The 45592-nt window shown below is 69.1% G+C and carries 40 protein-coding genes (1 of these 40 running past the window's edge); 28 read left to right on the plus strand and 12 right to left on the minus strand.

Translation table 11 applies throughout. The annotated features are described in order from the left end of the window. From FCI23_RS11980 to FCI23_RS12025, 10 genes are all read left to right on the plus strand, one after another. Positions 1-519, plus strand: the 3' portion of a protein-coding gene (locus FCI23_RS11980) for an alpha-ketoacid dehydrogenase subunit beta (RefSeq protein WP_136723483.1). 495 nt of this gene lie to the left of the window's left edge; 519 of the gene's 1014 nt are visible here — the last part of the coding sequence; its start codon lies beyond the left edge, outside the window; the stop codon is at positions 517-519. Beyond that, entirely contained in the window at positions 519-2153 is a 1635-nt protein-coding gene (locus FCI23_RS11985) for a dihydrolipoamide acetyltransferase family protein (RefSeq protein WP_136723484.1), read from the plus strand. Before FCI23_RS11980 ends, FCI23_RS11985 begins: the two co-directional genes overlap by 1 nt. Before the next feature lie 62 nt (positions 2154-2215). Continuing rightward, positions 2216-3115: an NTP transferase domain-containing protein gene (locus FCI23_RS11990; RefSeq protein ID WP_136723485.1), complete on the plus strand. Its 900-nt coding sequence runs from the start codon at positions 2216-2218 to the stop codon at positions 3113-3115. Beyond that, positions 3112-4449, plus strand: coding sequence for a molybdopterin molybdotransferase MoeA (locus FCI23_RS11995; protein ID WP_136723486.1), 1338 nt, complete (start codon positions 3112-3114; stop codon positions 4447-4449). The genes FCI23_RS11990 and FCI23_RS11995 overlap by 4 nt, the downstream gene beginning before the upstream one ends. A gap of 97 nt (positions 4450-4546) precedes the next feature. Further along, positions 4547-5524 (plus strand): NAD(P)H-quinone oxidoreductase, encoded by a 978-nt coding sequence (locus FCI23_RS12000; RefSeq protein WP_136723487.1) that lies wholly within the window; start codon positions 4547-4549, stop codon positions 5522-5524. 135 nt (positions 5525-5659) lie between these two features. Further along, a complete protein-coding gene (locus tag FCI23_RS12005) occupies positions 5660-5989 on the plus strand; it encodes a hypothetical protein (RefSeq protein WP_169316758.1) in 330 nt (109 codons plus the stop codon). 76 nt (positions 5990-6065) lie between these two features. After that, complete coding sequence (locus tag FCI23_RS12010) at positions 6066-6656, plus strand: PadR family transcriptional regulator (protein WP_136723488.1); 591 nt, start codon at positions 6066-6068, stop codon at positions 6654-6656. A 24-nt stretch (positions 6657-6680) separates the two neighbouring features. Then, positions 6681-7406: an ABC transporter ATP-binding protein gene (locus FCI23_RS12015; RefSeq protein ID WP_136723489.1), complete on the plus strand. Its 726-nt coding sequence runs from the start codon at positions 6681-6683 to the stop codon at positions 7404-7406. Continuing rightward, the gene (locus tag FCI23_RS12020) at positions 7403-10213 is read left to right on the plus strand and encodes an FtsX-like permease family protein (RefSeq protein ID WP_136723490.1); all 2811 of its coding nucleotides are present in this window, start codon (positions 7403-7405) and stop codon (positions 10211-10213) included. The genes FCI23_RS12015 and FCI23_RS12020 overlap by 4 nt, the downstream gene beginning before the upstream one ends. 57 nt (positions 10214-10270) lie before the next feature. Continuing rightward, positions 10271-10822, plus strand: coding sequence for a bacterial proteasome activator family protein (locus FCI23_RS12025; protein ID WP_136723491.1), 552 nt, complete (start codon positions 10271-10273; stop codon positions 10820-10822). Between the two features lie 111 nt (positions 10823-10933). Here the strand turns inward: FCI23_RS12025 and FCI23_RS12030 are convergent, their stop codons facing one another. Continuing rightward, positions 10934-12682 (minus strand): Stk1 family PASTA domain-containing Ser/Thr kinase, encoded by a 1749-nt coding sequence (locus FCI23_RS12030; protein WP_136723492.1) that lies wholly within the window; start codon positions 12680-12682, stop codon positions 10934-10936. A gap of 277 nt (positions 12683-12959) precedes the next feature. On the opposite strand from FCI23_RS12030, the gene FCI23_RS12035 reads away from it, so the two are divergent. Next, entirely contained in the window at positions 12960-14525 is a 1566-nt protein-coding gene (locus FCI23_RS12035) for a protein kinase domain-containing protein (protein WP_136723493.1), read from the plus strand. 18 nt (positions 14526-14543) lie between these two features. Here FCI23_RS12035 and FCI23_RS12040 read toward each other — a convergent pair whose 3' ends face one another. Then, complete coding sequence (locus tag FCI23_RS12040; RefSeq protein ID WP_136723494.1) at positions 14544-15557, minus strand: phosphotransferase enzyme family protein; 1014 nt, start codon at positions 15555-15557, stop codon at positions 14544-14546. 432 nt (positions 15558-15989) lie between these two features. Here FCI23_RS12040 and pdhA point away from each other — a divergent pair, with 432 nt between their 5' ends. From pdhA to FCI23_RS12065, 5 genes are all read left to right on the plus strand, one after another. Continuing rightward, positions 15990-17117, plus strand: coding sequence for a pyruvate dehydrogenase (acetyl-transferring) E1 component subunit alpha (gene pdhA, locus FCI23_RS12045; RefSeq protein WP_136723495.1), 1128 nt, complete (start codon positions 15990-15992; stop codon positions 17115-17117). A 25-nt stretch (positions 17118-17142) separates the two neighbouring features. After that, positions 17143-18108 (plus strand): alpha-ketoacid dehydrogenase subunit beta, encoded by a 966-nt coding sequence (locus FCI23_RS12050; protein WP_136723536.1) that lies wholly within the window; start codon positions 17143-17145, stop codon positions 18106-18108. Between the two features lie 20 nt (positions 18109-18128). Next, a complete protein-coding gene (locus FCI23_RS12055) occupies positions 18129-19598 on the plus strand; it encodes a dihydrolipoamide acetyltransferase family protein (RefSeq protein WP_407645949.1) in 1470 nt (489 codons plus the stop codon). Between the two features lie 217 nt (positions 19599-19815). Beyond that, positions 19816-20478 carry a GntR family transcriptional regulator gene (locus tag FCI23_RS12060; protein WP_136723496.1) on the plus strand — a complete coding sequence of 221 codons (663 nt, stop codon included), beginning with the start codon at positions 19816-19818 and terminating at the stop codon, positions 20476-20478. Then, on the plus strand, positions 20475-21785 hold the full coding sequence (locus tag FCI23_RS12065; RefSeq protein ID WP_136723497.1) for an MFS transporter: 1311 nt from the start codon (positions 20475-20477) through the stop codon (positions 21783-21785). Before FCI23_RS12060 ends, FCI23_RS12065 begins: the two co-directional genes overlap by 4 nt. A 48-nt stretch (positions 21786-21833) precedes the next feature. Here FCI23_RS12065 and FCI23_RS12070 read toward each other — a convergent pair whose 3' ends face one another. Next, positions 21834-22658, minus strand: coding sequence for a maleylpyruvate isomerase family mycothiol-dependent enzyme (locus FCI23_RS12070; RefSeq protein ID WP_136723498.1), 825 nt, complete (start codon positions 22656-22658; stop codon positions 21834-21836). Positions 22659-22792: 134 nt separating this feature from the next. Between FCI23_RS12070 and FCI23_RS12075 the strand changes: the two genes are divergently transcribed. After that, on the plus strand, positions 22793-23611 hold the full coding sequence (locus tag FCI23_RS12075; RefSeq protein ID WP_136723499.1) for a carbon-nitrogen family hydrolase: 819 nt from the start codon (positions 22793-22795) through the stop codon (positions 23609-23611). A gap of 175 nt (positions 23612-23786) precedes the next feature. Here FCI23_RS12075 and FCI23_RS12080 read toward each other — a convergent pair whose 3' ends face one another. From FCI23_RS12080 to FCI23_RS12100, 4 genes are all read right to left on the minus strand, one after another. Further along, the gene (locus FCI23_RS12080; protein ID WP_136723500.1) at positions 23787-24008 is read right to left on the minus strand and encodes a hypothetical protein; all 222 of its coding nucleotides are present in this window, start codon (positions 24006-24008) and stop codon (positions 23787-23789) included. A gap of 101 nt (positions 24009-24109) precedes the next feature. Next, on the minus strand, positions 24110-24841 hold the full coding sequence (locus FCI23_RS12085) for a DUF4232 domain-containing protein (RefSeq protein ID WP_136723501.1): 732 nt from the start codon (positions 24839-24841) through the stop codon (positions 24110-24112). Positions 24842-25037: 196 nt separating this feature from the next. Next, positions 25038-26330 carry a M18 family aminopeptidase gene (locus FCI23_RS12090; RefSeq protein ID WP_136723502.1) on the minus strand — a complete coding sequence of 431 codons (1293 nt, stop codon included), beginning with the start codon at positions 26328-26330 and terminating at the stop codon, positions 25038-25040. 303 nt (positions 26331-26633) lie between these two features. Next, the gene (locus FCI23_RS12100; RefSeq protein WP_136723503.1) at positions 26634-28466 is read right to left on the minus strand and encodes an acyl-CoA dehydrogenase; all 1833 of its coding nucleotides are present in this window, start codon (positions 28464-28466) and stop codon (positions 26634-26636) included. 127 nt (positions 28467-28593) lie between these two features. On the opposite strand from FCI23_RS12100, the gene FCI23_RS12105 reads away from it, so the two are divergent. Continuing rightward, complete coding sequence (locus tag FCI23_RS12105) at positions 28594-29049, plus strand: SseB family protein (RefSeq protein WP_407645950.1); 456 nt, start codon at positions 28594-28596, stop codon at positions 29047-29049. Between the two features lie 90 nt (positions 29050-29139). Further along, positions 29140-30093, plus strand: a complete 954-nt coding sequence (locus FCI23_RS12110; RefSeq protein ID WP_136723504.1) for a pirin family protein — start codon at positions 29140-29142, stop codon at positions 30091-30093. A gap of 288 nt (positions 30094-30381) precedes the next feature. Here the strand turns inward: FCI23_RS12110 and FCI23_RS12115 are convergent, their stop codons facing one another. Continuing rightward, entirely contained in the window at positions 30382-32439 is a 2058-nt protein-coding gene (locus tag FCI23_RS12115; RefSeq protein ID WP_136723505.1) for an ATP-binding SpoIIE family protein phosphatase, read from the minus strand. A gap of 118 nt (positions 32440-32557) precedes the next feature. On the opposite strand from FCI23_RS12115, the gene aspS reads away from it, so the two are divergent. Further along, complete coding sequence (aspS, locus tag FCI23_RS12120) at positions 32558-34321, plus strand: aspartate--tRNA ligase (RefSeq protein ID WP_136723539.1); 1764 nt, start codon at positions 32558-32560, stop codon at positions 34319-34321. Positions 34322-34664: 343 nt separating this feature from the next. Next, on the plus strand, positions 34665-35423 hold the full coding sequence (locus FCI23_RS12125; RefSeq protein WP_246143650.1) for an intradiol ring-cleavage dioxygenase: 759 nt from the start codon (positions 34665-34667) through the stop codon (positions 35421-35423). A 51-nt stretch (positions 35424-35474) separates the two neighbouring features. On the opposite strand, the gene metG is transcribed toward FCI23_RS12125, so the two are convergent. Continuing rightward, the gene (gene metG, locus FCI23_RS12130) at positions 35475-37082 is read right to left on the minus strand and encodes a methionine--tRNA ligase (protein ID WP_136723507.1); all 1608 of its coding nucleotides are present in this window, start codon (positions 37080-37082) and stop codon (positions 35475-35477) included. A gap of 268 nt (positions 37083-37350) precedes the next feature. Here metG and FCI23_RS12135 point away from each other — a divergent pair, with 268 nt between their 5' ends. After that, a complete protein-coding gene (locus FCI23_RS12135; RefSeq protein WP_136723508.1) occupies positions 37351-37593 on the plus strand; it encodes a DUF397 domain-containing protein in 243 nt (80 codons plus the stop codon). Positions 37594-37649: 56 nt separating this feature from the next. Here the strand turns inward: FCI23_RS12135 and FCI23_RS12140 are convergent, their stop codons facing one another. Next, positions 37650-38132, minus strand: coding sequence for an ATP-binding protein (locus FCI23_RS12140; protein ID WP_136723509.1), 483 nt, complete (start codon positions 38130-38132; stop codon positions 37650-37652). A 213-nt stretch (positions 38133-38345) separates the two neighbouring features. On the opposite strand from FCI23_RS12140, the gene FCI23_RS12145 reads away from it, so the two are divergent. Together FCI23_RS12145 and FCI23_RS12150 are read left to right on the plus strand one after the other, a co-directional pair. Beyond that, on the plus strand, positions 38346-39185 hold the full coding sequence (locus tag FCI23_RS12145; RefSeq protein WP_136723510.1) for a helix-turn-helix domain-containing protein: 840 nt from the start codon (positions 38346-38348) through the stop codon (positions 39183-39185). 65 nt (positions 39186-39250) lie between these two features. Continuing rightward, positions 39251-40708 (plus strand): aldehyde dehydrogenase family protein, encoded by a 1458-nt coding sequence (locus tag FCI23_RS12150; protein WP_136723511.1) that lies wholly within the window; start codon positions 39251-39253, stop codon positions 40706-40708. Between the two features lie 877 nt (positions 40709-41585). Here FCI23_RS12150 and FCI23_RS12155 read toward each other — a convergent pair. After that, positions 41586-42005, minus strand: coding sequence for a CBS domain-containing protein (locus FCI23_RS12155; protein WP_136723512.1), 420 nt, complete (start codon positions 42003-42005; stop codon positions 41586-41588). Between the two features lie 299 nt (positions 42006-42304). On the opposite strand from FCI23_RS12155, the gene FCI23_RS12160 reads away from it, so the two are divergent. After that, positions 42305-42574 carry a DUF1876 domain-containing protein gene (locus FCI23_RS12160; RefSeq protein ID WP_136723513.1) on the plus strand — a complete coding sequence of 90 codons (270 nt, stop codon included), beginning with the start codon at positions 42305-42307 and terminating at the stop codon, positions 42572-42574. Positions 42575-42903: 329 nt separating this feature from the next. After that, positions 42904-43257 (plus strand): transglycosylase domain-containing protein, encoded by a 354-nt coding sequence (locus tag FCI23_RS63655; RefSeq protein ID WP_407645951.1) that lies wholly within the window; start codon positions 42904-42906, stop codon positions 43255-43257. 100 nt (positions 43258-43357) lie between these two features. On the opposite strand, the gene FCI23_RS12170 is transcribed toward FCI23_RS63655, so the two are convergent. Next, positions 43358-43816 carry an ATP-binding protein gene (locus FCI23_RS12170; protein WP_136723515.1) on the minus strand — a complete coding sequence of 153 codons (459 nt, stop codon included), beginning with the start codon at positions 43814-43816 and terminating at the stop codon, positions 43358-43360. A gap of 242 nt (positions 43817-44058) precedes the next feature. On the opposite strand from FCI23_RS12170, the gene FCI23_RS12175 reads away from it, so the two are divergent. Together FCI23_RS12175 and FCI23_RS63040 are read left to right on the plus strand one after the other, a co-directional pair. Continuing rightward, positions 44059-44904, plus strand: coding sequence for a helix-turn-helix domain-containing protein (locus FCI23_RS12175; protein ID WP_136723516.1), 846 nt, complete (start codon positions 44059-44061; stop codon positions 44902-44904). An 11-nt stretch (positions 44905-44915) separates the two neighbouring features. Beyond that, entirely contained in the window at positions 44916-45227 is a 312-nt protein-coding gene (locus FCI23_RS63040; protein WP_136723517.1) for a DUF397 domain-containing protein, read from the plus strand. The last annotated feature ends 365 nt before the right edge of the window (positions 45228-45592 follow it).

A 45592-nucleotide genomic window follows, 5' to 3' on the forward strand; every position in this document is an offset into this window, starting at 1 on the left:
CTGCGTGCCGCCATCGCCTCCGACGACCCCGTCGTCTTCCTGGAGCCGAAGCGGCTCTACTGGTCGAAAGCCGACTGGGCCGCCGACGCGCCCGAGGCTGTGCCGCCCATAGGACGCGCCGTAGTGCGGCGCACCGGGCGAGCCGCCACCCTCATCACGTATGGGCCGTCCCTGCCCGTCTGTCTGGAGGCCGCCGAAGCGGCGCTCGCCGAGGGCTGGGACCTTGAGGTCGTCGACCTGCGCAGCCTTGTGCCCTTCGACGACGACACGGTCGCCGCGTCCGTACGCCGCACCGGGCGCGCCCTGGTCGTGCACGAGGCGAGCGGCTTCGGCGGCGCCGGGGCGGAAATCGCGGCCAGGGTCACCGAGCGCTGCTTCCACCATCTTGAGGCCCCGGTCCTGCGGGTCACCGGCTTCGACATCCCCTATCCGCCGCCCATGCTGGAGCGGCACCATCTGCCCGGCGTGGACCGGATCCTCGACGCCGTCGCCCGGCTGCAGTGGGAGGAGGGCCCGTGATGGCCGTAGTCCGCGAATTCGTCCTCCCGGACTTGGGAGAAGGGCTCACCGAGGCCGAGATCGTGCGGTGGCTGGTGCAGACAGGCGATGTCGTCGCCGTCGACCAGCCGGTCGTCGAGGTCGAGACCGCCAAGGCGGTGGTCGAGATCCCGTGCCCCTACGGCGGTGTCGTCACCGCGCTCTTCGGCGACGCCGGTGAGGAGATCCTGGTCGGCCGCCCGCTGCTGACCGTCGCGGTCGGGCCCCAGGAGCCGGCCGCCTCCGGCGAGGAGCGGCCGGGCGTCGCGGGTCCAGCGGCCGAGGGCTCGGGCAATGTGCTGGTCGGCTACGGCACGGCCGCGCCGGGTGCCAGGCGGCGCCGGGTCCGGCCGGACCGGGCCGGAGGCGCTGCGGCGGCTGCCGGACCGGGTTCCGGGGCCGGGGCTCGGCGGCCGCCGGTGCGGTCCGGCGGGGTGTCCGGCGCAGAGTCCGGTATGCCCGCGCCGGATGACCCGGCAGAGCCCGGTCGTCAGCGGCCGGAGGTCTCCGCCATGCCTGCCGCAGCCGCCGGCCAGGAAGGCGGCCATGAGGGCGCCGGGGACGGCCCCGTGGCAGTCATCTCGCCGCTTGTGCGGCGGATCGCACGAGAACACGGCGTCGACCTGCGGACGCTGGCCGGCACAGGTCCGGAGGGGCTCATCCTGCGCGCGGATGTCGAGCGTGCCGTCGCCGAAGCCTCGGCGTGGGCGTACAGCAGCCGCGCCTCGACGACGGTCCACCGGAATCCGGCGGACGAGGCGCGAGAGGTGCGACTCGATGGCCTCGCACCGGAGGCAGCCCCGCCCTGGGTGCCCTCAAGGCGGTCCGGGCAGTCCGGACCCGTGGACGGACCCGTAGACACGGAGCAGGCCGCGCCGGGCGGCGCCGGGGCCGCAGCCGGGCTGCCCGGCGGAGCGCCGGGTGCCGTCGGGGCACGGATACCGCTACGCGGGGTCCGTGGCGCCGTCGCAGCGAAGCTGTCGCGCAGCCGGCGCGAGATCCCGGACGCGACCTGCTGGGTGGACGCCGACGCGACCGACCTGCTGGCAGCGAGGGCCGCGATGAACGCCGGGGCCGGGCCGAAGGTCTCGGTGCTCGCCCTCCTGGCGCGGATCTGCGCGGCGGCGCTGGCGCGGTACCCCGAGCTCAATTCGACCGTCGACAGCGAGCGGAACGAGATCGTACGGCTGCCGGCGGTGCATCTGGGATTCGCGGCACAGACGGAACGCGGGCTGGTCGTGCCGGTGGTAAGGGACGCCCACGCGCGGACCACGGATGGGCTGTCGGCCGAGATCGGGCGGCTTACCGAGGCCGCCCGGACGGGCAGCCTCAAACCGGCCGAGCTGACCGGTGGCACCTTCACCCTCAACAACTACGGAGTTTTCGGGGTGGACGGCTCGACGCCGATCATCAACCACCCAGAGGCCGCGATGCTCGGCTTCGGCCGAATAGCCCCCAAACCCTGGGTGCACCAGGGCGAGCTGGCCGTCCGGCAGGTCGTCCAGCTGTCACTCACCTTCGACCACCGGGTCTGCGACGGGGGCACGGCGGGCGGCTTCCTGCGCTTCGTCGCCGACTGCGTGGAGCAGCCGGCCATGTTGCTCCGGGCGGTGTGAGAGGGCCCCGCCTGAGGCGGCGGCGCTCTCCGAAATGCCGGCGGGTAGGCGATACTCCGGGCATGACTTCGGAGCCGTACGACGCCGTCGTCCTGGCAGGCGGCGCCGCCAAGCGCCTCGGCGGGGCGGACAAACCGGGCCTGCCGGTCGCAGGGCGGGCGATGGTGGAGCGGGTCCTTGACGCCTGCGCGGGCGCTGCGGTGACAGTGGTCGTGGGGCCACGACGGGCCATCGGACGGCCCGTCGTATGGGCCCGTGAGCAGCCGCCGGGCGGCGGGCCGCTGGCGGCGCTGGCGGCCGGGCTGCGGAAGGTGACGGCGGATACGGTGCTGGTATTCGCGGCCGACCTGCCGTTTCTGACCCGTACGACGGCTCTGGCGCTGCGTGCCGTACTGCGCGAGCCTCACGACGGTGCCGTGCTCACCGATGCCGACGGCCGGGACCAGCCGCTCACGGCCGTCTACCGCACGGCCGCGCTGCGCCGCGGACTCGCGCTGATCGCCACCGAGCACGGCACCGTGGCGGGCCTGCCGCTGCGGCTGCTCACCGCCGAGCTGGCGCTGTACCGGCTGCCGGATCCGACCGGCAGCGCCTCTTTCGACTGCGACACCTGGGACGACCTTTCTGCGGCCCGGGCACGGATCAGGGAGCATGGACACGTGTTGGATGAATGGATCGCAGCGGCCAAGGCCGAACTCGGTATCGACCTCGATGTCGACACCTCCGTCCTGCTGGACCTCGCTCGGGACGCCGCGCACGGCGTCGCCCGCCCCGCCGCTCCGCTGACCACCTTCCTGGTCGGTTATGCGGCTGCGCTGGCCGGAGGCGGTCCGGAGGCGGTGGCGGATGCCTCTCGCAAGGCCGCGGCGCTCGCTGTCGCCTGGGGCAAGGAGGCGCAGGACTCCGCCGGTCCTGATACCGCCACCGGCGCTGGGGGCGGGGGCGGGACCCCGGCCGGATGACCAGGCAGCCCGCTGCCCGTCTCACGCCTGCGGCGGCACCCGACACCGCCCACCCGGCCACCAGGAACCCGGGGCCGAGGCCTGATCCCGGGCGGGGACAAGAGCATGGTCCGGGGCACGGGCACGGGCACGGGCCTGGGCATGACGTCGGCTGGGCGGAGGCTTGCACAATCGCGCGTACGGCCGGACGGCCGTTGGCGGGCGTCGTCCGGCCGTTGGCCGAGGCGGCGGGATATGCGCTGGCGGCGCCGGTGCGGGCGCTCGCGGATTTGCCCTCGTTCGACACGTCGGCGATGGACGGGTGGGCCGTGGCCGGGCCGGGGCCGTGGCGGCTGAAGGGGCAGTTGCTGGCGGGGCACGACCTGGGCGAGCCGCTGGCGCAGGGGCATGCGATCCGGATCGCGACTGGGGCGGCGCTGCCGCCGGGGGCCATGGCGGTGGTTCGGCGGGAGCATGGCCGTACGGAGGCCGGCAAGGGCGGGGAGCTGCTGTTTTCCACACATGGAGAGCCGCCGGCCGGTCAGGATGTGCGCCCCCGGGGTCAGGAGTGCCGGGAGGGGGACGAGCTGCTTGCCGCAGGCGCTCTGGTGACCCCCGCGGTGCTGGGTCTTGCCGCTGCGGCGGGGTACGACGAGCTGCTGGTGACCGCCCGGCCCCGGGTCGAGGTGCTCGTACTCGGCGATGAGCTGCTGGACGAGGGCCTGCCCGGGGCCGGGCGGGTCAGGGACGCGCTGGGCCCGCTGCTGCCGCCCTGGCTGAGCGCGCTGGGCGCGGATGTGACGGCCACCCGGCGGCTGGTCGACGACGCCGACGTGCTGTACGAGGCGATCGAGGCGTCCACCGCCGACGTGGTCGTCACCACTGGCGGCACGGCGGGTGGCCCGGTGGACTTTGTGCACCCTGTGCTGGAGCGGATCGGCGCCAAGCTGCTCGTCGACGGTGTCGCGGTGCGCCCCGGGCACCCCATGCTGCTGGCCGCGCTGCCGGGCGGCGGCCATCTGGTGGGCCTGCCCGGCAACCCTCTCGCCGCTGTGTCGGGCGTGCTCACCCTGGCCGCACCCCTGCTCCGTACCCTTGGCGGACGCTCGGACCCGGTCCCGTACGCGGCGCCGCTGGGTGCGGATGTGGCGGGGCATCCGAACCACACGCGGCTTGTGCCGGTGGTGCTCGGGGAAGGGCCTTCGGTGACCGCTTTGCGCTTCCACGGGCCGGCCATGCTGCGCGGTATCGCCGCCGCCGACGGTATGGCGGTGATCCCGCCCGGCGGCGCGGTCACCGGTGCCGAGACCGTGGTGCTCGACATGGCCTGGGGGAGTGGCGGGACCTTTCCGTAGCCGTACGGCCGTAGCCGTACGGCCACGACGTACGGCGGTTGATTCCTCGCGCTGCCTGATACCACCGGCTGTGGTGGACCCGAGTAGCGTCATCCGTATGTATGCGATCACGATTTCCGAGCCCGGCGGCCCCGAAGCGCTGGTCTGGGCCGAAGTTCCCGATCCCGTTCCCGGCGAGGGAGAGGTCCTGGTGGACGTGGCGGCTTCCGCCGTCAACCGTGCGGATCTGCTGCAACGGCAGGGGTACTACGACCCGCCGCCGGGAGCATCCCCCTACCCGGGGCTCGAGTGCTCCGGGCGTATCGCGGCTCTTGGGCCCGGGGTGACCGGGTGGTCGGTGGGTGACGAGGTCTGCGCGCTGCTCGCCGGCGGCGGCTACGCGGAACGGGTGGTTGTGCCGGCCGGGCAGCTGCTGCCGGTGCCCAAGGGAGTCGATCTCATCTCGGCGGCCGCGCTTCCCGAGGTCGCCGCCACGGTGTGGTCGAACGTGTTCGACGTCGCGCACCTGCGCTCCGGCGAGACGCTGCTTGTGCACGGCGGAGCCAGCGGCATCGGTACGTTCGCGACCCAGCTCGCCAAGGCGTTCGGCGCGCGCGTCGCCGTTACGGCGGGAGGGCCGGAGAAGCTGGCGCGGTGCCGTGAGCTGGGCGCGGACATCGCGATCAACTATCGCGAGGAGGATTTCGTCGAGGCGGTGCGGGCTGCGACGGACGGTGCCGGTGCGGATGTCGTGCTCGACATCATCGGCGCGAAGTATCTGGAGCGGAATGTGGAGGTGCTCGCCATTAACGGGCGGCTCGTCGTCATTGGGCTGCAGGGCGGCGCCAAGGCCGAGCTGAACCTCGGCAAGCTTCTTGCCAAGCGTGCTCTGATCGCGGCGACATCGTTGCGGGGCCGCCCGGTGGAGGAGAAGGCGGCGATTCTGGCGGCCGTGCGTGAGCATGTGTGGCCGTTGGTCGAGGCGGGGGCGGTGCGGCCGGTTGTGGACCGGGTGTTGCCTTTGCGTGATGCTGCGCAGGCTCACCGGGTTGTGGAGGAGAGCGGGCACTTTGGGAAGGTTGTTCTGGCTGTGTGACCGGGCCGGGGTGGGCCGCGGGCGGCGCTGCGGTCGATTTGCGGCTGCCGCCGCGTGGTCACCCGCACTGATCCTCGCCAACTCGGGACTGTCGCTCACCGTGCCGGATGTGTCGCCCCGTGTGACGCTGGATGTATGCAGAGGCGATGGGTCGCGGCCGCGGGGGTGGCCGTGGTGCTGCTCGGCGGGACGGCGGAGGCGTCGCCGGGGGCGGGGATGGCCGGGGGCGGGGCGGGGGCGGGGCGGGCGCATCCGGGGCGGGGGCAGGAACCGGAGCGGGAGCAGGGGGACCCGGTGCCCGCCGGGGGCCCGGTATTGCCGGACAAGGAGGCGCCGGTGGGCCCGGCGGTCGGGGAGGAGGAGGGCGGCGCGGGAAGGGGGCTGGATGTGTTGCCCCTGGGGGCGGGGTTGGTGTTGGTGGGGTTGGGGCTGGGGTTCGCGGGGTGGCGGATCCGGCGTGGATGAGCGCGGCGTGAGGGCGGCGTGAGCGCTTAAGCAGGGCGTTTGCTGAGAGCCAGCATACTGGGTATACATACTTGGTATGTCGATCCGCCACGGGCTGCTGGCCCTCCTAGACCGAGGTCCCCGCTACGGCTACCAATTGCGGACGGAGTTCGAGTCACGCACCGGTTCGACCTGGCCGCTGAATGTCGGCCAGGTGTACACAACGCTCGCCCGGCTGGAGCGCGACGGACTCGTCGCACCGGCGGGCGAGGACGACGGCGGCCACGCGGTGTACGCCATCACGGATGACGGGCGCGCAGAGCTGCGTGAGTGGTTCGCGACGCCCGTGGACCGGGCCAGTCCGCCCAGGGACGAGCTGGCGATAAAGCTGGCGATGGCGGTCGGCTCGCCGGATGTGGATATCCGGGCGGTGATCCAGGCCCAGCGGATGCACACGATCAAGGCGATGCAGGACTACACACGGCTCAAGGCCCAGGCCTTGGACAAGGGCCCGGTGACCCGGGACGAGGTGGCGTGGCTGCTGGTGCTGGAGCAGTTGATCTTCTCTGCGGAGGCGGAGGCCCGCTGGCTCGACCACTGTGAGGCCCGGCTGGCCCGCCTCGCGGAATCACTTGTGCCGGATCGTGACCAGGATCCGGCGTCCGACAAACATTCGATACGTCGGTAGACATGCTTAAGGGGGATTTGAGCGATGAGTGACCCCGTACTGCAGTTGCAGGGGCTGACCAGGGTTCACGGGAGCGGCGCGACGGAGGTGCACGCCCTGCGCGGCATAGACCTCGATGTCCATCCCGGTGAGCTGGTGGCCGTGATGGGGCCGTCCGGTTCCGGGAAGTCCACCTTGCTGACCATCGCCGGTGGCCTGGACGTTCCGACGTCGGGGCGGGTGCTGGTGGAGGGCACGGACATCACGACCGCCACCCGTAAGCAGATGGCCGCGCTGCGGCGGCGGAGCATCGGCTACGTATTCCAGGACTACAACCTCATCCCGGCACTGACCGCGGCCGAGAACGTGGCGCTGCCCCGGGAACTGGACGGTACGTCCGCACGGAAGGCGCGGCGGGAAGCGGTGGCGGCGCTGGAGGAGATGGCACTGGGGCATCTCGCTGACCGGTTCCCGGACGAGATGTCGGGCGGCCAGCAGCAGCGGGTCGCGATAGCCCGCGCGCTGGTCGGCGACCGCCGGCTGGTGCTGGCGGACGAGCCGACCGGGGCGCTGGACTCCGAGACCGGGGAGTCGGTGCTGGCGCTGCTGCGGGCCCGGTGCGACGCGGGGGCGGCAGGGGTGCTGGTGACGCACGAGCCGCGGTTCGCGGCGTGGGCGGACCGGGTGGTGTTCCTGCGGGACGGAGCGGTCACGGACATGACGCTGCGCTCGCAGGCCGAGTCACTGCTGTCGGGCGGGGTGGAGCGGTGAGTGCGTATCCCAACGGCTGGCGGGCGTCGATACGTATCGCCCGGCGCGACGCGTGGCGTTTCAAGGGGCGCAGCTCGCTGGTCCTGGCGATGATCGCGCTGCCCATCATGGGCGTGAGCGCGGTGGACATCACGCTCCGCAGCTCGCATCTGAGTACCAACGAGAATCTGACGCGGCAGCTGGGGGCGGCCGATGCCCGTCTGGCGGACGGCGGCGGCGGGCCCATCTACCAGGGACTGGACGACAACCAGTACGTGTCGGTGGACGACAAGGCTCCGTGGACGGGCAAGCCCACTGACATCGCGGCCGCGCTCCCGGCCGGCGCGAAGTGGCTGAAGGACGACAGCGGTAGTGCCAAGGTCAACACCGAGCACGGCCTGCTCGACGTGGACGTGCGGGAGCTGAAGGCGGCCGACCCGATGGCCCAGGGCATCATGACCCTGAAGCACGGCCGCTTCCCGGCCGGGGACGACGAGGTCGCGGCTACCACGTACTTCCTGGAGCAGAGCGGCCTGCATGTCGGGTCCCGGCTCACCGTCCGCAATATGGACAGGCAGTACACCATCATCGGCGAGTACGAGCTGCCCAGCGAACTGAAGCAAGCGCAGCTCAATGCCCGGCCCGGGGCCTTCCTGGCACCGCTCTCCGAGGCGCTGGCCCGGGCCGGCAGATCCGCGCCGGAGGCCTCGGCGTCGTATCTGGTCCAGGTCCGGGGAGGCTTCAGCTGGAAGATGGTCGAAGCGGCCAACACCAAAGGCGTCTTCGTCACCTCTCGGCAGGTGAAGCTGCACCCGCCGGCCAACTCGGAGGTGCCGCTGTACGTCAAGAACCCCACCCAAGCCACGAGTTACACCTCCAGCAACACGCAGCTCCTCGGCGCCGCGGCGACGGTCGGCGGCCTGGCGATGCTGGAGATCTGCCTGCTCGCCGGGCCCGCCTTCGCCGTTGGCGCGCGCCGTTCGCGTCGCCAGCTCGGCCTGGTCGGTGCCAATGGCGGCGACCGGCGCCATATACGGGCGATTGTGCTCTCCGGCGGCCTGGTGATCGGTGCGGTGGCCGCTGTGACAGGCACCGCGCTGGGGCTGGCGCTGGCCCTTGCCCTGCGGCCGTGGCTGGAGGAGTTCGCGGGCCAGCGCTTCGGCGGCTTCGAGGCGCGTCCGCTGGAACTGGCCGGCATAGCGCTGCTTGCCGTGGTCACCGGCCTGCTCGCGGCGGTCGTCCCGGCGGTCGTCGCCTCCCGGGAGAGCGTGCTGGCCTCGCTCACCGGCCGTCGTGGGGTCCGCCGGAGCAGTCGTGTGCTGCCGGTTCTCGGGCTGGTGGCGGTCGCCCTGGGCGTCGGCATCGGTGTCTTCGGTTCGGCGGTGACGGACAACCGCTACGCGGTGGCGGGCGGTTCGGCGATCGCCGAGCTGGGCGTGGTCGCGCTCACCCCGGCCCTGGTCGGCCTGTTCGGCCGGGTGGGCAAGTGGCTGCCGCTCTCCCCCCGGCTCGCGCTGCGTGACGCGGTACGCAACCGGGGCCGCACGGCGCCCGCGGTGGCCGCCGTGCTGGCGGCGGTTGCGGGTTCGGTGGCGGTGGCGACGTACCAGTCCAGCAGCGACCAGGAGGCCCGCGACGGATACACCGCATCGATGCCTTATGGGGCGGTTTCGGTCACCGTCGGCGTTGACGGTATCCGTGAGCTGGGGCGAGTGCGGTCCGCCGTCGAAAAGGATTTTCCGGTCACCGCCCGGGCGGATCTGGCCCGTATCGTCGTCGGCAAGAAGACGTGCGACGTCTGGGAGTCCAACCCGGGCTGCGGCATCGCGAATCCGGTCACCCCGAAAGCCAACAAGTGCCCACTGGACGGTTCCGGCCAGTTCACCGAGGCGGAGACACGCAAGTGGCGTAAGGACTGGCGTTGCGCCGGCGGTGCTGGTTCCGGTCCCTCGTCCATCCGCACCGACTCCGGTGTGCTGGTCGGTGGTGACGGCGTCCTCAGGGGGCTCGGAATCAAGGACCCGGCCGCCGAAGCCGCGCTCGCGCGCGGTGAGGTGATCTCCTTCGACAAGCGGAAGGTCCAGGGCGGCCGGATCACCCTGGAACTGATCCCCGACAACAGCGTCGTGCCGCCGGCGGGCAAGGAGCTGACCGGGCCGAAGAAGTCCTTCCCCGTCTACTCCGCGGCGGCCGGCACGAAGTCCTACGGCATCGATGCCGTCATTCCGCCCGCCGCGGCGAAGGCGGCCGGGCTGCGGACCGTCGCGTACGGCTCGATCTTCAGCACTCAGCGGCTGCCGAGCAGCACAGAGCGCCAGAAGCTGGACGGCGCGCTCGCCGACCTCGGCGTGCAGGCCAGCACATATGTGGAGGGTGGTTACGTCAGCGGCAACAGCTCGCTCCTGCTGGCGCTGTCGATCTTCGCCGGGCTGGTCACCATCGGTGCTGCCGCCATTGCCACGGGTCTCGCACAGGCCGACGCCGAGCCCGATCTGAAGACCCTCGCGGCTGTTGGCGCGGCTCCCCGGGTGCGCCGTACACTCTCGGGCTTCCAGTGCGGCGTGGTGGCCGCGATGGGGGTGCTGCTGGGTTCGGCGGCCGGTGTCGTGCCCGCGATAGGGCTGCGGAAGTCCGAGCAGTACTTGCGGATGAAGTACTACCGCCAGGCCCTCGCGGACGGAGTCACCCCGGAGCTGCCGCACGTCCCGATCGTGCTGCCCTGGGGGACGCTGGCGGCGCTGCTGTTCGTCGTGCCTCTGGGGGCGGCGCTGCTCGCGGCGCTCGTGACCAGGTCACGTACGGCGATGGCGCGTCGCGCGGTGGGGTAGGCGGCCGGAAGAGGGGGCACAAGATGTGGGGATTCGCCGGTGCGGGACAATGGCGGTATGGAGATGCCGATGAACGAACGGTCGCAGGAGAACCCACAGGTGCTGGTCGTCGGCCCCGACGGGATGTCCCTCGGCGGCACCATTCCTGGCGGTGGCAATGAGCAACGCGAGGTTCCGGTGACGGAAATGGTCGAACAGCCGGCGAAGGTCATGCGGATCGGCAGCATGATCAAGCAGCTCCTCGAGGAAGTCCGGATGGCGCCTCTCGACGAGGCGAGCCGGGTGCGGCTGAAGGAGATCCATGCCAGCTCCGTCAAGGAGCTGGAGCAGGGCCTCGCGCCGGAGCTGGTCGAGGAACTGGAGCGGCTCTCGCTTCCGTTCACCGATGAGACGATTCCGAGTGAGGCCGAACTCCGCATCGCTCAGGCGCAGTTGGTCGGCTGGTTGGAAGGCCTCTTCCATGGCATCCAGACGGCGCTCTTCGCCCAGCAGATGGCCGCCCGGGCTCAGCTGGAGCAGATGCGGCGGGCGCTGCCGCCCGGCGTCGGGGGCCATGAGGAGGACGGGGAGGGGGGCAACCCCGGGGCTCGTTCGGGTCCGTACCTGTAGGCCCTGCGGGGCTGCAGGGAGAAGCAGGCAGAAGAGAAGGGGGCCCGGATCGCGCCGGGGCCCCTCTTCTTGTGCGTCTCTTCTTGTGCGCCTTTTCTTGTGCGCGCTTTTTCAGCTCGCTTTGCCGGTGGACACCCAGATGGTGATCCTGCCGTCCCTCTTGGGGCTGTAGCTGCCCCGGCTCCCGGGACTCTGGCCGACGACCGAGCCCTTTCCGTGGAGCGACTCGTTCTTGTACTTGAGCCTGTACTCCCAGCCTGCCTTGGCCATGCAGTTCTCCACCGAGCCGACGTACTTGGCGTAGAAGTCCGGCATGATCACAGCCTCCGGGTCCGAGCTGCTGGAGGGGTGTGCCGCCTGAGCGCAGCGCGAGGCGTCGATGGTGCGGCTGCGGGTGCTCTTACTGACGCCCCGGTCGGCCGTGGTCGCCGTCGCCCTGGAAGTGGTGGTGCCTGACGTCCTGCCGCTGCCGTTGTCGACGGTGACGCTGCTCCCGGCGTAATCGCTCTCGGTGAGGTGGCCGATGACCACGAGGGCGACGATACTGACGACGACCGTCCCCGCCAACGCGCCGATGACGACCGCCGCTGTCCTGCCGCCGCTGCTCTTGCGGGGGCCCTGCTGCGGGGGCGGGGTCGGCCGCATGCTGTACGGCGGGGCTGCCGGGGGGCGCTGGGCCGGATGCTGGGCCGCGGGCTGCCGCGGATAGCCGGAGGCCGGGCCGGGCGGTGGGGTGGGGCGGCCATAACCGGGCTGCTGGAAGCCCTGTTGCACGGGCTGCTGCATGTGCGGCTGCGCGAGGGGCGCCTGCATGGGTAGTGGCGCGAGCGGCTGGTACGGCGTCCGCACATTCGCCGGCGGGGTGTGCAGATCGGCCCTCACCTGCGGAAAGACCGCAGAGGAGACTTCCTCCCCGCGCCGCTCCCCGCGTCCGTGCACCCGTGGCCCCTCGCCGATGATCAGCGGTGTCGCCGCGCCCCGGGAGGCGCCGGCGACCCGCTCCGCCTCGTCCCGCATCACGTCGGCCGTCGGGAAGCGTTCCTGGGGGTTCTTCTTCAGCGACCGTGCGACCAGCGCGTCCAGCGCCGGCAGCACCGCCCGGTTGAACTCCGACGGTGCCGGGGGCGCCTCCTGGACGTGCTGGTAGGCAACGGCCAGCGGTGAGTCTCCGTCGAACGGCAGCCGCCCGGTCAGCAGCTCGAAGAGCATGCAGCCCACCGAATACAGGTCCGAGCGCTCATCCACCCCCCGCCCGAGCGCCTGCTCCGGCGACAGGTATTGCGGAGTGCCGACCACCATGCCTGTCTGTGTCATGGAGCTGACGCCGGACTGCATGGCCCGGGCGATGCCGAAGTCCATCACCTTGACCACACCGCGTTTGTTCAGCATCACATTGCCCGGCTTGATGTCCCGGTGCACCAGGCCCACGCTGTGGCTCTCGGCCAGCGCCGCCAGCACATCCCCGGTGATCTTCAGCGCCTTCTCGGTCGGCATCGCGCCGAACTGCGCGACATCCTCGTCGAGTACGGTGCGCAGCGGCTTGCCCTCGACGTACTCCATCACGATGTACGGCACCAGGATGCCGTCGGTGGTGTCCTCGCCGGAGTCGAAGACCGAGACTATATTGGTGTGATTCAGCTTGGCGACGGCCTGCGCCTCGCGCCGGAACCGCTCGCGGAATGACTGTTCCCGGCCAAGATCCGAGTGCAGGGTCTTGACGGCCACCGCGCGGTCCAGCACGGTGTCGTGTGCGAGGTGCACTGCGGCCATGCCACCCTGGCCCAGGAGATCGCGCAATTGGTAGCGACCGCCTCCGACCGAGCGCCCCGAGTAGTCGCTTCGCGCGCCTGCCCCGCTCATCAGTACCTTTTCCCCCTGCGCTCACAGGACGCTCGATCCCCGGGCCACTGCCTGGGTGACGCTTGCCTGCCAAGTCTGCCCTAGCACTATGACAGGTCAAGCGCGTTGCCCTGTTCGTAACCGGATGCGGAAGAAAGGCCTCACAATTTGCGAACGCAGCCTCCAGCGGTATCCGATGTCCGGTCCGTCACGTCACCAACACAGAGATACGCGGTAGCGTTGCGGATCAGACGGTTCCTGTAGGGCAAGTAAGAGTCGACATCGACGGCGAGGACTGATGGCACAGACGACAGCCGCCGGGGGCCCGAACGAGCCCTCCGCAGCCGGATCCGGGGTGCCCGACTCGCCCGAACTGTGGGGCGCGGGCGGCCTGGTCGGCGACGGCCGTTACCGGCTCACCGGGCGGCTAGGCCGGGGCGGCATGGCCGAGGTGTTCGCCGCCGAGGATGTGCGCCTCGGGCGCCTCGTGGCGGTGAAGCTGCTCCGCGGCGATCTCGCCGAGGACCCGGTTTCCAAGGCCCGCTTCACCCGCGAGGCACAGTCCGTCGCAGGCCTGAACCATCACGCCGTCGTGGCGGTCTACGACTCCGGCGAGGACGTCACTGCGACCGGTGCCGTCCCGTACATCGTGATGGAGCTGGTCGAGGGCCGGACCATCCGTGAGTTGCTGGTCGATTCCGATGAGCCGCCGCCCGTCGAGCAGGCGCTGATCATTGTCTCCGGCGTGCTCGAAGCACTCGCGTACAGCCACGCGCACGGCATCGTGCACCGTGACATCAAGCCGGCCAACGTGATCATCACCAACACCGGCGCCGTCAAGGTCATGGACTTCGGTATCGCCCGCGCCCTGCACGGCGCGCAGAGCACCATGACCCAGACCGGCATGGTCATGGGCACGCCGCAGTACCTGTCACCGGAGCAGGCGCTCGGCAAGGCTGTCGACCACCGCTCTGACCTCTACGCCACCGGCTGCCTGCTCTACGAGCTGCTGGCGCTGCGGCCGCCGTTCATCGGCGAGACCCCGCTCTCGGTCGTCTACCAGCACGTCCAGGACGAACCCCGGCCCCCCTCCGAGATCAGTGACCGGGTACCGCCCGAGCTCGACGGCCTTGTCATGCACTCCCTCGCCAAGCACCCCGACGACCGCTTCCAGAGCGCCGAGGAGATGCGCGGCCTCGTCCAGTACGCCCTGGGCATGCTCCGCGAGCGCGGCGGCTACACCGGCGCCTGGGACACCGGCTATGTGCCCCAGCACTCCGGCACTGCCCCTACCTCGGTCATGGGCGTCCCCGGGCAGAGCACCCAGGGGCACCCCGAAGCCACCGCCGAGTTCGGCGCCCCGCTGCTGCTCGGCCCGCCCGGCGGCCGCGACGACGGCGGCGTCGGCTACGACACCCGGCCGCCGCGCCGCGGCGGTGGCGGCAACCGCTGGCTCAAGCCGGTGCTCTTCATGATCGCGGCGGCACTCGCGGTCTCGCTCGGCATCTGGCTGGCGGTCCACGGGACCAGCGGCGGGGGCGGCACGAAGACCAGTACCTCCCCGACGCCCACCCAGTCGCAGCCCGCCGTCACCAGTACCGACCAACAGACCCAGGACACCTCCACCAGCACCCAGGACACCACCGGCACGGTAACCACCCCGTCCTCGAAGCCCACCCACACCCGGCCCACCGCCTCCCTCTCGCCGACCCCGAGCGTGCAGCCCAGCACGGCCCAGCCGACGACCACGGCGCCCACCGAGTCCCCGAGCACGCCCGCCACCACGCCCGCCACCACGCCGACCACCGGCGGCCCGACCGCCGGCAGCTCGGGCCCGACGGTGGGCGGCCCTCCGCCTCCGTAGGGCGTCCTCAACCGGGACCTACTCGGTGAAGGCGCTCAGCACCGCCTCGTACTCGCGCGTCCACCACACCGCAAGCGCCGAAGCCGCCGGAAAGAGCGGATCGGCGCGCCGGTCGCGCTGCTGGTAGCGCCACTGGAGCATCCAGAAGTCATTGAGCCGCTCCCACCACACCCTGTGCACCGCGGCGGCCAGTTCCTCGGCCGCCGCGCCCGCCGCCTGGCGGTAGGCGCGGGCGTAGGGGCGCACCTTGCCGAGGTCCAGCGCCCCGGCCGGCTGTACGAAGAAGATCGCGGCAGCCCGGACGGCCTCTTCGGCGCGGGGTGCGACGCCGAGCCGGTCCCAGTCGACGATCGCGACCGGCTCGTCCTCGTGGTAGATCAGGTTGAGCGGGTGGAAGTCGCCGTGCACCCACCCGGTGACCGGCTCGTCCGCGTCCGGCGGCCGGCGGTGGGCGTGCACGTCCAGCAGCGCCCGGCGCTCCAGCAGCCGGTGCTCGGCCAGCTGGTCGAAGGCCTCGGGCGGCCGACGCGCCCGGGCCAGTGACAAAAGCTCCTCAATGAGCGCGTATGTCTGCTCCGGGTCGGCGCTCGCATGGTGCCGCTTTCCGGCGGGCGGGGGCTGCACCTGCTCCAGCCGGGTGTGTACGAGCCCGAGCAGTGCCCCCAACCGCCGCGACTGTGCGGCGGTCAGCTGAGCCCCGTTGCGGTGCCGGCCCTCCACCCAGGGATACAGGGCGAAGCAACGCCCGCCAAGGACGGCGACGGTCCGGCCCTGCGTGTCCGCGACCGGGGGGAGGGCGGGCAGGCCGGCCGCGCCCAGGCGTAAGGTGACGCGGTGCTGCCGGGCGATGGTGTCGGCATCAGCGGTGTCGGGAGCGACGTAGTGCTTGAGGAAGAACCGGCCACGGGTGGTGGCCAGCTGGTAACCGCGATTGAGAAGCCCCTCGGCCACCGGCTCGCAGGAGAGCGGGGCGCCGGCGTCGTCATATCGGCGCAGCAGCGTGTCCAGCGTTTGCTCGGAGGGCCGCGCCATTGCCGTGCTCCCGATCACCCGGCCGATGCTAGATCAACCCGGCTGACCGCCGACCGGTGGCGTCGTCACTTAGAGGGGTTTCACCTGCGGAAACGCCTGCCTGAGAGGCCCGCTTCCGGTAAGGTGCGGCGCCTGCTCCGGTGGAGAGCGAATCGTGACCTCTTACGCAGATTCCGCCGACGGGATAGCGTGCGGTTGTCCCGGTGGCCTGCGAGAACGCCAATTAGTAGGAAATCAAAGCAAAACCGCAGGTGAAGCACCCTTCGCACACATGCGGGAGGTGTGGGTAACGTTCGTTGCGCAGGGCCGTCCGCCGGGGCACCTGTCACACCCGGCCCGGCCATGCCGCACACACCCCGTGCGCCGTTCCGAATCGGGTGACCGCACTGGCCGCCGGCGGATCCCGGGGGCCGGACAGACGGAGGAGCAGACGTGAGCGTGAAGAGCACTACCGCGCGGAAGACCCCCCGCGGTGGAGCGAAGCGCCGTGGGGGCGAGCCCGAACTCGTGCAGCTACTGACCCCCGAGGGCGAGCGCGTCCAGCACAGTGAGTACTCCATCGACCTGACGCCGGAAGAGCTGCGGGGCCTGTACCGGGACATGGTGCTGACCCGCCGCTTCGACGCCGAGGCGACCTCGCTGCAACGGCAGGGTGAGCTGGGCCTGTGGGCCTCGCTGCTCGGCCAGGAGGCCGCTCAGATCGGTTCAGGGCGGGCGACACGCCCGGACGACTACGTTTTCCCGACCTATCGCGAGCACGGCGTCGCCTGGTGCCGCGGTGTGGACCCGCTGAACCTGCTCGGCATGTTCCGCGGAGTCAACCACGGCGGCTGGGATCCCAACGAGAACAACTTCCACCTCTACACCATCGTGATCGGCTCCCAGACCCTGCACGCCACCGGCTACGCGATGGGCATCGCCAAGGACGGCGCGGACAGCGCGGTGATCGCCTACTTCGGCGACGGCGCCTCGAGCCAGGGCGATGTGGCGGAAGCTTTCACCTTCGCGGCGGTCTACAACGCCCCGGTGGTGTTCTTCTGCCAGAACAACCAGTGGGCGATCTCCGAGCCCACCGAGCGGCAGACCCGGGTACCGCTCTACCAGCGCGCCGCCGGTTACGGCTTCCCCGGCGTACGGGTCGATGGAAACGACGTCCTCGCCGTTCTCGCCGTCACCAAGGCCGCCCTGGAGCGGGCCCGTACCGGCCAGGGCCCGACGCTGGTCGAGGCCTTCACCTACCGTATGGGCGCCCACACCACCTCCGACGACCCGACCCGCTACCGGCTGGACGCGGAACGCGAGCAGTGGGCGAAGAAGGACCCGATCCTGCGGCTCAAGGCCCACCTGGACCGGGAGGAGATCGCCGACGAGGCGTACTACGCTGCGATCGAGACCGAGAGTGACGTCCTCGGCAAACGGGTCCGCGAGGGTGTTCGCACCATGCCCGACCCCCCCACCATGGCGATCTTCGAGCATGTCTACGCCGACGGCCACTCGCTCGTGGACGAGGAGCGCGCCCAGTTCGCCGAATACCTCGCGTCGTTCGAGGAGGGTCACTGACATGGCGGACACCACCATCACCACCATGACGATCGCCAAGGCGCTCAACGAGGCGCTGCGCAAGACGTTGGAAGCCGACCCCAAAGTCATTCTCATGGGTGAGGACATCGGAAAACTCGGGGGTGTCTTCCGCATCACCGACGGTCTGCAGAAGGATTTCGGCGAGGAAAGGGTCATCGACACCCCGCTCGCCGAGTCCGGCATCGTCGGTACGGCCATCGGGCTCGCCCTGCGCGGCTACCGGCCCGTCGTGGAGATCCAGTTCGACGGTTTTGTCTTCCCGGCGTACGACCAGATCGTCACCCAGCTCGCCAAGATGCACGCCAGGGCGCTCGGCAAGATCAAACTCCCGGTCGTCATCCGGATTCCCTACGCGGGCGGCATCGGCGCCGTCGAGCACCACAGCGAGTCCCCCGAGGCGCTCTTCGCGCACATCGCCGGACTCAAGGTGGTCTCCCCCGCCAACCCCCAGGACGCCTACTGGATGCTCCAACAGGCCATCCACAGTGACGATCCGGTCATCTTCTTCGAGCCCAAGCGCCGCTACTGGGACAAGGGCCAGGTGGACACCGAAGCCATCCCGGCGCCGCTCCACCAGGCCCGTACCGCCCGCCAGGGCACCGACCTCACCCTGGCCGCGTACGGCCCCATGGTGAAGGTCTGCCTGGAGGCCGCCGCAGCGGCCGAGGAGGAGGGCCGTAGCCTTGAAGTAGTGGATCTGCGGTCCCTGTCGCCCTTGGACTTCGACACCCTCCAGGCGTCGGTCGAGAAGACCGGCCGCCTGGTGGTCGTGCATGAAGCCCCGGTCTTCCTGGGGACCGGGGCGGAGATCGCGGCCCGTATCACCGAGCGCTGCTTCTACCACCTCCAGGCCCCGGTGCTCCGGGTCGGCGGCTTCCATGCCCCGTACCCGCCGGCCCGGCTGGAGGAGGAGTACCTGCCCGGACTGGACCGCGTACTCGATGCCGTCGACCGCGCGCTGGCGTACTGAGAGGCGAGGAGAGCGTGACTGTGACAGAGATTGCGCAGCGCTTCCGAGAGTTCAAGATGCCCGATGTGGGCGAGGGACTCACCGAGGCCGAGATCCTCAAGTGGTACGTGAAGCCGGGTGACTCCGTCACGGACGGCCAGGTGGTGTGCGAGGTCGAGACCGCCAAGGCCGCCGTCGAGCTGCCGATCCCGTATGACGGGGTCGTCCACGAAATCCGTTTCCCCGAGGGCGACGCGGTCGATGTCGGGACGGTGATCATCTCCGTCGACACGGGCGCTTCCGGGGCGCAGGATTCCGGGGACGCCGGGGCCGGGACAGGCGCTTCCGCCCCGGGCTCCGGGGCGGAGGCCGGGCCCGAGCCTGATGCGGCGCAGAAGCGTCAGCCTGTGCTGGTCGGCTACGGCGTCGCGGCCTCCTCGACGAAGCGCCGCCCGCGCAAGCCGCCCGCGGTACCGGGCCGTCCGGTGTCCTCTGCCGGGACGCCGGTGCCGGTCCACCCGGTCGCCGCCGCGCTCCAGGGCGAGCCCAATGGCCAGGGCCGCGGCGCGCCTGCCCTCGGCGCGGCGCGGACCGGGGTCCCGGCGACGCCGCTGGCGAAGCCGCCGGTGCGCAAGCTGGCCAAGGAGCTGGGCATCGACCTCGCCGCGATCGTGCCGACCGGTGCCGGAGGCGTCGTCACCCGCGAGGATGTGCAGGCCGCCGCGTCGGCCCCGGCTCCGGTACAGGCGGTTCCGGCGCAGGCCCCGGCCACGGGCCCGGCCCTGGCCCCGCATGCTCCGGCGGAGGCGAGCCGTGAGACCCGGGTGCCCGTCAAGGGCGTTCGCAAGGCCATCGCCGCCGCGATGGTGGCCAGTGCGTTCACGGCACCACATGTCACGGAATTCGTCACCTTCGACATCACGCGCACGATGCGGCTCGTCGCGGAGCTGAAGCAGGACAGAGCCTTCGAGGGACTCAAAGTCAGCCCGTTGCTGCTGGTCGCCAAGGCGCTGCTGGTCGCTATCCGCCGCAATCCCGAGGTCAACGCGGCCTGGGACGAGGCCAACCAGGAAATCGTGCACAAGGGTTACGTCAACCTGGGCATCGCGGCCGCGACCCCGCGCGGCCTGATCGTCCCCAACATCAAGGACGCCCAGGCCAAGACCCTGCCCGAGCTGGCCGCCGCGCTCTCCGACCTGATCGGCACCGCCCGCGAGGGCCGCACGGCCCCCGCCGACATGCAGGGAGGCACCGTCACCATCACCAACGTCGGCGTCTTCGGTATCGACACCGGCACGCCGATCCTCAACCCCGGGGAGTCCGCGATCCTCGCCTTCGGCGCGGTCAAGGAGCTGCCCTGGGTCCACAAGGGGAAGGTGAAGCCGCGTCAAGTGACGACGCTGGCACTCTCCTTCGACCACCGGCTGGTCGACGGCGAGCTCGGGTCCAGAGTGTTGGGGGATGTCGCCGCTGTTCTGGAGTACCCCAAGCGGCTCCTTACGTGGGCGTGAGCGCGTAGCCCCTGCGGGGCGGCGGGTCGGGGCGCCTGCGGCGGCTTCTCTCCCCTGACCCGCCCCAACACCCTGGCGGGCGTGGCGGGATCCCCAGTCCCCAAACGCCGGACGGGCTGGTTTTCCGGGCGCTCGGGGCGTCGCTTGTCCGTGCGGCCGTCCGTATCGCGGACGGCCGTTACGTACGCATGCGTGATGTATCTATGATGTGCGCATCATGGATTCCGCCGGTGCCGTCACAGTCGCCAAGCCGCTGCCCGCCGCCGAGCGGGTCTATACCCACGTCAAGGAAGCCGTCCTCGACCGCCGCTACGAGGGCGGCACCCTGCTCAACGAGGGCGAGCTCGCCGAGGCCGTCGGAGTCTCCCGTACCCCCGTACGGGAGGCGCTGCTCCGGCTGGAGGCGGAAGGCCTGCTGAAGCTCTACCCGAAGAAGGGCGCGCTGGTGCTGCCCGTCTCCGCGCAGGAGATCGCGGATGTCGTCGAGACCAGGCTGCTGGTCGAGTTGCACGCCGTCAACAAGGTGGTGCCCGCCCCGGCGCGGCTGATCGCGCGCCTGGAGGAGCTGCTGGAGGAGCAGCGCGGACACCAGGCCGCCGGAGACCTGGCCGCCTTCGCGCAGGCGGACCGCTCCTTCCACGCCGAGATCGTCCGGGCATCCGGGAACCGCATCCTGGCGCACCTCTACGACCAGCTGCGGGACCGTCAACTCCGAATGGGCGTGGCGACGATGCACGCCGAGCCCGGCCGGATCGCCAAGAACATCGCGGAGCACACCGAGATCCTTGACGCCCTGCGCGGCGGTGACGCGCGAAGCGCCTCCGGGCTGGTCGAGCGCCATGTCAGCTGGGTCAAATTCCTGGCCAGGATGGAGTCATGAGCCTTGCCTCGCGTCCGGTGCTGAGCCACGAACCACCTGGCGGCCGGCAGGCCGTCGCCGTGTGGTCCATCGGCACCCTCGTCTACACAGTCGCGGTCGTGCACCGCACCAGCCTCGGCGTGGCCGGTATCGACGCCGCCGCCCGCTTCCATATAGGTGCGTCCGCGCTCTCGACCTTCTCCATACTCCAGCTCCTTGTGTACGCGTCCATGCAGATACCCGTCGGCCTGATGGTCGACCGGCTCGGCACCAAGCGGGTGCTGACCATCGGCACCGTGCTGTTCACCGCCGGTCAGGTCGGCTTCGCGCTCTCCCACTCGTACGGGGTGGCGCTGGCAGCCCGGGCGGTGCTCGGCTGCGGTGACGCGATGACGTTCGTGAGTGTGCTGCGCCTCGGCTCGCGCTGGTTCCCGGCCCGCCGGGGGCCGGTGATCGCGCAGGCGGCGGCGCTCTTCGGGGTGGCGGGCAACCTGATGAGTACGGTGCTGCTGTCCCGGCTGCTGCACTCCGCCGGCTGGACGCCGACGTTCCTCGGCACAGGCCTGGGCGGCGCGCTCGTCCTCGTACTCGTCCTGCTCTTCATGAAGGACCATCCCGACGGCTTCGAGCCGGCCCCTGCCGAACACCCCCGGTCCGGCTATGTGAAGCGGCAGATCGTGGCGGCCTGGCGCGAGCCGGGCACAAGACTGGGGCTGTGGACGCACTTCACGACGCAGTTCTCCTGCACGGTCTTCCTGCTGCTGTGGGGGCTGCCGTATCTCGTCGAGGGCCAGGGGCTGTCCCGGGAGGCGGCGGGCACCATGCTCACCGTCGTCGTCCTCGCCAACATGGTCTTCGGCATGCTGTTCGGCCAGATCATCGGCCGCCACCACGGGGCGCGCATGCCGCTCACGCTCGGCGTCATCGGTTGTACCGCCGTCAGCTGGGCCGTCGTCCTCGGCTGGCCCGGCGAGCACGCGCCGCTGTGGCTGCTGGGTGCCCTGTGCGTCGTGCTCGGCGCCTCCGGCCCGGCCTCGATGATCGGCTTCGACTTCGCCCGCCCGGCGAATCCGCCCGAGCGGCTCGGCACGGCCTCGGGCATCGTCAATATCGGCGGCTTCACCGCCTCCATGATCACGCTGTTCATGATCGGTGTGCTGCTCGACGCCACCGGGGGCAACTACCGCGTCGCCTGGTGCACGATTTTCGTCCTCCAGGCCTTCGGTACGGTGCAGATCCTCCGACTGCGCAGGCGCGCGGCGCGGCTGGAGCGCGAGCGCATCGCGGTCAGCCGCGTGGAGAGCGTGCACGTGCCGGCGAAGGCGTAAGCCGGTCCGGACGGGCCCGATCTGTCAAGCCCGTCCGGTAGGGCCGCTCTACTGCGTCACAGCTATATGGGCCAGGATCGCTTCGGCCAGCGCTTCGTCGCCCTCGATCTTCACCCGGTCCGCGACCGCGAACGGCTTCACCCGGCCGCAGGTGAGCCGCACAAACGTCTCCCAGTCCAGGGTGAAGGTGACCGCCGGGCCCAGCGAGACACTGCCGTCGACGGTGCCGCGCCCCTCCTGGTCGACCCGGACCGTACGCATGAATTCCAGCGGCCCGTGCACATCGAAGACCACGGCCGAACCCGGCTTCGATCCCGCGTCCTTGGCCACCACCTTCGGCAGCAGCCGCAACAGATAGTCGCGGGCGTAAACCGCCGCGGGCGAGTCGAGGTTCCCCGGCTTGTTGAGCGCCCGGCGCAGATCCTGTTCGTGGACCCATACGTCGAAGGTGCGCGTCCACAGCAGCTCCTCCAGCGTCATCTCCTGGCCCACCGGGCCGCGCAGCCTGTGCTGCGGATCGCGTGCCTCGTTGCGCAGCTGCCGGGACCGGCGAATGATCGTGTATTCCAGCTCGGAGGTCATCTCCGGCGCGGTGTGGTGCCGCCGGGTGTCCACCGGCACCTCGGTGTAGCGGGCGAACTCACTGGTTATGTGTCGTAGGTCGCTCGGGAGGGAGTGAATGGGGCGCGGGTCGCCGAGCATTTCGCACTCGAAGCCGATGATGTGCGAGACCACGTCACGCACCGACCAGTACGGGCATTCGGTCGGCCGGTTCCACTCTCCCTCGGGGAGCGGGCCGACCAAGTCGTTCACGGATTCAATGGAGTGGGTCCAGGCGTCGATGTACGGCTGGAGCTGGTTATGGACGGTCACGGGACCCCTCGACGGTCTGGTCGCGGTCGTAGTGGTGTGCGCCTAAATTACGCTGCGCAGTGACACCACGGGAGTGGTTTCGTGTGACGATCGTAGGCCCGTAAAGACGTCCCGAACTCATGGGCGGTGGTACCGTGCGCGTTTCCCTGCTTCAGATCGCCGTAAATAACAACGAAACGGTTGAATCCCGACGTGTTCGAGTCGCCGCGCTCGTATCCGCGCAGGCCGGGGCCGACCTGGTCGTACTTCCCGAGCTGTGGACCGTGGGCGCCTTCGCCGCCGACCTCTACGACGCCGGCGCGGAGCCGGTGCCGGGCGGCCCCACCGCCGAGGCCATGTCGGCGGCCGCGCTGGACGCCGGGGTCTGGTTGCACGCCGGGTCGGTCGTCGAGCGCGGGGCCGGCCAGGATGGCCCGCTCTACAACACCTCGCTGGTCTTCTCCCCCGACGGCGAGCTCCGGCACACCTACCGCAAGATCCACCGCTTCGGCTTCGACCGCGGCGAGGCCGCGCTCATGGCCGCGGGCCATGAGGTTGTCACCGCGCCCCTGCCCCAGGCCACGCTCGGCCTGGCCACCTGCTACGACCTGCGCTTCCCGGAGCTCTTCCGGCTCCTTGTCGACGCCGGGGCGCAGCTTCTGGTCATCCCGGCAGGCTGGCCCGCCCGGCGCCGCGAGCACTGGACGCTGCTGGCGCGGGCGCGGGCGGTGGAGTCCCAGGCGTACGTCCTCGCCTGCGGTACAGCGGGTACGCACGCCGATGTCGAGCTCGCCGGGCACAGCATCGTGATCGACCCCTGGGGCGTGGTCCTGGCAGAGGCAGGCCCCGGGGAGGAGGTCCTTACGGTGGACCTGGACCCGGCGCTGGTCGGCAAGACCCGCGCCGATTTTCCGGTGCTGCGGGACCGGGTACTCGGGATGCCGACGCCGACCCCTGCGGCGGGTCCCTCCTAGCAAACCGCCCTCCCCCGGCCCCCCCAGGCCGTGACCGGCTCCGGGCACCCGCACCGGCGCCTGCCGGATCAACCGCTGAATCAACCGCTGAATCAACCGCGCACATATATGCGCGGCCGTGCCTTCCGGGGGGGAGAGAAGGCACGGCCGCGCGGCTATTGGGGGGCGCTACCGCTTATACGTGCGGGTAGTGCCGGGCGCGTTCGTCCATGACTGGCATGGCCTCTACGACGCGCCGCTTCCTGAAGATGCTGATGTACGCGGCCAGGCCGATGATTCCGACCGCCATCATGATCAGGCCAACGAGGGTCACGTTGACTCCGGCCAGGTGCCAGTTGACCGCGAAGGTGAGGATTGCTCCCACCGCGATCAAACCGATACTGCCTCCGACGCCCATACTGTTCGCCTCACTAGGTCTGTTGTGTTGACTGTTCGGGCTCGTAAACCGCGACTACCCGGGCCTGCAACACTCATGCCCCATAAGCGGATTGCGGGGCGTCAGCTCCCGATCGGACCGACGTAGGTGCCCGGGTGAGTGGCGCCGTCCTGGAGGAGGACGGGGCTCCACGGCCAGGCCAGGCTGACCGAGGTCGTCTCGTTGGGCGGGGTCACCACGGCCGTGGTGGGGGTCCAGGAGCCCTCCTCGCCCTTCTTGGTGACGAGGAAGGTGATCGTGAACTCGGTGGTGTCCCCGTTCGCCAGGGTGAAAGAGGTCGTGGACGCCGGCTTCCGGGCCAGCGACCAGGTGGTGGTGGCGCCGCTGCCCTTCAGATCGACGCCGGGGAAGCCCTTCAGGGTGCAGATGTGGCCGCTCTTGTTCCGCAGGGCGACGGCGGTGGACGTCTGGTCACCGGAGGTCGTGGAGGGAACGGCGTCGCCGCCTGTGGCGAAGGAGATGGCCAGGTCGGCGGTGTGACACCGGGAGGTGCGGCTGCTTGCGCCGGTGCCCGTGCCGGTACCGGTGCCCGTGCTGCCGGTCGTGCCGGTGCCGGAACCGGTGCTGCCGGTCGTGCCGGTACCCGTGCCGGTACCCGTGCCGGTGCTGCCGCTCGTGGTGCTGGTACTGCCCGTCGTGCCGGTTGCGTCCGTGGCCGATGCGGTGGGCGCCGTCGAGGTCGAGGCGGTCGAGTCGGCGCTGCTGTTCGAGCTTCCGCTGCTGCCGCAGGCGGTGAGCCCGAGAGCGAGAGCGGCAGTGGCGGTGATGGTGGCGGCGGCGTGCAGAGCGCGCATGGTGTTCCCCCGTTGAGTGGTTGAGCGGTGCTGGCGTGATCACCAGTATCCGGGGAGATTCTTCACAGCCCTGTGACAGGAAGATCCTGACCTGTCGACAGAATGTTCGCCCGGGTCGACCGTGCAGGCCGGGGCGGCCGCCCCGCCTCGGCCGCCCCGCCTCGGCCGCCCCGCCTCGGCTGCCTTGGCCGCCGTCTCAGCCCGCCAGGAAGGACTTCAGCGCCGACGCGAGCAGGTGCGGATCGTCAGCGCCGCACAGCTCGCGCGCCGAGTGCATCGACAGGACCGGCACCCCGATGTCCACCGTCGTGATGCCGTGCCGCGCCGCCGTGATCGGCCCGATCGTCGTCCCGCAGGGCATCGCGTTGTTCGACACGAAGGCCTGCCACGGCACGCCCGCCCGCTCGCAGGCGGCGGCGAAGAGCCCGCGCCCGACACCGTCGGTGGCATACCGCTGGCTGGCGTTGACCTTCAGGATCGGCCCGCCGTTGGGCATGGGGTGGTGCGTCGGGTCGTGCCGCTCGGAGTAATTGGGGTGCACCGCGTGCCCCGCGTCGGAGGAGGCGCAGACGGTGCCGGCCAGGGCGCGCTGCCGGTCCTCGTACGTTCCGCCGCGCGCGTGCACGGAGCGCTCCAGTACGGTGCCGAGCAGCGGGCCCTGGGCACCGGTCGACGACTCGCTGCCGATCTCCTCGTGGTCGAAGGCGGCCAGCACCGGGATGCAGGGGAGATCCTGCCCAGCCACCGCCGCGAGGGCGGCGGTGGCTGCGTGCACCGACAGCAGGTTGTCCAGCCGACCCGCAGCCAGAAACTCCCGGTCACGGCCCAGGTACGCGGGCGGCTGGACATCGTGCAGCATGAGGTCCCAGCCGGTGACCGTGTCCGCCGCGATCCCGACCTCGTGTGCCAGGTAACGGATCAGGGCGCCCTCGTCGACGCCCCCCAGCCCCCACACCGGCTGCATGTGCCGCTGTTTGTCGAGGGTGAGCCCGTTCTCGTTGACGCCCCGGTCCAGGTGCACCGCCAGCTGCGGCACGCGGAGCAGCGGCCGGTTGACGGCCACCAGCTGCGTTGTACCGTCGCGCAGGGCCAGCCGTCCGGCGATGCCCAGGTCCCGGTCGAGCCAGGTGTTGAGCAGCGCCCCGCCGTAGACCTCGACGGCCACCTGGCGCCATCCGTACGCCCCCGAGTCCGGACGCGGTTTCACCCGAAGGTTGGTGGAGTCGGTGTGCGCCCCGGCGACCCGGAACGGCGTCTCGGGGCGCGCGCTCCGGGGAACGTACCACGCGATGATCGCGCCGCTGCGGATCACGTACTTCCCGCCCGTTTCGCCGTCCCAGGCCTCGGACTCCAAGATCTGCCGGAATCCGGCCTTCTCCAGGCGCTCGGCCGCACTCGCAACCGCGTGGTACTGCGACGGGCTGGCGGCGATGAAGGCCGCGAGGTCGTCGGTGTGGCTGCGGTCGAAGTCTCCGGGGTGCTCACTCATGCCACCAGCATAGGGACGACCGTCTGGGTGGCCACGCAGTCACAGGCCCGACGGGAGGCCTTCGGGAGGCCTTCGGGAGGTGGAGGAGAAGACCCGATCGAGCATCTGCTCGGCATCCGGGAGCGCTTCGTCTTGTCGTTGAGGATGACACCGATGATCGTGCGGCCACTGCGCTTGGCGGCGAACACAATGCGGCGCCCGGCCTTGGTGCCGGTGCCGGTGCCGTTGGTGGTGCGGGATGCCGGGGAACGCGTAAGGACCCGGCACCAAGGTGCCGGGTCCTTACCGCAGAGGCTGGAAAGGTCAGAAGGCCTCTTCCGGGAGATCCATCAGGTCGAGGGTGACGCTTTCGGCGATCGAGCGCTGGACGCCCACGCCCGGCAGGATGTTCGCCGCGAAGAACTTCGCGGCGGCGATCTTGCCGGTGTAGAAGGGGACGTCCTTGGCGGAGGCACCGTCCAGCTTCTCGGCCGCTACGGCGGCGCCCTTCAGGAGCAGGTAGCCGATGAAGACATCGCCGGAGGCGAGCAGCAGGCGCGTCGAGTTGAGGCCGACCTTGTAGATGGACTTGACGTCCTTCTCCGTGGCGGCGAGGTCGGTCAGCATGGTGCCGACGATCGCCTCCAGGTCCACCGCGGACTTGGCGAGCTGCTCGCGCGCCGCGGCGAGCTCCTCGCCGCCGACCGCCTCGGCGAGGAACTTCTTGATCTCCTCGGAGAGCCCGGTGAGGGCCTGGCCCTGGTCGCGGACGATCTTGCGGAAGAAGTAGTCCTGGCCCTGGATCGCGGTGGTGCCCTCGTAGAGGGTGTCGATCTTGGCGTCGCGGATGTACTGCTCGATCGGGTACTCCTGCAGATAGCCGGAGCCACCGAGGGTCTGCAGGGACTGGGCGAGCTGCTCGTAGGACTTCTCGGAGCCGTAGCCCTTCACGATCGGCAGCAGCAGGTCGTTGAGGCTGTGCAGCCTCTTGGTGGCAGCCTCGTCGCCATTTGCCGTCTCTACCGCGATCGCATCCTGGACGGAGGCGGTGTAGAGGACGAGGGCGCGCATGCCCTCGGCGTACGCCTTCTGGGTGAGCAGCGAGCGTCGGACGTCGGGGTGGTGGGTGATGGTGACCTTGGGCGCGGTCTTGTCCATGAACTGCGCGAGGTCAGGGCCCTGGACGCGCTCCTTGGCGTACTCCAGCGCGCTGAGGTAGCCGGTCGACAGGGTGGCGATGGCCTTTGTGCCGACCATCATCCGGGCGAACTCGATGATCCGGAACATCTGGCGGATGCCGTCGTGCTTGTCACCGATCAGCCAGCCCTTGGCCGGGTGCCGGTCGCCGAAGGTCATCTCGCAGGTGTTGGAGGCCTTGAGGCCCATCTTGTGCTCGACGTTCGTCGCGTAGACGCCGTTGCGCTCGCCCAGCTCGCCGGTCTCGAAGTCGAACTCGTACTTCGGCACCATGAAGAGGGACAGGCCCTTGGTGCCGGGCCCATGGCCTTCGGGGCGGGCCAGTACGTAGTGGATGATGTTCTCGGACAGGTCGTGTTCGCCCGAGGTGATGAAGCGCTTGACGCCCTCGATGTGCCAGGAGCCGTCCTCCTGCTCGACGGCCTTTGTGCGGCCCGCACCGACATCCGAGCCGGCGTCCGGCTCGGTGAGGACCATGGTGGAGCCCCAGTGCTTCTCGACCGCGAGTTGGGCGATCTGCTTCTGTACCTCGTTGCCCTCGCTGTAGAGAATGCCGGCGAAGGCGGGGCCGGAGGCGTACATCCAGACCGCGGGGTTCGCGCCGAGGATCAGCTCCGCGTACGACCAGATCAGAGAGGCCGGGGCAGTGGTGCCGCCGATCTCCTCGGGCAGGCCCAGCCGCCAGTACTCGGAGTCGATGTAGGCCTGGTAGCTCTTCTTGAACGTGTCCGGAACCGGCGCGGTGTTCGTCTCGGGGTCGAAGACCGGCGGATTGCGGTCGGCGTCGGCGAAAGACTGGGCCAACTCGTTCTCGGCGAGGCGGGCGACCTCGCCCAGGATATCCTTGGCGGTCTCCACGTCCATCTCGGCGAACGGGCCGGTGCCGTAGAGCTTGTCGCGGCCGAGGACTTCGAAGAGATTGAACTCGATGTCGCGGAGGTTGGACTTGTAGTGGCCCATGACGGCTGGCTCCGTATCGCACTCGATCACTATTACTGGGCAGTAGTACCGATGATGCTACCCGTCGGTAATAAGTAGCAACCCCTAACCGCCCAAGTGTGACCCGTTACTCGTTACGCTTGTGCACGTGTACGGCTACGACCAGAACATGGCCCCCGGCCCCGCGCCCATGGGCGGCGCACCCATGGGTGGTGCCCCGATGGGTGGCGGCTACCCCGAGCCTTCGCCACCCTCCCTTGCTGACGCGGTGCGCGCCTTCACCACCGGGTCCATGTCCGCGGAGGATTTCCAGGCCATTTTTTCTACGTCAAAGGTCTACTGTCCGCGCGGCGACAATCCAGGTTTCCTGGCGCTCCACGACACCCAGCAGCCGGTGATCCCGATGTTCACCTCGCTGAAGGAGCTGCGGCGGTACGCGGGCAAGGAGTCCAAGTACTTCGTCATCACCGGCGCCGAGGTGCTTGACCTGCTGCCGACCGGCTACGGCTTCGTGCTGGACATGGAGGGGCAACACCGGATGGTCTTCGACTCGAAGGCTGTCGAACAGATGGTCGACTTCACGATGCGCCGCATGTACGGCTAGGCCTCGGCCGGTCTGGGCGGTCCGGGAATTAGTGCGTGACGTTCAAAGTTCAACTACATTGAGAGCCGAACGTCCCCAAGGAGGACCGCCATGCCTGCCGTGACCGTTGAGAACCCGCTCAGCCTGCCGCGCGTCTCCGCCCCCGCGGATGCGGCGCCCCGCCGCGCGCTCCAGGTGACCACCGCGCCGAGCGGCTACGAGGGCGAGGGCTTCCCGGTCCGCCGCGCCTTCGCGGGTATCGATTACAAGAACCTCGACCCCTTCATCATGATGGATCAGATGGGTGAGGTGGAGTACGCCCCCGGAGAGCCCAAGGGCACCCCCTGGCACCCGCACCGGGGCTTCGAGACCGTCACGTACATCATGGACGGCACCTTCATCCACCAGGACTCCAACGGCGGTGGCGGCACCATCACCAACGGCGACACCCAATGGATGACCGCCGGCGCCGGCCTCCTGCACATCGAGACGCCGCCGGAGTCGCTCGTCATAAGCGGCGGCCTGTTCCACGGGCTCCAGCTGTGGGTCAACCTGCCCCGCAAGGACAAGATGATCCCGCCGAAGTACCAGGACATCGGCAGCGCCAACATCAAGCTTCTCGCCTCCGGCGACGGTGGCTCTCTGCTGCGGCTGATCGCCGGTGACATCGCCGGGCATGTGGGTCCTGGCGCGACCCACACCCCCATCACGATGATCCACGCCTCCATCAACCCGGGTGCCGAACTGACCCTGCCCTGGCGGGCGGATTTCAACGCCATCGCGTACGGGCTCGCCGGGCGCGGCACGGCGGGGCCGGAGGCCCGGCCCTTCCGCATGGGCCAGTCCGTCGTCTTCGGACGTGGCGACTCGCTGACGCTCCGTGCGGACGAGACGCAGGAGTCGCGCAGCCCGAACTTTGAGGTCGTCCTGCTCGGCGGACTTCCCATCCGTGAGCCGATGATGCAGTACGGGCCCTTCGTCATGAACACCCGTGACGAACTCACGCAGGCTTTCGACGACTTCCAGGCTGGGCGGCTCGGCACGATTCCGGCTGACCGGGGCTAGCGGTACCGGGGGCGCCCGGTATGGCTTATTTTCCTCTGCCGGGGTTGCCGATCCTCCCCCAGCTACCTCCCCCAGCCTCCGGCCGGGAGGTGCCCCCAGGAGGTGCGCCCGCAAACGCCGGACGGGCGCACCTCTTGTCTGCCTTTGCCGCCCTCGCACCGCTTCGCGGGCGGGTTCTGGTGCCCCGCACCGTCGGTCCCGGGGGCAAACCCAACCGGTCCGGCGTTTGAGGACGGCTCGGTACGCCCGGCAGGCGGCATGGTGCCGCGCCAGGGGCGGCGTACCCGCTCAGCGCGCCGGAGGCGATTCGTGGAGCTCGAACCAGATGGCTTTGCCATCACCGTGGGGGTTGACGCCCCAGGCGTCGGAGAGTTGCTGGATGAGGAGGAGCCCGCGGCCGGAAGACGCTAGCTCGCCGGGGGTGCGGGGGTGGGGCATGTCGTCGTTGCGGTCGCCGACGTCGACGCGGAGGCGGCGGTTGCCGGGGGTGCCGAGGAGGCAGGCGGTGAGGACGGCGTCCTCGTCGGTGTGGACGAGGACGTTGGTGACGAGCTCGGAGACGAGGAGGGCGGCGGCGTCGGTCTGGTCGGGGTCGGACCAGTCGTGCATGAGGGCTTTGACCTCTTGGCGGGCGCCGCGGATCTGGGCCGGGTCGGTCTGGGCGATGGTGAGGACGGTGCGCCGTTCGTGGACCTCGTCGCCGGCGAGGTGCGGGCCGCGGCGGAGCAGCATGAGGGCGATGTCGTCCTCGCGGCGGTCGGAGAGGGAGCCGGTCGTACGGTGTGACAGGGGACCCTGAACGGCGTTGACGAGGGTGTCGGCGAGGGCTTCGAGGCTGTCGTCGGCCTGGCCGGTGCTGAGGACGGCGTTGAGCCGTTTGAAGCCGGTTTCGAGGTCGTGGCCGCCGGTTTCGATGAGCCCGTCGGTGCACAGGAGCAGGGTCTCGCCGGGTTCCAGGACCAGCCGGGTGATGGGGTAGTCGGAGTCGGGGTCGATGCCGAGCGGCAGGCCGCCCGGGGTGAGGCGCGGCAGGGTGGTGCCGTCGGTGAGCCGGATTATGGGGTCGGGATGGCCTGCCCGGGCGATGTCGAGCGTGCCGGTGGCCGGGTCGACCTCCATATAGAGGCAGGTGGCGAAGCGGTCCTCACTCAGCCCGGCGAGGAAGCGGGAGGTGCGCGAGAGTACAGCGTCGGGGCCGTGCCCTTCGGAGGCGTACGCGCGCAGGGCGATCCGCAGCTGGCCCATCAGCCCGGCGGCCCGGAGGTCGTGGCCCTGGACGTCGCCGATGACCATGGCCGTACGGCCGGAGGGCAGGTCGATGACGTCGTACCAGTCGCCGCCGACCTGGAGGCCGCCGCCGGTGGGCACGTAGCGGGCGGCGACGCTCATGCCTTTGATGCGGGGCTCTTCGATGGGGAGCATGGTGCGCCGCATGACGTCGGAGAGCTCGCGCTCGGACTCTTGGAGCCGGGCCCGGGAGAGCGCTTGGGCGAGCATGCGGGCGATGGTGGTGAGGACGGAGCGTTCGTCCGGGGTGAAGGCCACCGGGTGCCTGAAAGCGGCGAGCCAGGCGCCGATGGTGCGGCCGGAGACGATCAGCGGCAGGAAGGCCCAGGACTGGCGGCCGAAGACCTTGGCGAGCGGCCAGGTCGCCGGATACCGCTCCTCGTACGCCTCCGGGGTCGGGAGGTAGACGGCGTGGCCGGTGCGGACCACCTCGGCGGCCGGGTAGTCGGTTTTGAGCGGCATCTCCATGAACGGGTACTCGTCGCCGGGCGTGTGCCCGTGGTGCCCTATGACGGAGAGCCGGTCGCCGTCGACGCCGAAGACGGCGAGCCCGTCCGGTGAGAAACCCGGCATGGACAGTCTGGCAGCGACTCGTAGGATCTGGGCGGTGTTGTTCGCCTCGGCCAGGGCGCGTCCCGCGTCCAGCAGGAATGCCTCGCGGGCCCGCCGCCAGTCGCCCTGGCCGGAGGCCGTGGTCTCGTCGGAGGCGCCGGTGCGTACCTCGTGCAGGGTGCCGACCATCTCGGCCGGCCAGCCGTCCTTCCGGGGGGTGGCCCAGGTGCGCATCATCACGTGGCGTACGACGTCGCCCTCGGGCCCGACCACCCGCATCAGGGTCTCTGCCACCGTGCCCTCGGCGATGGCGACGGCGACGGCTGCCAGCATCTCCACATAGTCCGAGGCGTGATAGTGGGCGCGGACGACCCCTATGTGTACGGTGACTGCCTTGTCGCCCACGCCGAGCAGCCGGGCGGTCTCGGCGTCGAGGTACACGTCGTCGTCATTGGTCCACCGCCAGATTCCGGTGTCGACGGCGGCGAGCACGTCCTCGGTGCGCATTGCTCCACTTTAGGGCTGTATGGCTCGATCATACGAATGGGGGGCGTACCCCCGTCGCCGGTAGGCTAGTGGGGCTCGACCTGTGAAATCCATGAATCCGACGACTTGGACGAACGCGATGCATCGGTACCGGTCCCACACCTGCGGTGAACTGCGCGCCACTGACGTGGACGCAAATGTGCGGCTGAGCGGCTGGCTGCACAATCGCCGTGATCTGGGAGGCATCCTCTTCGTCGACCTCCGGGACCACTACGGTCTCGTGCAGCTCGTCGTCCGGCCGGGCTCGCCCGTGTACGAGGCTCTGAGCAGCCAGTCCAAGGAGTCCGTGCTCCGTGTCGACGGCCGCGTCGTGGCCCGTAGCGCCGAGAACGTCAACCCCGAGCTTCCCACCGGCGAGGTCGAGGTCGAGGTGACGGCCTTCGAGGTGCTGGGCGCCGCCGACCCGCTGCCCTTCCCGGTCTTCCCGGAGGACAACGCCAACGAGGAGGCGCGGCTCACCAACCGCTTCCTGGACCTGCGCCGCCAGCGCATGCACCGCAACATCATGCTGCGCACCCAGGTCATCTCGTTCCTCCGCCGTGAGATGACCTCCCTCGGTTTCAACGAGCTGGCGACGCCGATCCTGTCGGCGACCTCGCCGGAGGGCGCCCGCGACTTCCTGGTGCCTTCCCGGGTTCATCCCGGCAAGTTCTACGCGCTGCCGCAGGCCCCGCAGCAGTTCAAGCAGCTGCTGATGATCGCGGGCTTCGACCGCTATTTCCAGATCGCGCCCTGCTTCCGCGACGAGGACTCGCGGGCCGACCGCTCGCCGGGCGAGTTCTACCAGCTCGACGTCGAGATGAGCTTCGTCGAGCAGGAGGACGTCTTCGGGGTCATCGAGAGGGTCATGACCGACCTCTTCACCGAGTTCGGCGGCGGCCGCGAGGTCACCTCGCCCTTCCCTCGTATCCCGTTCCGCGAGTCGCTGGTCAAGTACGGCAACGACAAGCCCGATCTGCGCGCCAAGCTTGAGCTCGTCGATGTCTCGGCAGTCTTCGCCGGTTCCGGCTTCAAGGCCTTCGCCGACAAGCACGTACGGGCCCTGGCCGTGCCGGACACCGCCGGTCAGCCGCGGAAGTTCTTCGACCAGATGGGCGAGTACGCCGTCGAGCAGGGCGCCAAGGGTCTCGCGTGGGTCCGGGTGGGCGACGACCTCACGCTGACCGGCCCGATCGCCAAGTTCCTGACCGACGAGGATGTCTCCGCGCTGCTCGCCGCGGTGGACGCCAAGCCCGGCACCGCGATCTTCTTCGGCGCCGGTGAGTTCGACGAGGTCTCCAAGATCATGGGGGCCGTGCGGGTCGAGGCCGCCAAGCGAGCCGGGCACTTCGAGGAGAATGTCTTCCGATTCTGCTGGGTCGTCGACTTCCCCATGTTCGAGAAGAACGAGGACACGGGCGCAATCGAGTTCTCCCACAACCCCTTCTCCATGCCCCAGGGCGGGCTCGAGGCCCTGGAGACCAAGGACCCGCTCGACATCCTGGCCTGGCAGTACGACATCGTCTGCAACGGCATCGAGCTCTCCTCCGGCGCCATCCGTAATCACGAGCCGGCCGTCATGTACAAGGCTTTCGAGATCGCCGGCTACGACCAGGACACCGTCGAGGCCGAATTCGGCGGCATGCTCAGGGCGTTCCACTTCGGGGCTCCGCCGCACGGTGGCATCGCGCCCGGCGTCGACCGCATGGTCATGCTGCTCGCCGACGAGCCGAACATTCGGGAGACCATCGCCTTCCCGCTCAACCAGCAGGCCCAGGACCTGCTCATGGGTGCGCCCAGTGAGGTGGACGAGGCTCGGCTGCGCGAGCTTCACATCGCGTTGCGCAAGGCGCCCGTGAAGTAATCGCAAGCGTGCCGGGCCGCCCCCGCGGGGGCGGCCCGGCACGCTTTCCTGCTGCGGCGGGCTCCTCCCGCCTGCGCACCCGGGCGCGGACGGCCATGCGGAATGCTGGCTCTCACTTTTTCACAGGGCCCACATATGTAATCGTGCCCCAGGCATCACTAGCGTCGCGGACATGACAGATGAATCAATTCAATCGACTGACCTGACAAGGCGTCGTGTCATCGCCGCCAGTGGTGCCGGAGTCGTGGCCGTGGGAATCGGCGGCGCTACCGCCGTTGGGGCGGCCGCGGAAAGCAAGGGGAAGAAGCCCTCGCCGGGGCACAGAAGGCCGAGGCCGGAGTGCGTGGAGCTCTCCCCCGAGCAGGTCGAGGGGCCGTACTTCCTGGACTACGCCCTCTTCCGGAAGGACATCACCGAGGACGAGGCGGGCGTGCCGCTGCGTCTGCGGATCAAGGTGATCGATTCGGTGACCTGCGAGCCGTTGCGCAATGCGGCGGTCGACGTCTGGCACTGCAATGCGATTGGTCTCTACTCGGGCTATACGGCCATGGGCTCCGGTGGCGGTGGCGGTGGCACACCCCCGACCGGTCCCCCTCCGACCGGTACCCCGACCGGACCGCCGCCCGGCGGTGGCGGCGGCCACGCCGCGCCGACGGACGACTTGACGTTCCTGCGGGGCTCTCAGGTGACCGACCACCACGGAGAGGTGGAGTTCCGCACCGTCTACCCGGGCTGGTACCAGGGCCGGGCGGTGCACATCCACCTCAAGGTCGTCGCGGAGGGCCAGAAGACCGCCGACGGCTACGAGGGCGGCCACCAGTGCCACACGGGTCAGTTCTACTTCTCGGAGGAGTCGGCGCTGGAGATTGCCGCGCTGGACCCGTACAAGACCAACACCACTACGCGCGTCACCCTCGACGAGGACTCGATCTACCCCGGTACCGGGTTGCTGGGCGGACTGCTGCCCCTCCACTACCGCAAGGGGCACATCGCTCTCGGGGTCAGGAGCAGCATCACCGTGGGCGTTGACCCGGATGCCGTCAATGGCGGCTCGGGTACGCCGCCGCAGGCGTCTGCCACGCCCTCGGCAAGCGCGAGCTGAGGCTTTGGGGGCCCGGGACCCGGTACGCGGGTTCCGGGCCCCTCTCGCGCATCAGGCGTTCTTCGGCTCTTCCAGACGGGGGAAGAGGATCTCGCCCTTGGTGACGGTGGCGCCGGCCGGGAGCGTGCCCCACGTGCCGGTGTCCTGGACGCGCTGGGCGGCGAGCGGGCCGAGGCGGGGCTCGGCGCCGAGCGAGAGCCACAGCTTCTCGCTGGTGGTGGGCATCACGGGGTTGAGCAGCACGGCGATGGCGCGCAGGGACTCGGCGGCGGTGTAGAGGATGGTCGCCAGCCGGGCCTGGGCCTGTTCGGAGGAGTCCTTGGCGACCTTCCAGGGCTCCTGCTCGGTGAGGTAGCCGTTGACCTGCTTGATGAAGTCGAAGACGGCCAGGATGCCGGCGGAGAAGTCCAGTTGCTCGCCGATCTTCTCGTCCGCGTCGGCGACCGTCCTGGCCAGGCTGTCCGCGAGTGCCTGCTCGGCGGGGCCGTGGGCGGTCGCCCCGGGGAGGGTGCCGCCGAAGTACTTGCCGACCATGGCGGCCACCCGGGAGGCGAGGTTGCCGAAGTCGTTGGCGAGCTCGCTGGTGTAGCGGGCCGAGAAGTCCTCCCAGGAGAAGGAGCCGTCCTGGCCGAACTGGATGGCGCGCAGGAAGTACCAGCGGTAGGCGTCGACGCCGAAGTGCTCGGTGAGCTGGCGGGGGGAGATACCGGTCAGGTTGGACTTGCTCATCTTCTCGCCGCCGACCATCAGCCAGCCGTTGGCGGCGATCCTGCCGGGCAGGGGGAGGCCGTTCGCCATCAGCATCGCGGGCCAGATGACCGCGTGGAAGCGGAGGATGTCCTTCCCGACGAGGTGCACGTCGGCCGGGAACGTCGATTCGAACTTCGCCTGGTCGGCGCCGTAGCCGACGGCGGTGGCGTAATTGAGCAGCGCGTCGACCCACACATAGATGATGTGCTTGTCGTCCCACGGCACCTTGATGCCCCAGTCGAAGGTGGAGCGGGAGATCGACAGGTCCTGAAGGCCCTGCTTGACGAAGTTGATGACCTCGTTGCGTGCCGACTCGGGCTGGATGAAGCCAGGGTGCCGCTCGTAGTACTCCAGCAGCTTGGGGCCGTATTCGGAGAGCTTGAAGAAGTAGTTCTCCTCCTTCAGCATCTCCACCGGCCGCTTGTGGATCGGGCAGAGCTTCACGCCGTTTTCGCCGTCGAGCAGCTCGCCCGGCGTTTTGTACTCCTCGCAGCCCACACAGTAGGGGCCCTCGTAGCCGCCCTGGTAGATCTCGCCCTTGTCGTAGAGATCTTGTACGAATTCCTGCACACGAGCGGTATGCCGGGGCTGTGTGGTGCGGATGAAGTCGTCGTTCGCGATTTCGAGGTGCTCCCAGAGGGGCTTCCAGGCCTCCTCGACAAGCTTGTCGCACCACTCCTGCGGGGTGACTCCGTTGGCTTCCGCCGTGCGCATGATCTTCTGACCGTGCTCGTCCGTGCCGGTGAGGTACCACACCTTCTCGCCCCGCTGGCGGTGCCAGCGGGTGAGGACGTCGCCAGCGACGGTCGTATAGGCGTGGCCCAGGTGAGGAGCGTCGTTGACGTAGTAAATGGGGGTCGAGACGTAGAACGCCTTCGTCCCCTGCTGCTCAGATCCAGTGGCCGCCATAGCGGAAATCCTAACGGCCCGGGGATACCACAATCTCCTCGATTACGGATGGTGATCATCCGGGTACCGCAGTGGGAGGCAGCGGGAAGCGACAGAGGGAACCCTGGGGGCTCCACAGGCGTGTACTCGGGTGGGGGTGGGTAGCGACCCCTCATCGGGGAAAGATCACTTAGGGTGACGGCATGTGCACTTGCACGTGCAGATGCACATGCGTTCATGACTGGCTATCATCAGCCGTACCAAGCAAGGTACTTACCTGGAGAGTCATATGCGCCACTCGTACAACTCGTACAACGGTATGGCAGCAGCGAAACTCCGGGGAGTCGTCTGGCAGAAGAGCCGGCACAGCAATGCCAACGGCACCTGCGTGGAGATGGCCGCGCTCCCTGACGGGGACGTGGCCGTGCGTAATTCACGCTTTCCGGACGGGCCTGCCCTTATATATACGCGCGCGGAGATCGAATCGCTCATCCTGGGCGTCAAGGACGGCGAGTTCGATCACTTTATGTAAGTTCGTCCATGCGGCCGGTTAACCTGTGTGCCGCCTGTTAAATCCGCGCTGCCTGTTTAAGGGGTCGTCTCAGGGAGCCGGAAAAGGGCCCAGACGACCTTTCCTGTGCCGAGCAGCGGGTGCCAGCCCCAGGTCTCGCTGAAGGACTCGACCAGATGCAGGCCGCGACCGCTCTCGGCGACCCAGTCGGGGGCCTTGACTGCGGGCCCGTAGCAACTGGGGTCGCGGACGGCGCAGACCACCCGGGTCGACCAGCGGACGAGGCTGAGCCGCACGGCGGTTTCGGCGTTCTCCGTCGTGTCGGTCGGCAGCGCGTAGCGCAGGGCGTTGGTGACCAACTCGGAAGCGACGAGTTCCACCGAGTCCAGCAGGGCTTCGAGGTCCCAGTGTTGGAGAGTGGATCTGGTGAACCGGCGGGCGTCGCCCACGGCTTCGTACCGCGGCGGCAGCGCGCACGAGGTGGCGCTGGACGTGGCGAGCCGTTCAGGAACAAGCCCATTCAGTAAAGGCTGCAAGGCAGTTGCGCCCTCAGTCCACATGAGCACCACCCGGTCTCGGCACCCTTCCATGGTCACCCAGACGCACTGGTGGATGCAAGGGCAGATGCACGTGCATTTGCAAAGGGATGGACAAGTCGCGCTTGTGAGTGACGGGATGAGTACTCCACGCAGTGCAAACCTGCCACACTGCGTGGATTGACCGAGGGGTGAGGCGTGACTCAAACGATCACAGTTCAGTCCGGAAGCGGATCCATGGTGCGCCGCATCCTGCTGGGCTCGCAGCTCCGGCGGCTGCGTGAAGCGAAGGGCATCACACGCGAGGCGGCCGGATACTCCATCCGCGCCTCCGAGTCGAAGATCAGCCGCATGGAACTGGGGCGGGTGAGCTTCAAGGAGCGTGACGTCGCCGACCTCCTGACGCTCTATGGCATCAGCGACGAGACCGAGCGCACCCAGCTGCTCAGCCTGGTTCGCGAGGCCAATATCGCGGGCTGGTGGCACGGCTACGGCGATGTGCTGCCCAGCTGGTTCCAGACGTACATCGGTCTGGAGGAGGCGGCGTCTCTCATCCGGGTCTACGAGGTGCAGTTCGTGCACGGCCTGCTGCAGACAGAGGAGTACATCCGTGCGGTCGTGGCGCTGGGCCACGAGGGCGCCCCGGGCGAGGAGATCGAGCGCCGGGTCGGGCTGCGGTTGGAGCGGCAGAAGCTGCTGGTCGCGGAGCGGGCGCCGGAGTTGACGGCGGTGATGGACGAGGCAGCGCTGCACCGGCCGATCGGCGGCCGCGAGGTGCTGCGCGGGCAGCTCCAGCATCTGGTCGACGCCGTCGAGATGGACAACGTCAACGTGCGGATCCTGCCTGCCGACTTTCGGGGATACCCGGCCGGCGCCGCCGGGGCGTTCACGCTCCTGCATTTTCCGGAGTCGGATCTGCACGATGTGGCGTACGTGGAGCAACTCACCGGCGCGATGTATATCGACAAGCGGGATGAAGTGGACCAGTACGACAAGGCGATGCAAAACTTGCTGGCCGACAGTCTTTCACCGAAGGCGAGCCTCGAGCGAATCCGGAGCTTGCTCCGCGACGCCTGAATCGAACGTAATATGACACCGAATCAACTTACGCGTGCCACCAGGGACTTCGCGAAAGGGACCAAGTGTCGTACTTCTCCGATTTGGCGCTTCAATACATAGACGGGAACTGGCGGCCCGGCAGCGGGTCCTGGGACATTGTCGACTTCAATCCGTACAACGGGGACAAGCTCGCCTCCATAGCTGTGGCCACGGTCGAGGAGGTGGACCAGGCGTACCGCGCCGCCGAGCGGGCGCAGAAGGAGTGGGCCAAGGTCAACCCGTACGCCCGGCGGCAGGTGTTCGAACGGGCACTCGGCCTGATCCAGGAGCGCTCGGAGGAGATCACCGAGGCGATCATCGCCGAGCTCGGTGGCACCCGCCTCAAGGCGGGGTTCGAACTGCATCTGGTGGGCGAGTTTCTCCGTGAGGCGATCCAGCTCGCCGTCCGCTCCGAGGGGAAGATCGTCGCTTCCCCGGTGGATGGCAAGGAGAACCGGCTCTACCGGGTGCCGGTGGGCGTGGTCGGCGTCATCAGCCCCTTCAACTTCCCCTTGCTGCTCTCGCTGAAGTCGGTCGCCCCGGCCCTGGCGCTCGGCAATGCTGTGGTGCTCAAGCCGCACCAGAACACGCCGATCGTCGGAGGCACGCTGATCGCGAAGATCTTCGAGGACGCGGGTCTCCCCGGGGGCCTGCTGAATGTGGTGGTCACCGACATCGCAGAGATCGGCGACGCGCTCCTTGAGCACCCGGTCCCCAAGGTCATTTCCTTCACCGGCTCCGACAAGGTCGGCCGCCATGTCGCCACCGTTGCCGCTTCGCACTTCAAGCGCACCATCCTGGAGCTCGGCGGCAACAGCGCGGTCATCGTCCTGGACGACGCAGACATCGACTACGCCGTCGACGCCGCCGTCTTCAGCCGCTACGTCCACCAGGGCCAGGTCTGTATGGCCGCCAACCGGGTGCTCGTGGACCGGTCGATCGAGGCCGAGTTCACCGAGAAGTTCGTGGCCAAGGTCGCCACCCTCAAGACCGGCGACCCGCTGGACCCGACCACCCACATCGGCCCGCTCATCAACCAGACCCAGGCCGACAACATCAACGCGCTCGTCGACCGCACTATCGCCGACGGCGCCACCGCTCTGCTGCGCGGCACCACCGAGGGATCGCTCGTCTCGCCGGCCGTCATCTCGGGCATCCCCGAGGGCGCTCCGATCCTCAGCCAGGAGATCTTCGGCCCGGTGGCGCTCATCGTCCCCTTCGACGGTGAGGAGGAGGCCATCCGGATCGCCAACGAGACCCCGTACGGCCTCAGCGGCGCGGTGCACACCGGTGACATCGAGCGGGGCGTACGGGTGGCCCACCAGATCGACACCGGCATGATCCACATCAACGACGGTACGGTCCACGACGAGCCGCTCGTCGAGTTCGGCGGCGAGAAGGCCTCGGGCGTCGGCCGGCTCAATGGCGACGCGTCGGTGGACGCGTTCACCACCACCAAGTGGATCTCGATCCAGCACGGTCGCAGCCAGTTCCCGTTCTAGAGTCCCTGAGCAGTCCTGAGCAACCCTGGGTGGCACAGCCGGCGCCCCCGCGCCCTTCCGGGTGGGGGCGCCGGCATTTTCTGCTGTTCTACCGCGCCGGTGCCATGAATACGTCGCTGGAATTTCCCGATTCTGTAACGAGCTGAATCTGAGAAGCCGTCTCATGCGCAACTCACCCTCATCTAAGGGAAATTGGCTTCCGGCACCCGATTCGGTGCCGTAGTGTTTTCCATGTCGGAAGGGAACGCAGAACTCCGGCGAAGGAAAACCGAGGAAAAACCAACCCCCAGAAGGAGCATCCCATGAGCTTCCGCCACGTCACCCCGCTGAAGGCGAAGAAGACCGTCAAGCCCGCGCCGAAGAAGGTCGCCAAGCCGGCGAAGAAGAAGGTCGTACGTCACCGCCCCATCGGCGGCTGACCAGGTAAGACCCAGTAGTACTGAGGCAGCGGGCCGACGGCACACAGTGCCGTCGGCCCGCCTTTGTCTTTGCCGCGCACATGCCCGTCCGGTTCCCGGATCGAGTGAGAACAGGTCTCACATTCAATTTAGCGTTATCTAAGGGAAATTGGCTTCCGGAGGTGGATTTCCCGGGTATTGTTTTCTCTGTCGGAGCGAACGGAAAACGATCCGGCGAAATAAACGAGAAATAACCGAAACCCCCAGAAGGAGCATCCCATGAGCTTCCGCCACGTCACCCCGCTGAAGGCGAAGAAGACCGTCAAGCCCGCGCCGAAGAAGGTCGCCAAGCCGGCGAAGAAGAAGGTCGTGCGTCACCGCCCCATCGGCGGCTGACCAGGGCTGACACCGAGCTGCAGGGCACCCGAGGCGGGACAGCGGCACCGAGCCGCTGGCCCGCCTCGCCCTGCGGGCAGGCCCTACTCGGCACAGATCGTGGCTACGAGCTCCGCCACCTGCGCCTCCGGCAGATGCCGGGCCACATCCGCCTCGCTGATCATGCCGACGAGCTTGTGCGAGGGGTGCTCGATGACCGGGAGCCGGCGGACCTTGTTCTCCTCCATGAGCATGAGCGCCCGGGAGATGTCCTCGTCGGCCTCGATGGTCTGGGGGCGGCCCTGGGCGAGCTCGCTCGCGGGGACGGTGGCCGGGTCGCGGCCCTCGGCCACGCACTTCAGCACGATGTCGCGGTCGGTGATGATGCCCTTGATGACGTCGTTGTCGCAGACGGGCAGGGCGCCGACGTCGAGATCCCGCATGAGGCGGGCGGCTTCGGCGATGCTCTGGTGCCCGGAGACGCACTGGGCGCCGGAGTGCATGATGTCCATGACAGTGATCATGGCCGTACCTCCGTTCAGGATCGGTTGTACGTGAGAGGGACCAGGCGGCTTTAATCCGGGGCTTAGAGGCCGCGCGGACAGGTGGGGCGGCGTCGCGTGCCGATGGCTCTCGCCTGGCGGCGTTGTCGTCGGTCGACGACGCTCCGCGTCGCCTCTCTCCTCCGCCTTGCCAGACTCGGCCCTCGCCCCGCTCCTTCACCCACCCCACCTGTCCGCGCGGCCTCTTATATCCAGCGTGCGCGCCGTCGCGCCGGGTCGCAACGAGGAGCACCCTGGAAGGTGAGCTGGAGGTGGTCGCCATGGACACTCTCGTTGGATGGCACATCGAAATGGACTTCCGCACTGTCGATTCCCGCACCAAAGCAGCCGCTCTGCTGCGTCTGCCGGACGGCACCGAGCTCCGGGCCCACGGGCACTCCACCCGGCATCCGAATGACCCGGCGCAGACGCGGGTGGGGGAGGAGCTGGCGGCGGCCAGGGCGCTTAATGACCTGGCGCGGCAACTGCTGGGAAAGGCGTCGCACGAGATCGAGGACGTGACGAAGATTCCCGCCCATCCTGCTATGTGAGATCCACAGGATATATGTTTCCGGGATATTTCGCCCCACCTCTGGGGGTGTGGTCGACGATGCGATATAGGTTCTAGCGGGGACGCAGAGTCGAACGAGCGTGGGGGGCACATGCTCCCCTTGGGGCGGGGCGCATGAGTAAGCACCGGCGCGGTGTGCCAGGACCAAGGCCAGAGCTGACGCCAGGAGGCGAAGCGGAGCCTGGCGGACGGAGCGCCGTGTGGGCGCGGTTCGCCGCGCCTGTGGTGCGGTTGGCGCGTCGGGTCCGCTGGGAGTATCCGCGTCCCGGCCGGACGGGCGTGCGCCGGTTCGTGCCTTCGTGGCGACAGGTGCTCTCGCTGTTCCTGTTCGCAACGGTGTCGCTGACGTTGGCCGTGGGCATCGCGTACGCGTACACCGGCATACCGAAGGACCTCAACGCCTTCGCGACCCAGCAGGACAATGTGTACTACTGGGCGGACGGTACGGAGATGGCCAGGACCGGCCAGGTCAACCGGCAGGACCTGCCGCTGGACAAGGTGCCGGAGGGGGTGCAGTGGGCGGTGCTGGCGGCCGAGAACGCGACGTTCTACACCGACTCGGGGGTTTCGCTGAAGGGCATCAGCCGTGCGGTGCTGAGGATGGGCTCGGGCGGCGATACGCCCCCCGGTATCCGGGACGCTCCAGCAGCGGCGGCGGGGTGAACCGAACCCCGCCAACACTCCGGCGACCGCGAGCAGCCCGAGCACGACCCTTCCGCCGGCACCAGAATGCGCTGGACAGATCCCCAGCAGCCCATGGCCTTCACCATCCCGGCACTCCCGCCGAGTGCGTACATCCACCCGCGCACCCCTCCCGCAACTCGAACCACACCCGCTTACCGGTGGGCGTAACCCCGCCCGTCCAGGTCACCCCCCACCTATGCGCCAGCGTCCGCACCAGCAGGAGCCCACGCCCGCCCTCCCGCTCCGCGCTCGGCGGACGGACACACGGCCGCCCCTCCGGATCACTGTCCCGCACCCCGACGATCACCCGGTCCCGCAGCACCGACACCTCCACCGCGAGCACGGCCACCCGGGTGTGCCGGAGCACATTTGTCACCACATCCGAGACGCACACCTGAGCGGCATCCACCATCCCCGCGCGATCCGCGGTGGCCAGAATCGCCGCGAGCAGCTCCCGCGCCACCTTCGGCGCCGAAGCATCGTTGGGTGCGGTGAGTTGGTAGTCAAGAGCGAAGTGCTCCTGGATGTTGACGGTCATGCGTACGCCTCCCATGCGATACGTCGTGCCCGCACACACGCCACCGTGGCCGGGCCGCCCCCCTGCGCGAGGCAAGGCAGGCGGCTGCACTGCGGATTTACTGGCGTGCCCGCTGTCACACAGAACAGGACCGTACTCGGGGATGTATCCCCCAAGGGATACATCCCCGAACTTCTCACTCGATCGGGTAGACCGACGGGGTGGTCTCGCGGGAAACTCGGATCCACGCGTAGGAAGGTGACATGTCGCCGAAGGACACCCCGACAGTCCGACAGGCCCGACTCGGCGCCGAACTGCGGAAGATGCGCGAGCGCGCGGGCGTACTCGCGCGCGAGGCCGCTGCCGCGCTCGGGACCAACCAGGCCAAGATGAGCATGATGGAAGCCGGGCGGCGCGGAGTCAGCGAGGAACGCGTCCGCAACCTCGCAAGCCTCTACTCATGTCAGGACGCCACACTGATCGACGCCTTGTGCGCCATCGCACGCGAGCACCGAGGTCAGTTCTGGTGGGATGAGTACCGTGACACCGTCCCGCCCGGGGCCCTGGACATGTCCGAACTGGAATACCATGCTGCCTACACTCGCAGCGTCGAGATGCTCGTCATCCCCGGAATCTTCCAGACCGAGGACTACACGCGGGCTCTTTTCGGCCCAAGCAATCTGTTCGGCGACTTTGAAATCCGCGTCGAGCACAGGATGAAGCGACGGCGGATCTTCGAACGAACTGATCCTGCCCCTTATGAGGCAATCATTCACGAGGCGGCACTCCGCATGCGCTATGGCGGCCGGAAGGTCGCGAAGTCACAGCTGGAATACTTGCTCGCTGTCGCCGATTGGCCCAGCGTCACCTTGAGGGTGATCCCCTTCTCGCTAGAAGAGATCATCGGATATGCCCAGTCCATGGTCTACGCGGGCGGCCCGGTCGCTCAGCTGGACACCGTTGGGATTGACACGCCCTTCGGCGGCCTATATCTGGACGCCGAACTGCAACTCCAGGGATATCGGAAGCTCATCGACACCATCACAGATTCAGCACTGGACGCGAGCAGGTCAAAAAACCTTATTCATAGCATCGCCCAGGAAATGTGAGGCCCCCCGAAATGATCGTAGACTCCAATTGGCAGAAGTCCTCCTTTTCGAGCACCGGCAACAACTGCGTGGAACTGGCCCGCAGTGCGAACGGCATCCTCATCCGCGAGGGTGACAACCCCGGCGTCGCCATAACCACCACCCGAACCAACCTCGCAGTGTTCCTCAGGGGCGTCCAGGCGGGCGAGTTCGACTGGCAGAATTCGTCGTTCTCCAGGGCGAGGGCAGAGCAGCACATCGAGATCGCGTCCCACGACGCCGCCATCCTCATGCGCGAGGGCGACACTCCGACACCATCCTCACCACCACCCCGGCCGAGCTGAAGACCCTCCTCAAGGGCGTCAAGACAGGCCAGTTCGACCACCTCAGCAAGTAGCCAGAGTTCATAGCTGAGCAAGCGAACCGGACGGCAGAGCTCGTGGTGTAGGCAGACAAACCCCCGGCACCCGGCGACCCTCTCCCGGGGACACCGCCCGCGCGCCACGCCCAGGCAGGCAGGCAGATCGGCAAGCGCGGTCCGTCCCGGTCCCCCGACGACCAGGCCTTGGAGTGGCCCGCCTGTCAGCGCCATTTCCTGGAACGGCGTCGTAGAGCCCCGCGGCCACCACTGCGGCCGGAGCCGCTTGATGGAGCCGGTCGTGTCGAGCTATCCGTCGCCGGCCTGCAGAAACTGCCGACAACTCGGCGG

The sequence above is a fragment of the Actinacidiphila oryziradicis genome (genome assembly GCF_005047355.1).
In the GTDB taxonomy this organism is placed as follows: Bacteria; Actinomycetota; Actinomycetes; order Streptomycetales; family Streptomycetaceae; genus Actinacidiphila; species Actinacidiphila oryziradicis.

Bases quoted from the DNA above. Each gene is read 5' to 3' on its own strand.
- FCI23_RS11985 (WP_136723484.1), top strand. From the start codon at position 519: ATGGCCGTAGTCCGCGAATTCGTCCTCCCGGACTTGGGAGAAGGGCTC.
- FCI23_RS11990 (WP_136723485.1), top strand. From the start codon at position 2,216: ATGACTTCGGAGCCGTACGACGCCGTCGTCCTGGCAGGCGGCGCCGCC.
- FCI23_RS11995 (WP_136723486.1), top strand. From the start codon at position 3,112: ATGACCAGGCAGCCCGCTGCCCGTCTCACGCCTGCGGCGGCACCCGAC.
- FCI23_RS12000 (WP_136723487.1), top strand. From the start codon at position 4,547: ATGTATGCGATCACGATTTCCGAGCCCGGCGGCCCCGAAGCGCTGGTC.
- FCI23_RS12005 (WP_169316758.1), top strand. From the start codon at position 5,660: ATGCAGAGGCGATGGGTCGCGGCCGCGGGGGTGGCCGTGGTGCTGCTC.
- FCI23_RS12010 (WP_136723488.1), top strand. From the start codon at position 6,066: ATGTCGATCCGCCACGGGCTGCTGGCCCTCCTAGACCGAGGTCCCCGC.
- FCI23_RS12015 (WP_136723489.1), top strand. From the start codon at position 6,681: ATGAGTGACCCCGTACTGCAGTTGCAGGGGCTGACCAGGGTTCACGGG.
- FCI23_RS12025 (WP_136723491.1), top strand. From the start codon at position 10,271: ATGGAGATGCCGATGAACGAACGGTCGCAGGAGAACCCACAGGTGCTG.
- FCI23_RS12030 (WP_136723492.1), bottom strand. From the start codon at position 12,682: ATGAGCGGGGCAGGCGCGCGAAGCGACTACTCGGGGCGCTCGGTCGGA.
- FCI23_RS12035 (WP_136723493.1), top strand. From the start codon at position 12,960: ATGGCACAGACGACAGCCGCCGGGGGCCCGAACGAGCCCTCCGCAGCC.
- FCI23_RS12040 (WP_136723494.1), bottom strand. From the start codon at position 15,557: ATGGCGCGGCCCTCCGAGCAAACGCTGGACACGCTGCTGCGCCGATAT.
- FCI23_RS12050 (WP_136723536.1), top strand. From the start codon at position 17,143: ATGACGATCGCCAAGGCGCTCAACGAGGCGCTGCGCAAGACGTTGGAA.
- FCI23_RS12060 (WP_136723496.1), top strand. From the start codon at position 19,816: ATGGATTCCGCCGGTGCCGTCACAGTCGCCAAGCCGCTGCCCGCCGCC.
- FCI23_RS12065 (WP_136723497.1), top strand. From the start codon at position 20,475: ATGAGCCTTGCCTCGCGTCCGGTGCTGAGCCACGAACCACCTGGCGGC.
- FCI23_RS12080 (WP_136723500.1), bottom strand. From the start codon at position 24,008: ATGGGCGTCGGAGGCAGTATCGGTTTGATCGCGGTGGGAGCAATCCTC.
- FCI23_RS12085 (WP_136723501.1), bottom strand. From the start codon at position 24,841: ATGCGCGCTCTGCACGCCGCCGCCACCATCACCGCCACTGCCGCTCTC.
- FCI23_RS12090 (WP_136723502.1), bottom strand. From the start codon at position 26,330: ATGAGTGAGCACCCCGGAGACTTCGACCGCAGCCACACCGACGACCTC.
- FCI23_RS12100 (WP_136723503.1), bottom strand. From the start codon at position 28,466: ATGGGCCACTACAAGTCCAACCTCCGCGACATCGAGTTCAATCTCTTC.
- FCI23_RS12110 (WP_136723504.1), top strand. From the start codon at position 29,140: ATGCCTGCCGTGACCGTTGAGAACCCGCTCAGCCTGCCGCGCGTCTCC.
- FCI23_RS12115 (WP_136723505.1), bottom strand. From the start codon at position 32,439: ATGCGCACCGAGGACGTGCTCGCCGCCGTCGACACCGGAATCTGGCGG.
- aspS (WP_136723539.1), top strand. From the start codon at position 32,558: ATGCATCGGTACCGGTCCCACACCTGCGGTGAACTGCGCGCCACTGAC.
- metG (WP_136723507.1), bottom strand. From the start codon at position 37,082: ATGGCGGCCACTGGATCTGAGCAGCAGGGGACGAAGGCGTTCTACGTC.
- FCI23_RS12135 (WP_136723508.1), top strand. From the start codon at position 37,351: ATGCGCCACTCGTACAACTCGTACAACGGTATGGCAGCAGCGAAACTC.
- FCI23_RS12140 (WP_136723509.1), bottom strand. From the start codon at position 38,132: ATGTGGACTGAGGGCGCAACTGCCTTGCAGCCTTTACTGAATGGGCTT.
- FCI23_RS12145 (WP_136723510.1), top strand. From the start codon at position 38,346: ATGGTGCGCCGCATCCTGCTGGGCTCGCAGCTCCGGCGGCTGCGTGAA.
- FCI23_RS12155 (WP_136723512.1), bottom strand. From the start codon at position 42,005: ATGATCACTGTCATGGACATCATGCACTCCGGCGCCCAGTGCGTCTCC.
- FCI23_RS12160 (WP_136723513.1), top strand. From the start codon at position 42,305: ATGGACACTCTCGTTGGATGGCACATCGAAATGGACTTCCGCACTGTC.
- FCI23_RS12170 (WP_136723515.1), bottom strand. From the start codon at position 43,816: ATGACCGTCAACATCCAGGAGCACTTCGCTCTTGACTACCAACTCACC.
- FCI23_RS12175 (WP_136723516.1), top strand. From the start codon at position 44,059: ATGTCGCCGAAGGACACCCCGACAGTCCGACAGGCCCGACTCGGCGCC.
- FCI23_RS63040 (WP_136723517.1), top strand. From the start codon at position 44,916: ATGATCGTAGACTCCAATTGGCAGAAGTCCTCCTTTTCGAGCACCGGC.